Genomic DNA, 57,671 nt, shown 5'->3' on the forward strand with positions numbered 1-57,671 from the left:
CTTCCTCAGATTTCTCTAATTCCACAACTTCTTCTGTCGCTTCCTCAGATTTCTCTAATTCCACAACTTCTTCTGCTTCCTTAGCTTCTTCTTCAAAAGCATCTGGTATTTCTATAGTAATTGTTTCTTCAAGCTTTTCATCTGCTTTTACAATCACTACATCGTCTAATGTTTCTTCTTCGACTTGATTTGCTGCAACTTCAGCAACAGTTTCTTCTATTTCTGTATTACATTCATTTTCTTCTGTTAATATCGAATACACATGCTCTACTTTAGAATCTATTGACTCTTCTTGTAAAGTTTCTTCGTTATCTTCTGTAGATGATAACGCCACTACATCTTGCTCCTGCTTCAAGGCTTGTACAATTGTAGCCTCTTTTTCCACATGCTGTCCTACTGTTTTATGAAGCAAATCATCACTTAGGCTTTCTTCTAATGAAGGGGCTTGACGTTCAACTTCGTAACCGTTTTTCTCTAACCATGTATCCACAACCGATTTTTCTTCTACTTTATTACTTCGTTCGTTCACTCCGTTCTTAACAGATGAACTTCCTTGTAGAACTCCCGAAAAGTCAGATAATGTATATCCCTTTTTCTCTAACCATGCGTCAACAACAGCTTTTCCTTCAACAGATATTTCAAGATCTTCTCTTACCTTTTCTTCCTCCTGCACAACCTTCGTTTCTACTGAAGGACGGTTATATCCATAAATCGGAGAAATCATTTCTGTTGGACGAAATGGTCTACGGTTACTTTCTTGCGACGGTACGAATGCTTTTTTTACGACAGGCTCTGGTTCCGGTTCATATTGCAATTCCGGTTCCTCATATGTAGGTGCTTCTGTTTCCACATACGGTCGTCTGCTTCTTTCCACTTTTATTCCTCTTTGAGTAGGCTGTTCTTCATATGCTCCTCTTTGAATAGGTTGTTCTTCAAAGTTAGGCAGTTCTCTTACATCCTCCTCATCGAAGCCATTATCTGGTATTAATGGAAAACGACATTTCCCTGCATTCCGACTTGCCATTTGTGCTTCTCTTGCTTCAGTGTAGTGGTTTACACGAGGAATTTTCGGCTGACTTTCAATTTGTGCCGGTACTTCTTTATTCATCACTGTTTTTTCTTCCTCTTTGTTAAACAGCTTTTTCATCCAATCTAACATGTTTACCACTCTTTCTACTAAATAGTAACATCCTTTATTGTATCAGCATTCGGCAAAAAGTGCAGGTAAAATTAAGCATATTAGTTTTATCCATAATATTCTAATTCACGATTGTTTTTCATATAGAAAAACGAGGTCTTACATGTAAGACCTCGTTTAATCTTTACCCTTCCGATATTCATCCACACTATCCGTTACACTTTGCAATAAAGAATTTCCATACTGTGGGTCAGATAATTTTTTGTCTTCTTCAGGGTTTGACATAAATCCAAGTTCTAATAGTACTCCTGGAAATTTCGACCAATTAAATCCAGAAAGATCATCCCGAAATTTAATTCCATTTACTTTCACTTGATGATTCTCTCTCATTTTATTTACTATCGTTTGAGAGATTTGAAGACTTTCAGCATAAATCTCTTTCGTATACGGACTTCCTTCTGCCGGTGTCAATACAGCAAATCCACTTTGATTTGGATTTTCAGAACCATCTGCTTGAAGGCGCAAAAATAAATTCGCTTTATGATCATTCGCGAATGTTGCTCGTTCCTTATTACTTATATCAACCTCATGTGACGTTCTCGTCATCAATACTTGTATACCTTTTGCTTCAAGTTTTTCTTTCAATATAAAAGCCATCTCTAATACAAGAACTGATTCCCTCTTTTTCGTTACAACTCCCGCTGTTCCGTCTGTTACTTTATATTTTTGCGTAGTTGCTCCTGGACCAATTGCCTCTAAATTTAAATTCGCTTTTTGTTGATGCCCTGGATCAATAACGACTAGAAACTTTTCTTGTTTTTCATTACTCTCTACTTTTTGTTCATTATTTTGTACTGGTTGCTCAGTTGGCTGCAGCGGCGTAGTTTCCTCTTTCTTTTCCTCGGCCGGCACTTCCTCCTGCTTATGTTCCACTTGCTCATTCGTTTGAATTGCTTGCGGCTGTTCTTTCTTTTCTTGTTCTTCTTGCTGCTTTTCTACCGGTGCGTCTTCCTTATTATCTTTGTTTTTTTCTTGTATAGAAGAGGTTGTTTCTTTTTTCGGCTCTTCTTGCGAACAACCTCCCATATATATTCCAATGACTGCAATAGCGCTCATTATTTTTATATACTTCATTTTTCTCTCCTATCACTTTGCACCGGTCTCAAAGTTTTTCTTATAATTGTTTTATAATTTCATCCATATTTCCAATATGAACGGGTTGCCACGTTTCTGTACCACGCTCTGCGGTATAGACTAGATAAGCATCATCAGCTACATTTACGAAAACAGGATCCCCCATATCCGTTTCATATCCGATAACAATCCATTCCTCTTTCCATTTTCCACTTTCTTCACTTATTAATGAATTTTTATGTTTATCATATCGATAACCGATTTGTCCTTTTTCTAATTCATTTTCGCTAAACACATATATTTCATAGGAACCTAGTTCGATATCTTGCTGTTTTGAAGTTTCAATTCGTTTCAGAAGTTCTGCAATTTTTGGTTGTTGCTTCATACGTCTACCCCCTTCTTTTTTCTAAATTTTACCTAATCCGTTTTTGAAATACAATATAGATTTTGAGAGGAAACGTTACAATCCTAGGAATTTCGCACAAAAAAATAGCCTCACATATGCGAGACTACTTTTTCTAACATCAATTAAAATTTAAATTCTTGTCCAACTTCAAAGCTATCTTCTAATACAAGAATACCTTTTTCTTCTGGAGCATCTGGAAGCTCTAACTCACGTGCAGAGCAAATCATTCCAGAAGAAGGAACACCGCGAAGTTCAGCTGGTTTAATTAACATACCACTTGGCATTACAGCACCGATTTTTGCAACAACAACTTTTTGTCCTGCATCAACGTTTGGTGCACCACATACGATTTGTAATGTTTCTGTACCGATTTCTACTGTACAAATGTTTAATTTATCAGCATTTGGATGCTTCTCTTTTTCAGCTACATAGCCTACAACAAATTTCGGCGTGAAATCAGCTTCTACTTTTTCTTCAAAGCCATTCTTCGCTAAAATTCCGTTAATTTTTTCAACAAACTCTTTCGTTAATGTAACGTTTCCGTTGTCTGTTACTTCTACATAAGAAGACGCATTAAAGATGTTGAATCCTGCTGTTACGTTGCTTTCACGATCGTATACGCGAGCAACATCTCCTTTGCGGTCAAATGTACGGTTTTCTAAAGTAATATCTTGTAAGGTAACAATTAAAGTGTCACCAATTCCTTCAAGGTTGTAAAAAACGTTCACTTCGTTCATCCTTTCTCTTTTCCATCTGTCTTCTTCCGATTCTTCGCTAAAATAAAGATTGGTTCGAAGTCCCCATCTTCATATACGAATGAAAGTGATGTAATCGGAACATGCCCTTCGGCAAAAAATTTCATTGTCATTTGTGCAATAATATCATAACCGATTTCGTTGACGATATCAGCAATAATTAATACATCTTGGTGAGGAACTGCAACAACCATATCACCAGAGATCTTTTCACGCATCGAGTGTAGTAACGATTCGTTTAAAATACGACTCGCATCGTATCCATCATTTGTGTTTAAAAAGTAGAATGTATTACCTGCTACTGTCTCCTGCTTAAATTCATAGCCTAATGAGCGAGCATTAAATAATGCCATTTCACGTACTTGTTCCTCTGTAAGCTCTAATTTTTGCAATAAGCGCTCATCAATTAATCGATACGTTTTATTAGAATCTAGCGCATAGTAAATACGTGTTTCCGCCGTATGGTCCGTCATAATAAACGGATTTCCTTCTTCTGATTGTTTCGGGAAAGAAGTAGAGCGAATAACAGGTAAAATTTTCGCCGTGCTATTTTCTTCTTTATGCATTGCAATTAGCGCTTCTTGTACGTAATAAGCGACCTCTTCAATTGCTTTTTCTTTGTTCACTTCCCATTTTGCAACTACTCCTGGAAGTGATACGTTAATACCTTTTTTCGAGTCTGTTTGTTCAATACGAAGAACTTCTTTCTCGCTATCATAATGAAAGTCCCATTCTGGTCGAGATAATTTCTTCATTAACTCGTCTTTCATCTTTTTACTTGTCATTTTCATCTCTTTTTCCTCCTTTCCAAAAAAATAACCTCCCCCGCGAAGGTAGAGGTTGTTTTTACAATTCAATTGGCTAATTGTCTTATTTTAAACCTTCAATAAACTCTTCGATTTGCTCTTGTGTTTTACGATCTTTATTTACATAGCGTCCAGTTTCTTCACCTTTATTGTACGCTACAAAGCTTGGAATGCCAAATACGTCTACTTTCACGCATAAATCAATAAATTCATCACGATCTACATAGTAAAATGAGAAATCACTATACTTCTCTTCTACTTCTGGCATAAATGGATCAACGAAACGGCAATCTGGGCACCATTCTGCTGAGAACATGAAGACTACATTCTCTTCATTTTTTAATTCTTGGAATTGTTCCATGCTTTCTAATGATTTCATCTATATTTCCTCCTCTAACGAGTGCACTTTTTCACACTATAATCTTTTCTTTATACTACCATACATCGCGCATGGTGCAAGGTTTATGCTTGCTTTTCATCATACTTATATTGCCCAACAAGTAACTTAACAACGTGTACAAATAATTCCGTTCGGTCGACATAATCATCTGTAAAAATACCGATAGCACCTTCGTGACTACGAATATCTTTTCGCTCTACAAACTCTTCCATCACTTCACTTAGCTCTTTTCCTTCTTCAAGCGGTGCTAAAAAATCGTTTGGTAACTTAATACGTGCCCCGCCCGCAACAAATGTTTTACCTTCAATCGTCGCTAAAGCACCCCAGTTACACATAAATAACCCATGCTCCGTTTTCATAACGCCGCCTTCTAGCCCAATGCCGATATGAGCTGCACCTTCCTGCAATGCTCTCTTCGCTCTATTTACTGCTCCTTGCATCGTCTCTTCATCTGAAAAAGGCTGATTTGCTACTCCTGATGGAACAGAAAGAGATGTAATTTCAGCATCTTCCCAAACCTTCTCCACAGCCCCAACCTTCGTCTTATTCTTCGATCCAACTACTACCTTCATTTCATTCACCTCTATATAAATTCATCATTCTATCCTCGAACACCAAATCAGTCTTCATGACTGAGATTTATACCGTAGCGCCTGACCGCACACACGCATCTCTGTGTCATCTCTCCCACCTGAAAAAAGAAAAGGTTTTCCAAAAACAGCCTTCCTCTCTCTTCCTACCCGCGGTCTTAATACATCGCTCGAACACCAACTAGGCACTGACCGCTCCCATTCATCGCTGGGTCATCTATTCAACCTAAAAAAAGAAGGGTTTTTCACCCTTCCTCTCTACGCGTTATTCTTAATTGTCTCTAACGTCGTTTTGTCCGTCGCTCTCACAAGCTTCGTAATTAATTCCTTCGCTGCCGCATAATCATCAACATGTAAGATAGAAGCATGTGTATGAATGTAGCGTGCACAAACACCAATTACTGCTGATGGGATACCTGAGTTACTTGTATGTACACGGCCCGCATCTGTACCACCTTGTGAAATAAAGTATTGGTACGGAATGTTATGTGTTTCTGCTGTATCTAAAATGAATTCGCGCATTCCTCTATGTGTTACCATTGTACGGTCATAAATACGAAGAAGAGCGCCTTTTCCTAATTGACCGAACTGCGTCTTATCACCAGATGCATCATTTGCTGGACTTGCATCAAGCGCATAGAAAATATCTGGTTGAATCATATTTGCAGCAGTTTGCGCTCCGCGAAGACCTACTTCTTCTTGTACAGTCGCACCAGAGTATAATGTGTTTGGTAATGTTTCATCTTTTAATTCCTTTAGCAATTCGATAGCAAGGCCACATCCATAGCGGTTGTCCCAAGCTTTCGCCATAATTTTCTTTTCATTTGCCATTGGCGTGAATGGGCAGATTGGAACGATTTGTTGCCCTGGCTTTATGCCAATTTCAATCGCATCTTCATAACTATCTGCACCTATATCAATTAACATATTTTTTATATCCATCGGTTTTGCACGTTGCGCATCACTTAATAAATGAGGAGGAATGGAACCAACAACCCCAATAACAGGACCATTCTTCGTCATAACTTGTACACGCTGAGCTAATAGTACTTGGCTCCACCAGCCACCTAACGTTTGAAAACGAAGCATCCCATTTTTCGTAATTTGCGTAACCATGAAACCTACTTCATCCATATGACCTGCTACAAGAACGCGCGGGCCAGTTTCGTCCCCTTTTTTCAGACCAAATACGCTACCTAAACCGTCTTGCACAATCTCATCAGCATATTTGCTTAATTCTTGCTTCATAAAACTGCGCACATCATGTTCAAAACCTGATGCACCTTGTAATTCTGTTAACGTACGAAATAATTGTAATGTCTCTTTATTCACGAAGTCCCCTTCTTTCAAACCTTAGTAGAATACCTCTTTTATTGTAACGAAATTTTCGAAATGTTTCTAGTTTCTTCTTTTTTAGTTGCATTTGCATTATAATTATTATTGGTACACTATTTTTATTTTACAGAATTGAGGTGAATATATGAGCTGGAAAGGTTTAGTCACAGGTCTTGGCGTTGGGTTCGCAGCTGGTTATTTCGTTGCAAACAAAGTACAAGAACAATCCCATATTTCTTCAGAAAAAGCATTGAAAATGGTGAAACAAGCATTAAGTCATAAAGGTGAAATTACTGGCTCTTGGGTACATATGGTTCCGGAGGCATTTGAAAAATATGATGTCGCGTACGAAGTTTATCGCGGCGGTCTTACAACGATGTTAGATGAAATACAAGAACGATTTGAATTTTTAGTTGATGCTAAAACAGGTACTGTTTTAGAGGTTATAGCAGCATAAAAAGAGGTTTCCCATTAGGTGAACCTCTTTTTTTTTAGAATTACCAACAAAAGCTGATAATAACAGCAATACATAATAAGTGGAGATTGTTCCAATAAATATTTTTGGACACCTTCCTCTTATTAATATTAAGCTTCTATATTTGTTTTTCTCTCTATCTTCTCCACTATATGCCCTTCCTCATTCCACTTTACTGCACGGTAATATGCATCATGATAAAAAGTAAACCACGCCTCTTTTTCAGCACCATACTTCATCCACTTTTGTTTATGTTCAATCGATGTCATTGGATAGTCATCGTATGCCATTACCCATAATACATTTTGATGTGCATGCGTCGGTAAAATGTCCGCTAAATGAAGCATCGTTTCACCCTGACTTTCAAGGACGACAACAGCATGTCCATCACTATGACCACCCGTATGCACCATCTTTATTTCATCCGTAATTTCTATTTCTTGCCTGAACGTAACAATCTTATCAACGATTGGCTCCCAATTTTCCTTCCAATATGTATTACGCGATCTAACATTCGGATTTTTCATTTCATTCCATTCAGTCTCACTTACATAAATCGTTGCGTTCGGAAACGCCGGAACAAGGCGATTTCCCTCCCATTTTGTTAAACCAGATGCATGGTCAAAGTGAAGATGCGTCATTAAGACGTAATGAATATCTTCATTATGCAGTCCCAATTTTTCTAAAGATTCCTTAACTGATGATTCTTCTGTTACACCTTGATTCCGCTTCATTTTCTCATTCAATTTACCATTCCCTATCCCTGAATCAATAAGCATGTTTCCTTCTTTCGTTTGTAAGAGTAACGGATCTGTTCGTAAATAAATATGATTTGTATCATTACGTTTATATTTTCGTGACCAAAGTACTTTTGGCACAACTCCAAACATCGCGCCTCCATCTAAATGTGTATTCCCACCTTTTAGCCACATCACTTTTATATTTCCAATTTGTAACTGTTCCATATCCCATCCCCCTTTTCTATTTAATTTTAACATAATATTCCGATTATTTTTCATATAAAAAACCTATGCATTACTGCATAGGCTCCGTACGATATTTTGCTTCAACTCGATAAATACGATGACCTTTACTAGAAAATTTCTCTTCGTATTCTGTCATAATGTTTCCTTCATAATCACTATTATGAAGATCTAGGCTAAGGTAAGTTAATAACATACCATACTCAGCCATACTCATAATAGAATATTCAAATAAACCTTGGTTATCAGTTTTGAAATGAATTTCTCCGCCATCTACTAACACTTCTTCATAATTGCGTAAAAATGTTTTATACGTTAAACGACGCTTCGTATGACGATTCTTCGGCCATGGATCTGAGAAGTTTAAATAAACGCGGTCAATTTCACCTTTCGCAAAGAAAACTGTTAAATCTTCAGCATCTTTATTAATTAACTTTAAGTTCGGTACTTCTTCTTCAATTAATTTATCAAGTGCATCTACAACAACACTTGTGAATTTTTCAATTCCAATATAGTTAATATGCGGATTTGCTTTTGCCATATCATACATGAAGCGGCCACGTCCTGTACCTACTTCAATATGAATTGGCTGTTCATTTCCAAATATTTCTTTCCAGTTACCAGCACTCTCCTCTGGGTTTCCAATTACGATATGTGAATACTCATTAATTCGATCCATTGCATAAGGCTTATGTCTTAAACGCATAGATGTCTCCCTCTCTTTACAAAACTATTTTAAAGGAAAAATTCCTTCTTTCTGTTTTAATCAATCTATCAAACAAAAAACCAAGTACGTACGAGCACTCGGTCCGTTTCTTTCAAGTATAAGATGTACCATTTTGATAAAAACTACATAAAGCATTAAACATTCCATGACGAAACAGCTTTTTCTCTTACATTTCTAGGGAGAGAAAAACACTCGAAAGGATGATCCGTTCATGCCAATTAATCAACAGCATCAATTAGAAGTATTAAAAGATATTTTAATCAACCATCAAAGTGATTGCTGCGGGACAGTTTCTGAATGCGAGCAATTAGAGCGACTCATTCAATCGTTACTCGCAAACGATAGTATAAGTAGTGACACTAAAGTAATGCTAAACGATGTATATTCTTATAGTCAATCGGGTAAATCTTCCTCTAATTTGGACAACCATATTTCCAATAATCAAGAACAACTTACTCAGTGGATTGCTGGAATGGACAATTTTTCTTAAGTATTATTCTGAAGCAAGTAGTTGCTGTAAATATTGATGCCAATATTTAGCTTCTGCTTGCTGCTTTTTTGTTGTGTGCCATTGCATAGATAAAATCGTTTGTGCTATCACATACCATCTCATACGCCTAAGCAATGATTCATCTAGTTCAATCTCATAATATCCGAGCCACTCACTCCATTCGTGGCGCGGAATATACCAATATAATAACATACCAAGATCTAAAGCTGGGTCAGCAATAACAGCCCCATCCCAATCAATTAAAAACAATTCATCTTCGTCCGACAATATCCAATTGTTATGGTTTACATCACAATGGCATACAACGAATTCATTGTACTCAATATCTTTTAATGACTCCGTTAAATATTGAAGACCTTGCTGAATTGTTTCATCAACTCTTATATCTCCTCTTAAAACGAGCTGTAATTGTTGTAATAACTCTTGCGCATGAAGCGGCTGCTTTCCTAGCCTTTGAATCATCTGCACAAGCGCTTTAGAGGAGTGTATTTTTTTCAAAAGTTTCGCAACACGTTCTAGTTTCATATCCTCTGGCTCTAACTTCTGTCCCGGAAGCCATTTTTGAGCAGAAATTACATCACCGTTCGTTACCCTTCTTGTCCAAAGTAATTTTGGAACAATTCCTTCTGCTGACAATACCGCTAAAAAGGGCGATGTATTCCGCTTTAAAAATAACTTTTGTTGTCCGTTTTGCGCAATATATGCATCGCCCGTTACTCCACCAGCCGGTATAAGACTCCACTCTTTTCCTAATAATTGTTCCAACCATTCCATATTCATTACCCGTTAACAAATCCTTATCTTTTATAGTTATGAAAAGAAAAACCGCAACATTTCTACATATGTTGTGGATTCATATATTTTACTGTATTTGAATGAAAAAACTTGGCATAAGCCGAAAACAGGATAAATCACCTGTTCTTCTAGTTTATTTTACAAAATCAATCATAGAATGACAACTTATGAAAATCGTCACCTTTGTCAATTCTACATTTATTACATTCTCATCGTCAAGTAGCGATTTGTCACATTATCGCCAATATATACGTGCTAATTGGAGCCAATTGAAGTTCCTTTCCTCTAAATGAAGAAATTGGCTCTATTTTCGCTTGCTTTTCGTTTACTAACACATGCCACGTTTCTTCTTTTGGAAGCTGCACCGTTTTAGCTTCCAAACCGCTATTAAATAAAACTACAATCTCTTTCCACGGTCCAAATAATTCTACATGCTCTAGGTGGTATGCCAGTACTTCTGTAGATGTTTGCAAAAAAGTCATATGCTTTTTTATAAGGTCTACATTTTGTAATCGGAATGCCCCGTGCCCTTTGCGAATCGCAATTAACCCTTTTATATAGTTAACGGTCTCCATCTCTTTCTCTTTTTGATCCCAATCTAATTGATTAATTTCATCATTTGCATTATAGCTATTTTCGTTCCCTTGCTTCGTACGATAAAACTCTTGCCCCGCATGTAAGAAAGGAATCCCTTGTGAAAGAATAACCATTGCAGTTGCTAAACGATGACGCCTTTTCAAAATTTCTTCTGATTCTGGATTACTTTGCACTAGTTTATCCCACATCGTCATATTGTCATGACATTCTACATAGTTGATGCTTTGTACTGGCTCTAGGAACAATCCTGTTTCTTTCATACTTAAAAGGCTACCAGCTACTATATACTGCAAATGATTACAGTCTACATGCCCACCAAATGCAAAGCCACGTTTATTTATATTAAAAGTACTTCCTTTTATTCCATCACGAAATTGATCATTAAACTGTGCGATACATGGCATTTTATTCGCATTATTTAACGTCGCTTTCTCTTCAAGAGGAAGCGGTGTTTGCAAATCCCATCCTTCACCTAATAACAGCGCATCCTGCTTTATTTTTCGTACTTCTTTTTCTAATTCATTCATCGTTTCAACATCTAAAATTCCCATTAAATCAAATCGGAATCCATCAACATTGTATTCAGTAAGCCAATATAAAACAGATTCTATAATAAATTTCCTCATCATTTTCCGTTCAGATGCTATATCATTTCCAACTCCCGTCCCATTAGAAGGCATACCGTCTTCCCCATGACGAAAATAATATCCCGGGACAAGCTTCTCAAATGATGATAATTCTCTTTCATAAACATGATTATATACAACATCTATAATCACTCGAATGCCGTGATCATGAAATGTTTCAATTAGTTGTTTACACTCTACTATCCTGTTATATGGATCAGAAAGGTTTGTAACATAAAATCCTGTTGGTATATTGTAATATAACGGATTGTAGCCCCAATTATATGCGGAAGCAGGATTCACTTCATCTATACCACCAAAACAATGTAAAGGTAATAGTTCAACATGTGTAACGCCTAAATCTTTTATATGAGACAATCCTGTTAATGTCCCATTTCGCCCTACTGTCTCCTCTTCCATTAGCCCTTTATATGTTCCTTTCTTATTCACCCCACTGTTTGGGTGAATAGTAGCGTCACGAATATGCAGTTCATACAATATGGCCTCTGTCATTGACTGTAATGGTGATAATTCTACTCGTTTTGTCACATTCGTTTTTTCCAAATCGATAACGACGCCGTATTTTCCATTTATCGTCGCAGACTTTGCATAAGGGTCAACCGCTTCGTTCCATATTAAATTAATACAAACAAGGAATGTATATCGTGCTCCATCATGATCACCTTGTAATGTATGAATCCACACTCCGTTTTCTTCTCTGTACATTTCATAATCAATATATTCTTTATCACTTTTATAAATCCGTACTTTCGCAAGCCTTGCAGTCGGAGCCCATACTTTAAATATTGTTTCTTCTTTTTTATACACAGCACCTAAGTCGGTACCTTCGTAATAATATTTTTCATCGAAAACTACTGTTCGAATCACAGCGCCTATTTGTAAATCTGTTTCTTCATTCCGTTCATCCCGTACTGTATAATACTTTCCCACATCTATCGGCTCTTCTATAAAACATTCATACTTCGTTGCATCTGGAAGAGCAATAGTATGAACAATCGGTAACTCTTTCACATTGCTTCCTTCTTGTAAACGAAATGTCCGGCTTGTTCCATACGCATGCGGGAGCAAAATTGTAATTTTATTCATTTCATCTAAATAGGCATCAAATGGACGTTTTACTTTCAACATAAAAAATCACCATCATTCTTAAAGTTAAAATGAAACGAGCTGCAAATGATAAGGTTTTTCTTATCAGCGAAGCTCTATACAGTAACACATTATTCCCTATAGTATATTCACCTGTATAAAAAACGTTTTCATACATTCTATTTTTGTAGTTTTATTTCAGTAATCGATTTATACTTCGGCGTTTCCTTAACGTGAGATTCATACAAAGTAATCGTATCTGCTTGAAATGATGTTACAGGTAACTCTTTTACATTTGTCAGATCAAACACTTTTTCTCCTACCCATTTACGCGCAACAGTAATATGTGGATGATAAGGACGTGTATCTAGAGAGAAGCCATTTTCTTCACAAATTGTATGCACTTGCTTTTGTAAAGTAAACAAATCTTGATTATCACTTATCCCCGCCCAAAATATACGCGGCTGGTCCACCTGTCCGAATGTAGAAAGCCCTTGTAACGTGAACGATAATTCCGTTTTTTCTGTAAGTGTTTGTAATCCATTCTTTATTCCTTCTAACTGTTCCTCTGTCGCACTTCCTAAAAATGAAAGGGTAATATGATAGTCTTCTTCATGTACCCAAGAGCGAAATGGTAATTCATCCTTCATTTCCTCTTTATAATTAGAAAGAATTTCTTTTATATGACGTGGTAAAGTTACTGCGACAAAATAATGCGGCACCATCTACATCGTCTCCTTTATGTTATTGTTGCTTTTCTTCCTTATCTCATTCAGCTAAAAAGAATCCGCCCTCTAAAGTAGAGAGCGGTCATTATTTAAATATCTTTTATTTCGCTAATTCATGAATTGCTTGAGCGTAAATCGCTGTCGCTTTTAATAAATCTTCAATTTCAATGTACTCGTCTTTTTGATGCGCAAGTTCTTCTTTTCCTGGGAATAACGGACCAAATGCAACGCCAGCTTTCAATGAACGAGCATAAGTACCACCGCCAATTGCTAACAATTCAGCTTTTTCACCAGTTTGTTCTTCATATACACGTTGTAAAGTACGAATTAACGTATGATCTTTGTCAACGTGATGCGGGCGAGAGTTAGAATAATCCGCTACTTCAAATCCATGAGTACCAACATATTCTTTTAACTTTGCAATCGTTTCTTCAAAGTTAGTTGTAACTGGATAGCGTACATTTAATCCTAAATTACCACCGTTTTCTTGCGAGTAAGACAGGCGACCAACATTCACTGTTAACGGCCCGCTAATATCGTCTTTATAAGAAATACCAGCTTTTTCTCCCATAATATCACCTGTAAATGTTTCTGTTACAAACGAGGCAAATGAAGCCCCTTTTCCATCAATAGAAACTTTCGTTAAGAAGTTTACCAATAATAAACCTGCATTTTCTCCCTTTTCCGGAGTAGATCCGTGAGCTGAAATCCCTTTAATTTGCAACGTCACCGTCTTTCCTTCTACAATTGCTTTACCTATTTTTTTAGCAGTTTGTAAATACTCTTCATATGCTACTGTAAGTGTATTTACATCTTCTCCTGTAATAACTGCTTCTGCAAAATCAGGAACCATATTTAAACGACGACCTGACTCAAATGAAATAAGCTTAAATGTGCCTTCTTTCTCTTCGCCACCACTTTGCACAACTTGTATGTCAGAAATTCCTTTTTCCGCATTAATAATCGGAAAATCTGCATCCGGCGCAAAACCGATTGTTGGCATTTCTTCATTTTTAAAATAATGATCTACACACTTCCAATTACTTTCCTCATCTGTTCCTAAAATCATACGAACACGTTTTGAAAGAGGTAAGCCCAATTCTTTAACGATTTTCATCGCATAATAAGCTGCCATCGTCGGCCCTTTATCATCAATTGCACCACGTGCAAAAATCTTTCCATCGCGAATATCCGCACTATACGCAGGAGTTATCCAGCCGTCTCCTTCTGGTACAACATCAACGTGACAAAGAATACCTACTAACTCTTCTCCTTGTCCCATTTCAAGATGACCTGCATATCCTTCTAAATTTTTAGAACAGAAACCTTCTGCTTCTCCTTTATGTAACATGAAAGATAAAGCTTCTTCTACACCTTCACCGAATGGTGCGCCCTCTTTCGCAGATTCTTCTTCCCATACACTTTTAATTTGTAAAAATTGTTGTGTATCACGAATTAAATCATCTTTTCGTTTTGTAACTTCTTCTGTCCAATTAATCGTTGACATCACGCATCCATCCTTCACTATATTGTCTCTTTCATCATAGCAAACGAAAATCTCTTATGCCATACATGAAAATCTAATGACGAACAATTTTAATATTTCAGATATTTCTTATTAGTTTTTCTTTTATTTTCTCAAAAAAATTTGCAGGAATTTGGCGTTTTACGTAGAAATTTATGAGTTAGTTGACTGACCAAATATATAATGTCAACTACCAATATTTTTCTATATGAATATTTGTTAAACTTTTGTAAAATTTAAGTAGATTAAAGCATGAATTTTATCATGTAGAGTACAATGGTAGTAACGACCTTCTTTCCTGAATGGGGTCAAAAAAACTAGTAGAGGAGCGGTTTTCTCTTGAAACCTACAACTACTCGTATGCTAACACGCATTAAATCGATTTATATGTACATCAATGAAAACGGTACGGTAACAACGAAAGACCTTGTAGATGAGTTCGGGATCACACCGCGAACAATACAACGTGATCTAAATGTGTTGCAGTTTAATGAACTCGTGTATAGCCCTTGCCGCGGCAAGTGGACAACGACAGGAAAGAAAGTGAGAATGACCTCATAATAAAAAATAATTGTATGTAAATAAATACATACCCCTTTCTAACTCATTAGAAAGGGGTCTTTTCTATACTTTGAAATTGGCGTTATTTTTCGTTATCTACTTGATACGTCTTTAACATTTCTACTTCTTCATCTGTTAATTCACGATATTGCCCAAGTTCTAACTCTTCGTCTAACACTAAAGGTCCCATCTCTGTTCTCTTTAAATACACTACTTTTTTCCCTACTGCTTCAAACATACGCTTCACTTGATGGAATTTTCCTTCTGTAATAACAAGCTCAATTTCGGAAATATCATCACTTTTTAAAATTGTAAGTTTGCCTGGCTTCGTTTCATAGCCATCTTCTAAAATAACACCTTTAGCGAATTCTATTACATCCTCTTCCGTTACAACGCCTGAAATGTGTGCATAATATTTTTTTGGCACATGCTTTTTCGGAGATAATAGTTGATGCGTTAACTTCCCATCATTTGTGATTAATAAGAAACCTTCTGTATCAATATCGAGCCTTCCAACAGGGAATGGATCAAAAATCGCATCTTCTAATTCTAATAAATCTATTACTGTTTCGTGATTATCATCTTCTGTCGCTGAAATAACACCTTGTGGTTTATGCATCATTAAATAAACAAACTCTTTATATTCCACAACTTCACCGTGAATCATAACCTCTTGCTCTTCTACATTCACATGAAACTTCGCATCTTTCACTGGCGTTCCATCAATCTTCACAACGCCGTCTTTCAGTAATTTCTTTACTTCTTTTCTACTTCCGTGTCCCATATTCGCTAATAATTTATCTAATCTCATGTTCTTCACCTTCTTTATTTATCATAGAAAAGGGGACGTATTTACGCCCCTTTTGATTTCAACTTTATTTTGAATCTACTACCAAGTTTACGCTGGATTTTCTCTAAAGCTTCTCCGCCAAATACTCTTTCTAGTACTCCTGTGCGAATCGCTAACAATCCGTAAACAAGACCACCAATACCTGCACAAATCGCAACTGTAATAAGAGCACCAATACGGCCATCAGGCGAAACCATGAAGGATAGAAGCCATTGTGATAGTTTTACAGCAATAACCATTACAAGTGTTAAAACTGCAATTTGGAATGTTCTCTTATATACAACACCAAATGAATAGTGTGCGTGTTTTTTAATTTGTCTATTCGTATACCATACGGAAGCTAAGAAGCCGACTGCAGTAGCCAAAATCGCCCCAACTGTACCGAAATAACGAATAAAGATTACGTTACATACAAATTTCAAAATAACACCCATCACAAGCGCAATAACCGCATGTCTCTGCTGATTAATCCCTTGCAGAATTGCTGCTGTTACTGTGAATAAAGCGAATAACAATGCAACTGGCGCATACCACATTAATACTTGTCCACCTAGTGGGTCTGAATCGTAGAAAGCAGTGTAAATCGGATATGCAAGTGTAGAAATACCGACAACTGCTGGCAATGTTAAAAACATATTCGCCTGGAATGTTTGTGTAATTTGTAATTTCAAATAACGGTATTGCTTTTCAGTAAACGACTTTGTAATCGCTGGCACGAGCGTTAAACTAAACGCTGTTGCAAGTGATACTGGAATCATAATTAATTTATGCGTCCACATCGTGAAAATACCGAGTGCTCGCTCTGCGATATCTCCTTGACCAATCGCCTGCATAATAGAGTTAAATGTCAATGTATCAATTTGTTGATATAAAGGAATTGTTAATCCAATTACAACGTAAGGGATTGCATATGCAAACAACTCTTTAAACAATTGAGCGGTACTTACCGTCGATTCTGGTACAGTTTGCTCAATTAAATATTGATCCAAATATTTTTTACGTTTTAACCAGTACCAAATTAATACGCCAAGTGCTCCAACTGCTGAAACGAACGCAGCGAATGTCGCAACCCCAACTGCCGTTGCTACTGTACCACCAAGTACTTTAATAACGATGAAACTACCCGCTAATAAAAAGACGATACGAATAATTTGCTCAATAATTTGTGAAACCGTAGTCGGTCCCATCGATTGGTGGCCTTGGAAATAACCACGAATCAAACTTGCTGCCGGCACAACAATAAGCGCAAAACTTACGAGGCGAATAATCGTCGTAACTTCTTCTATCTTATTTTGTAAACTTTGTTTACCAAGCATTGCTTCTGCAAATAATGGTGCGGTCATGTACAGTACTAAGAAGGAAAGAACTCCTGTTACTATCATCATAACCATTCCCGAGCGGAACATTCTCCGGCTCGTTTTATAATCTCCAAGTGCATTATATTTGGAAACAAACTTAGAAACAGCAAGCGGCACTCCTGCCGTTGCGATACTTAAAAATATCGTATATGGAATGTATCCATATGTATAGAGCGTTCCGCCTTCTGTGCCTACTAATGCATGAAACGGAAAAACGTAAATCATGCCTAAGAACTTTACTAAAAATGTCCCTAACGTCACAATAAGCGTTCCGCGCAGAAATTTTGAATCGGACATACGAAAATCCTCCTACATCTACATAAAGTGAAACTATAATTAGTGGGGGTTTTTTTCATCCCCCACTGATTATTAGTTGAACCAATCGGGCTTTTACAGGCAGTTTATCTCCCACCTAACTTCTTTGCTCTAGCCGAATTTTGAGGTGGGAGTTTTACTGCCCGTTAATGCGGGATAAAGTGAAACTATAATTAGTGGGAGACTCCCCTCCTACTAATCATTCGAGCATTTACGGACCTTTTTAACTCCCTCTTTACTTCTCATAAATCTTAAGATAGTAGTCTTATTGCCCATAAATAGCAGGATAATGCTGAACTCTAACTTTTGTATTGTACCACAATTCTCCTCTTAAGCAGTACTTCACTCTATTTTTCTTTTAAGGGAAAACATGCTATTCTTTTAGGCAGGAAATGTAGAAAATGAGGTCGATATATTATGCATTATGATGTTATTGTCATCGGCGGCGGTCCTTCAGGGCTAATGGCTGCAATCGGTGCTGCTGAAGAAGGCACAAGCGTCTTACTTCTTGATAAAGGAAATAAATTAGGACGTAAACTTGCGATTTCTGGTGGTGGTCGTTGTAACGTAACAAACCGTCTACCACTTGATGAAATCGTTAAACATATACCTGGAAATGGTCGCTTCTTATACAGTGCTTTTTCTATTTTCAGTAATGAAGATATTATTACATTCTTCGAAAATCTCGGTGTACAACTGAAAGAAGAGGATCATGGCCGCATGTTCCCAGTATCAAATAAAGCGCAATCTGTTGTAGATGCACTGTTAACACGATTAAAAGACTTAGGTGTGAAAATACGTACGAATACGCCTGTCGAAACGATTGAGTATGAAAACGGTCAAACGAAGGCTGTTATTCTGCAAACAGGTGAAGTGTTAGAAACGAATCACGTCGTTATCGCTGTTGGCGGAAAATCTGTTCCTCAAACTGGTTCTACTGGAGACGGATACGCTTGGGCTGAAAAAGCTGGGCATACAATTACAGAACTTTTCCCAACAGAAGTACCAATTCTTTCAAACGAACCGTTTATTCGTGACCGCACATTACAAGGTCTTGCTTTACGAGATGTAAACTTAAGTGTATTAAACCCAAAAGGAAAAGTTATCATTTCTCATAAAATGGACATGCTTTTCACTCACTTCGGCCTATCTGGTCCTGCTGCTCTTCGCTGTAGCCAATTCGTTGTGAAAGCGATGAAAAAGTTTAAAACGAACACAGTGCACATGAGTATCGATGCATTGCCAGAAGAAAATAGTGAGCAACTGTTCCAGCGCATGCTGAAACAAATGAAAGAAGATCCGAAAAAAGGAATTAAAAACGTTTTAAAAGGCTATGTTCCTGAACGTTACTTCCTATTCTTATTAGAAAAAAATGAAATTGACGGTAGCGAACAAGCTGGACAAGTTTCTCATGAGAAGATTCGCGCACTTGTGAAAGACTTTAAAGAATTTACCGTCCATGTAAATGGTACGCAGTCAATTGAAAAAGCATTCGTTACTGGCGGAGGGGTATCCGTTAAAGAAATTAACCCGAAAGAAATGGCTTCAAAATTCACGAATGGTTTATACTTCTGCGGGGAAGTTCTTGATATTCACGGTTATACTGGCGGCTATAACATTACATCTGCCCTTGTTACTGGCCGAATTGCCGGAACAACAGCAGGACAAAATGCGAAAATGCAATACTAAAAAAAGAAACAGGGACTCCTGTTTCTTTTTTTAGTATGTTGAAATAGCAAAGCAGTACACGAAATTATATTGGCGATACTTTAAATATATCGACCGTTTCTTCAAAAATATCCCCTCCTCCTAACTTCCCATTGCTTTTTTGTTGCTTTATATACCTTAGTACCTTTATATTTTATATTGTTGAATATTCGAAAAAGGGTAAGGGGAAAACAAATGAGAAAAAAAGTCATGATGTCTTTAATGCTAATGACGTTTCTTTCTGCGGTAGAAGGAACGATTGTTAGTACAGCGATCCCTCGTATAACGAGTGATTTGTCAGGTGTCGAACTTGTTAGTTGGGTATATGCAATCTATATGCTTGCAACAGCTGTTTCGACTCCAATATACGGAAAGCTAGCTGATTTATTCGGCCGTAAAAAAGTTCTGCTCATCGGAGCAACAATCTTCTTAATCGGTTCTGCACTTTGCGGAGTCGTTACATCAATGGAACAATTAATCTTCTTCCGTGCTCTTCAAGGTATAGGGGCTGGTGCTGTTATGCCGATCACAATGACGATTATTGGAGACCTATATAGCGAAGCGAAAGACCGCGCGAAAGCACAAGGCTGGATGAGTGCAGTTTGGGGTGTATCTGGTGTTATTGGGCCGTTAGTAGGTGGATTTTTAGTTGATTCTCTTTCTTGGCGCTATATTTTCTTCTTAAACGTTCCTTTTGGAATTATCGCTTGCTTAATGTTTGCCACTTCTTATAAGGAATCTGTTAAGTCCGCCGCTAAGCAACATATCGACTATCTTGGTGCGACAGTTTTCTCATTAAGTACAATTGCTTTACTATACGCATTATTAACAGGTAGCAGTAAGCAAAACTGGGGAGACATTTCAATTATCGGCCTATTAATCTTTGCCGCTGTTTCATTCATTATTTTCTTATACATCGAGAAAAAGTCTCCGGAACCATTAATTCCGCTAGCACTTTTCTCTAACCGTACATTATCTACAATAAACATACTAACACTTATTGCTGGCGCAATGATTATTAGTATTACAGTGTATCTTCCAATTTGGAGCCAAGGTGTTTTAGGAAAAAATGCGACAGAGGCTGGACTCATTTTAATGCCGATTCCTGTTATGTGGACATTCGGTGCTATGTTCTCCGGCAACTTAGTTGGCAAGTTACAAACGAAACAAATTATTTTACTTGGAGCTAGCATTTTATCAGTTGCTACTTTCTTATTATTTACATTATCAACAGATTCACCATCATTCCTTATTTATGTTGCAGTCGGATTATTCGGCTTAGGAATGGGGCTTGTTACACCAATTTACATGGTAACAATTCAAGCAGCTGTACCCGCGAATACGCGCGGAACGGCAGTTGGTTTAAATACATTTATTAATACATTTAGTCAAACACTAGGAGCTGCAATCTTCGGAACGATCTTCAATACGATGATTCATGCACGTGGCATTAAAAACCTTGATCTTGTTTCTTCTGGGGGACATGGAGGGGCTACAGCAAACGTAGCAACTGAGTCACAATCCGCATTAGCATCAAGTGTACACGTCATTTATATGAGCACTTTCGTATTAGCGGTATTCACATTAATTATCGCTTGGATCCTATTAAAGCCAGCTAAACAAACAAGTGAACAATAAAAAAAGGATGACCAAAATGGTCATCCTTTTTGCATAAAATCTACTCTTCATTCTCCACAATATGTTTAAGCACGGACAATTTATTATCCCAAAATCGTTCATAGTACGAGAGCCACTGCTGTAATTCCTCTAATGGTTCTGGATGCAAACGATATATCTTCTCTCTTCCACTCTTTCTTCCACTCACTAAATTCGCTTCTGAAAGAATATGAAGGTGCTTTACAACTGCAGTACGGCTCATCGGAAAATGATCCGTTATTTTTGAAATTGGTAACTCTTTATCACTTAATAACCGTAACACTTCTCGGCGGGTTGGATCAGCAATTGCTTGAAACACATCATATTTCGCTGCTGACGAGGACACTTAACCTTCGACAACCTTTTTCAGTTTTTCATTTACAATCGCTACCCAGCCACCATTCATTCTATCGCGAATAATAGAGCTCTTCGCATTCGCTTTCGGAAGGATTTCATCAGGATGTTTCCAGCCGCCGTGAATTAACGTAAATTCTGTTTTATTATCTCCTAGGTCTTTCAAATTAAATGAAACAACCCAGCCATCTGTGTCCCATGAGAAAGATAAATAATTCGGCTCATCAATCTCTAACACTTTACATGGTGATGGTCCGAAAGGTGATTGCACATGAAACTCATGTCCTACCGCCAATTCGAAATCATTTGGCATAAACCATGACGCAATTCCTTCTGCAGTCGATACTACATTCCATACTTTTTGAATAGGCGCGTTAAAAACGATTGTTTGTTTAATATCATTTAATGTATTTTGTTGTTCCATTTTATATCTCCTTTATTCGGCATTAAAATATAACACCTTTTAGTTTCACATTAACAATATAACACCTTTTAGTTTCATGTCAAGAAAGACTCTTTTTCACTGTTGAGAAATTCTCAACATTTTTTCAACAGGACAAACACCCTCTCACCATTCCTTCATAATATACTCACAAAGGCAACAAAAAATAAAAACTTCTCTCAACATGAAACTCTATCACTCCTATTGAGAGAAGCGCCTAACTTATCTCATCTGTACTTCGTCTCTCCTCCTTCCCTCGGGGACAATACGCGAGATATGTAAAAATCAGAAGGAGTATGCCCGCCATTTGGGTAGGTAGTTATTTCTCTTCTCCTCAACATTTCCTTAGGAGCGAAATGACTACCGACCCACTTTTTTAAACAAAAATAAAAAGGAGATGAAAGCTATGTTCTATTGCATTAACTGTTCTGAAATTCACCATGAAAAACACCCGAATGATAAAGTTTTCAAAAACGGTTTTTATATTGATCCATTTTTAGGTGATCGTTATCACCTCGGTATGTGTACAGATGCCCAAAACCATGAAACAGGGGCGCCTCTTTTAGCGACAAAGAAATTAGGCACAACTCAATCTATTATGAACGTATTACCGACACATGTTGTCCCAACATAAAACATAAAAAAGAGCTGGCTCACCCAGCTCTTTTTTATGCTTTATAAACGATCATTGCTGAAAAACAATAAATTTGGTTTTCGTCATCGTTAATAGAAACACCGACTTGGTACTTAATATCTACAAAGTTACTATCATCAATTTTTTTCAAAAATACATTTACAGCGTCTTCTAAGTCTTTTTCATGACTTTCATCAAACACTTTCACACGAATCATGTTAACACCATCCTAGATCGCAGCCCTCCGCCGCTTGTTTATTGCCACGGTGCGTATCTATGATGCGATAAAACTTTCCATCTTCATATATATATCCGTCTTCTAACACATATTGTTTATCTTCAGTATAGACATAAAACTTACCTATCATAAACTTACTCGTATATAATTCCAAATAATCTTGCCTAAATTTAGCTACAACTTTATTTGTAATATCAATTCTAATTGTGCGCCCCACCTTCTCTCCCTCCCTTGCAAAGAACGGATTTAGGTATATTGTATTAGCGATTTTATATTTTATGCTTAAAAATAAGTGGATATGCCCTCTTTCTGCGCCTGTACTATTTTTCTAAAAAAATTCCCCCTATTTATTCAACTTATAAGAGCAAAAAAACGACTTTTATATATTGACTACATCATATCAGATGTGATAATATATAAAATTTGACATTTTTACCCTCGTATGTTATCATTAAAAGTGGTTACCACATATGGAGGTGGATGATTTGTTTCAAATTGGTGATAAAATCGTTTATCCAATGCACGGTGCAGGTATCATCGAAGCAATTGAAGAGAAAGAAATATTAGGCACTACGCGTCAATATTGTGTTATACGTATCATTAGTAAAGATATGCAAGTAATGCTTCCAATGAATCAATTACAAAAATCCGGTATACGTTACATCGTCGATAAAGGTACGTTAGATGGTATACTTCTTGAATTTCATCATGGGGAATCAGACCCCTCACTCTCTTGGAAACAAAGATATACAATGAATATGGAAAAAATGAAAAACGGCAAACTTCAAGCTAGTGCAGAAGTTGTTCGTGATTTACTTCGTCGCAATAAAGAAAGAGCATTAAATGCGAGCGAAAAACAAATGCTAGATAATGCGCGTAAAATGGTTATTAGTGAAGTTGCACTTGTACAGAATGTTTCAGAACATCAAGCAACAGAATTTCTTCAAGATACAATCAATCATTAATTTTAAAAATAGCCGACCGCTATTTTTTTTGCTTAAAAAAGGCCAAAGAGTTAAATCTCTTTGGCCTTTCATATTACCCACGCCCCGCTTGAAACGATGGGTATAAAGTCATTCCACCATCTGCAAATAACGTAATTCCGGTTACGTAACTTGCTTCTGCTGAAGCGAGCCACGTTGCTACTGCTGCGATTTCTTCAGGTTTTCCAATGTAACCCATCGGAATCATACTTTCTACGTCGTCACGTTTTTTCGGATCAGCAAATTTTTCAGCATTAATTGGCGTATTAATTGCACCAGGCCCAATATTATTTACTCGAATACCTTTTGGTGCATATTCTAACGCTAACGTTTCTGTCATAAGCTTAATCCCCCCCTTACTAGCCGCATAATGCACAAATAATGGCCACGGGATTTTCTCATGAACACTAGACATATTAATAACCGAACCTTTAATATCGTGTTCCACAAAATATTTAATCGCTTCACGACTTCCTAAAAAAGCACCTGTTAAATTTGTATGAATTACTTTATTCCAATCCTCTAACGGCATTTCATGCGATGGTACCGCATTTTCTATCCCTGCATTATTAATCATAACGTCGAGCGTACCAAATTCTTTAACAGCAGATTGAATGAGATTCACAACATCTGCCTCGGCCGTGACATCACCTTTTACAGCAATTGCTTCCCCGCCTACCTTTTTTATTTCTTCTAATACATCGTTCGCTTCTGACTCTCTTGAGCGATAGTTAATAACAACTTTCGCCTTTTCTTTAGCAAATCGTACTCCCATGGCTCTACCTAAACCAGTTGCTGATCCTGTAATAACGACGACTTTCCCTTCTAAATCACTATACATTTTAATACCCCCTTAACTTTTCGCAATCCCCAGCATAATTCCAGCTGCAATGATAAAAACGATACCGATAACAATCCCAATTAATTGACGCTTCGTTTTCTTTTCACCTAATATAAGAATCCCGCCAAGCGTCGAAATAATAATTCCCATTTGTGAAAGGGAAAAGCTTGTTGCGACCCCAACTCTTGGCTGCGAAATGAATAAAAACATATTTCCAGCTGCCCAAATCAATCCTGGAAGAATATTTCGAATCGCATATTTATTGAATGGATGATGTTTAAATGTGAGTAAAATCCCGCCTAATACCATACCGACCGCTTGTGGTAATAAAGCCGACCAACCGTTCACGTTAAATAACCGGATAACTACTACGTAAACTAAATAACCGACTGTTGAAATTAATAAAATAATAATTCCTTTTTTGAAATTTCCTGCTTGCTCTGCATTCTTCTCTTCTTTACTTTGAAGTGATGTTAAAATAACCCCGATAATAATACAAACGAGCGCCAAAACTCCAAGGACGACCGATATCGTCGTTGACCATTCATGAAACACGATAACCCCAAATAATGTCGTCGCGACTAATTGAAGCCCTGTTGAAATCGGCATCGTTCTAGAAACACCCATTAAATCAATACTTTTTAATTGATTCGCTTGACCAAGTGCCCAAAATAAGCCGGATACAATTCCAACTCCAATAACGGTCGGAGTTAATACCGGCTTCATAAAAATATAAACAACAATTGAGAAGATAAGTGCACCAAGCGTTGTACCGAGCGTTTGACTATACGGTCCCCCGCCCAGTTTCACGTTAAATAGCACAATACTCCCCCAAAATATAGCTGGTAAAATCGCTAAAAGTATATCCATCGCTCATTACCTTTCTCTACAAAATGTCATAGGTTACCGCTCTAAACCATTAGAGTGAGCTTTTATTTTTTCGTTTTTTCGTGCACAAATCTTTTCTACAATAGCACCAGAAACATTCTTTTCTCGCTCCACTTTCTTTATCTTTATGTGATCTAAATTGTCTTCCAAAGTAAGTGTAACTTTATCATTCGGCGGATTATGTGCCCCTTGAAATGTAAGAAATTGTATCGTAACTTCAAACCTAGGAACAAACTCATCTTTCTTGCCTAGACGCTTTATATTTGTAACTGAGTCACATTCATATTGATCTTCTGTCACTTGCCTTATAACCGAGTAATATCGATTCAGTAACGCACTTTCTAAAAGCTGTTCCGTCGATTCTTTTGCCAAAGAATTGCTTGGAGAAAAGAAAAAAACAGAACATATCATTGCAATCATTACACATATCTTTTTCATAACTTCCTCCTTTCCCTATAAGATAGTGTTCTCCAAAATGCCATAAAAAAACGACTTTCCCTATTTAGGAAAGTCGTTTTTTATAGCATAAATCCAATATTACCCACCACTCACTGGTGGTATTAGTGCAACTACATCACCAGTGTGTATCGTGTCATCTTCATTTGCGTACTCTTCATTAATCGCAACCATAATTGGCGCTGACACTGGTACATTATATTCTTTCGCAACAATATCTTTTAACTCTGCAACAGTAATATTTTCTTTCTCTATTTGTAATTCACTCGTTCCTGCTTCTTCTTGCAAGTTCGCAAATAACAATACTCGAATCATATTTATAACTCCTTCCCAGGCTCTCCTGCTGGATATGGTGTTTTTTCTAATTGGTCACCAATCCATGAGTCACCATCTTCCCAAAACTCCTTTTTCCAAATTGGAACAATTTGCTTAATACGCTCCATAATATATTCATTCGCTTCATAAGCCTCTTTGCGATGAGGCGTTGATACAGCAACAACAACCGCTATATCAGAAATTTGCAGCGTGCCGATGCGATGCGTAATCGTAACATGTGTACCGGGCCACTTCTCCTTCACTTCTGACCCAATTTTCTGTAGCATCTTTTCTGCCATCGTCTTATAAGCTACGTACTCTAAGTATAGTGTACGACGCCCTTTCGTAAACTCCCTAACTGTCCCGATAAATGTTGTAACAGCACCACATTCACGGCGAACTACTTTCTTTGTCACCTCTTCAATCGAGATTTCTGTATCAATTACTTCATAATACGTATTTATCATTTTGCACCCCTAGCCGTTTGTAAAAACCAGTCTATATACAATTTTTCTTCTGTTATATGAAATACTTTATATTCTTCTCGTACATTTGACGAAGCATCATACCACGTAATAACTGCCGCTATATTTTCTACTTTATGTAAAAGTTCAGCGTCTTCCGCAGAACGAAGTAACACTACTTTCGGATAGTTCTCAGCTTTATAGCCCTCTATTAAAATCGTATCTACTTCAAAAAATTCGTACAAGCGGATAATTTCTTGCAAGGACCATTCATCTCGCAAAGAGGACAAAGATAGTAATCCGGCACCTTCTACACTACTTACTACAGCACCAGCTTTTCTGTGTCTTTCACTATCTTTTTGCGCTACTTCAGGAAAGCCCCCGTGACCATGATGTTTAATTGTAGCAACCTTCATTTCTCTTTCAGTTAATGCATGCACCATCTTCTCTACAAGTGTTGTTTTCCCGCTATTTTGATACCCTACTATTTGTAAGATTGAAGAGGCTTTGTCCACGGCCAATCACTTCCCTCAGAGCATTCTAACAATAATACAGACACTTTCATTCCTGCTTCAAATCCTCTCGTTCCTCCAGGCAGCACGATAAAAGCATTTGCATCCGCAAGTGAAGAAACTGCACTCGATTTATCTAAACCGACTGGCATCGCTTGTAGTGCCCCATTAACAATACTCGCTTTTGCTCTTACAAAACGAGTAAACGGATTTGGTTTCGGGAAATCTTTTTGTAAAATAGCATCAGTTCTATATACGTGAGGCTCCTTCACATGCAAATACGTTTTCATAATTGGATGCACAAATAATTCGAAACCTACATAACAAGCTGACGGATTACCTGATAAACCAAAGAGTAGCTTTCCATCAACTTCAGCTACTGTCGTTACACTCCCCGGTCTCATCGCTATTTTATTAAAGAGTACATTCGCCTGTAACCTTTCATAAATAGCTGGCAAATAGTCGTAATCCCCTACTGAAACACCGCCCGTTGTAATTAAAATATCAACCTCATCCATCGCTGATTTAACAGCTGTAAAACATGCATCTAACTCATCGGCAAGTTGTCCATAGTAACGCACTTTTCCGCCAGCTTTCATAATTTGAGCGGCAATCATGTAAGAGTTACTATTTCTAATTTTTCCTGGTTCTAACGCCTCATGCACTTCTAGTAATTCGCTGCCCGTCGTTACAATACCGACAACAGGCTGTTTTACAACTTTCACAGTGCTATATCCAAACGTCGCTAATAATGCGGCAACACCTGGATTGATTACAAAACCTTTCTTAACGAGGACTTGATTTTGTTTTATATCTTCTCCTTTAAATGACACATTGTCACCGTTTTGGAAAGGACGTTTTAACTTCATATATGTACTTTCGTTCCTCTCGAATCCTTCCGTCAGTTCTAGCATTACGACTGCATTGCAATCTTCTGGAATAGCTGCTCCTGTCATAATACGAACCGCCTGAAAGGCCCCTACTTCTTCTGCAAAAACAGATCCTGCTCCGATCTCTCCTATTACTTCAAATTCAACTGGCTGCTCTTGACTCGCTTCCTTCGTATCTTCTGCTCGAATTGCGAAACCATCGTAAGGAGAACGATCAAAGTGAGGAACGTCGTGATCTGATACAACATCCTCCCCAAGAATCCTCCCGTAACTTTCTGTAATAGAAACTTCTTCTACTTCACCATACTTAGCGTATTTCATAACCCGCTCTACTGCCTCTGCAACTTGAATCGGGATTCGTTTTTCTACCATTGTTTCTCACCTCATATTTGCAAAATATCTAATCTCGATTACACTTTATATATTAAATAGCAATTACTTCAAGGAGGAATTCCATGTCTTCATTCACACATTTCAACGACCAAGGACGCGCTAAAATGGTTGATATAAGTGACAAAAAAATAACCGTTCGAACAGCAATAGCATGCTCTAGCATTCTCGTTACAAAAGAAATTTTTGATAAAATCTCTCACAATGAAATTGGTAAAGGTGACGTATTAGCTGTCGCACAAATCGCAGGTATTATGGCTGCAAAACGTACTTCTGATATTATCCCAATGTGCCATCCTTTATTATTAAAAGGTGTTGACGTCTCTTTCGATTGGAAACAGTCAGAAGAACAATATCGGCTACTTATTGAAGTAAAAGTTAAAACAGAAGGTAGTACCGGCGTTGAGATGGAAGCTTTAACAGCTGCTTCCGCTACCGCTCTTACTGTATATGACATGTGTAAAGCCGTTGATAAGGGTATGATTATTGGCGAAACGTACTTACTTGAAAAAACGGGCGGAAAAAATGGAGATTATATTAGAAATTCTTAATCCTACCTTTTCCATTTGAACCTAAAGGATTCCCCTTTAGGTTCAACCTATATATCTTGCATATAGTCGTTTCGCAACATTCATATCATTCGTACCATGAATAAACGCCCTGCCATCTGTAAATAAAACAAAACGATATTCTTCCACTGGAAATGATAATAAATACGGCGTTGCTTTTACATCCACACTTTTTTGTAAGCGCTTTTCAATTTCTTCTAAATTAAAACCCTGACGCACACCTGGACGAATTTGAACTGTATTTCGCCCACATAATACTTCTGTTTTCGTTTGTGCTTCAAATGTTAAACTCGGATATGTACGTAACTTTCCACAGGATAAACATGTATCCTTTTTCTGCCTATTCACTTTAAATGCCATCTGTTGATTATTCCAAAGATCAAATGATAGCATCGTTTCACGAAGTGCCTCAAAATCTTCTACTAATATTTTCAAGGCTTCCGTTATTTGATGTGCAACTACTAATTGCACTGCTGGCTGTATAATACCGGCCGTATCACATGTCGCTCCGCTCGCCGGATGTTCCATTAAACATCGAAAACACGGCGTTTTTCCTGGCAAGATTGTATAAGTTACTCCGTAACTTCCAACACATCCTCCGTATATCCATGGAACGTTATACATCTGGGATATATCATTAATAAGAAGGCGCGTTTCAAAATTGTCTGTCGCATCTAATATTAAATCTACATCTTTAATTAACTCTTCCATTTCTTGCACCGTTACATCAGTCACAGCCGGTACAATTTCTACTTCGGAATTAATTGCCTTTAAATGTTCTGCTGCCGCTATTGCTTTCGGTTTATAATGCTTCGCATCTTCTTCTGTATATAATTGTTGCCTTTGTAAATTACTCCATTCTACATAATCACGATCCGCAATTGTTATTTTTCCAACACCTGCTCTAACAATTGCTTCTGCATTCGCTGCTCCGAGTGCACCAGCACCGATAACGAGCACATGCTTCCCTCTTATTTTCCGTTGCCCTTCTTCCCCAACACCAGAAAATAACATTTGTCTTGAATATCGCTCTTGCATACGACATCCCCCTTTCTTATCCTCCTATATAAGACATTTCAATTTTCGGACGATTTTTCGCACTTTCTTCTGTCCGTTCATCTGAATATCGATCTTTTCTATTCACCCACACATCTTGTATAACGCTTAATAACTCATCATCCGAAAGATTTCCTCTAAGAAGTTTCCTTACATCTAATCCTTCTGTCGCAAATAAGCAAGTATAAAACTTTCCATCTGCTGAAATTCTCGCTCTCGTACAAGAGGAACAAAATGACTCAGAAACAGAAGTAATAAAACCGACTTCAACATTTGTTCCAACGTACTGATATCGCTTCGCAACTTCACCGAAATAATGCGCTTCAGCTGGCTCAAGCGGATACACTCTATGAATCATCTCGATCAATTCTCGCTTTGTAACCACTTGATCGAAATTCCATCCATTCGTACTACCAACATCCATAAACTCAATAAACCTAAGCGTGATTCCTTGCTCTTTAAAATACGCAGCCATTGGAAGTACTTGATGATCGTTCATCCCTTTTTTCACAACCATATTTACCTTTACTTCCAGCCCCGCCTCTTTCGCTGCTTTAATTCCCTTAATCACAGGTTTCGTATTAATATTTCGACCATTAATGTTCCTAAATATATCGTCATCTATTGCATCTAAACTAACATTTACTCTATGTAATCCAGCTTCTTTTAATGCCTTTGCTTGTTTCGTTAAATGAATAGCATTTGTCGTTAATCCTATATCTACTAATCCATCAATTTTCACAAGACGTGCAATAAGTTTTGTTAAATCTTTACGAAGCAGTGGTTCGCCACCAGTAATTCTAATTTTTCGTACACCGATGCTAACAAACACTTTTGCCAAACGCTCAATTTCATCAAACGTTAGTAAAAACTCATCTTTCAAAAAAGCATAATCAGGCCCAAATACTTCCGCTGGCATACAATATGTACATCTAAAATTGCAACGATCAATGACAGATATGCGTAAATCTTGAAGTGGGCGTCCAAAAAAGTCTTTAACCTTCTCCTGCATCGCCACCCTTCCTTTCTGCCAAATTTCTCTCTTTTCATTCTATTATAATATATTTTCGAACTGCGATGTTTTTGCTAAGGTGAATAAAGTGAAACTTTACTAACCAATTCGACTATCTACAAGTAACGAGATAAAAAAAACTTGAAACATAAAAGTTCCAAGGTTTTTTTGCTTATTAACTTAATCTAATAATAGTTAGAGTAGCTCCTGGCGTTGTTGTAGATAATGTAGCTATTGCAACTAATCCAAATAACTGCAGACTAATAGCAGCTCCAGCAGGCAAGTTAGCAATTATTGGTGCACTAAATGAACCAGTAGCCACTGCCGGGGAGTTTATCGTTCCCGCAAGCGGACTGCCATTTACAGTTATACGAGAACTTACAAGTAATCCTGCCGTTAAATTAATTGTATAGGCTATATAATAATTCCCTGCATTCGCAACTGTAAATACAGTATTTCCACCACTAACAGTTATTCCTGGTCCAATATTTTGATTGTTCGGTAATGGGATATTCGTACCGCCTAATAAAACGGAAATAGCAGTTCCTGATGTATTATTCGCAAATGCATATGTTGCAGTTGTACTAACTCCAGTCACCCCGGTCGCTCCAGTGGCTCCTGTTGCTCCAGCTCCTGTTGCTCCCGTTGGACCTTGAATTCCTTGTGGGCCTTGCGCTCCTGTTGGACCCGTGTCCCCGGTTGCTCCCGTTGGACCTTGTAAACCTTGCACACCTTGCGGACCAGTTGGACCTATTTCTCCTTGCACACCTTGTATTCCGGTTGGGCCTTGTGGACCAGTCGGACCTTGCACTCCTTGTATCCCTTGAATTCCCTGTGGGCCTTGTGCTCCGGTTGCACCTGTTGCCCCTTGTATCCCTTGTGGGCCTTGACCTCCTTGGATTCCTTGAGGACCGGTTGGACCTTGGATTCCTTGCGGGCCTTGAATTCCTTGCGGCCCTTGATCTCCCGTTGCTCCAGTTATACCTTGGATCCCTTGTGGACCTTGAACACCTTGCGGACCGGTTGGGCCTATGTCTCCTTGTACTCCTTGTATTCCTTGTGGACCCTGCAGCCCCGTTGCTCCTGTTGCACCAGTTACTCCAGTTGCTCCGGTCACACCCGTCGCCCCTGTTGCTCCCGTATCTCCTACTCCTCCCGTTACACCTGTCGCTCCTGTCGGACCAGGTAGTCCACCGGATGGACCTGTCACTCCCGTCGGACCTGATGGACCTGTTGGGCCAGTCGGTCCGGCTGGGCCTCCTGATGGACCCGTTACACCTGATGGACCCGTTACTCCAGTTGCCCCTGTTGTACCTTCCCCTGTCGCCCCTGTTGTACCCGTATCTCCAGTTACTCCTGTCGGCCCTTGAATTCCTTGTGGGCCTTGCACCCCTTGCGTACCCGTCGGTCCTTGAATTCCTTGGATTCCTTGAATTCCCTGTGAACCCATTGGACCTGTTGGACCTATATCCCCTTGAGTACCTTGCACTCCTTGCGGGCCCTCTGGACCTGTTGCTCCTATATTCCCTTGAACACCTTGAACTCCAGTTGCTCCTTGTGCTCCGGTTGCTCCTGTTATACCTTGAATCCCTTGTATTCCCTGAATTCCTTGTGGACCTTCTGGACCTGTTACTCCTATTGGTCCTTGAATTCCTTGGATTCCTTGTGGGCCCTCTGGACCTGTTGCTCCAGCTGGTCCTGGCACTCCTTGTATTCCTTGCGGACCCTGAAGTCCTTCTGGGCCTTCTGGGCCTGTTGGTCCTATATCACCCATTGGCCCTTGAATTCCTTGGACTCCTTGTGAGCCTGTGCCCCCGGTTGGACCAGGTACCCCTTGTATTCCTTGTGGGCCTTGATCTCCTGTTGCTCCTGTTATACCTTGAGGTCCTATGGCCCCTTGTATACCTTGCGGACCTTGATCTCCAGTTGCCCCCGTTATCCCTTGAATTCCCTGAACCCCTTGGATTCCTTGTTCACCAGTTACTCCTGTCGGACCTGGAATACCTTGAATACCTTGCGGACCTTCTGGACCCGTTGGTCCAATTGGCCCTTGAATACCTTGTATTCCTTGCAGGCCCTGTGCTCCTGTTTCTCCTGTACTTCCAGTCGGACCTGTATTTCCAGTCACTCCCGCACTTCCAGTTACTCCAGTATTTCCAGTCGCTCCCGTCGCACCTGTACTTCCACTCGGTCCACCTCCTGGCCCTGTCGCACCAGTTGCTCCAGTCGGACCTGGAGGTCCTCCAGATGGGCCAGTTATCCCTGTTGGACCTGTTATTCCAGTCGGACCACTAATCCCCTGACCAGTCGCTCCTGTTGCTCCCGTATTTCCACTCGGTCCTTGTGGGCCTTGTATCCCTTGAGCTCCTTGTATTCCTTGTGAACCTGTTGCACCCGGTACCCCTTGCACTCCTTGAATTCCTTGAGGTCCCTCTGGCCCGGTAGCTCCAATCGGCCCCTGTAATCCCTGTATCCCCTGTATACCTTGTGCCCCAGTCGCTCCGGTTGGACCAATTGGACCTTGTAGCCCTTGCACTCCTTGAGGTCCTGTCGCTCCTGTTTCTCCCTGTGGTCCCCTTAATCCTTGTGGTCCCTGCTGTCCTTCTGGTCCTGTTGCACCTATTTGTCCAGCTGATCCTTGAATCCCTTGCACTCCTTGCGGTCCTGTCGGTCCCATCTCTCCCACCGGACCTTGAAACCCTCTCGGTCCTTGAGGGCCAGTCGGACCTTGTGGACCTGTTGGACCTGTAATCCCTATACCCGTAAATCCAGTTGGAACAGGAGGGAAAGTAGGCCCAATAAGTTCTGGTGGAATTCTCAAATTAGAGTTTAACGAATGTTGTTTCCCTTTATTATCACGATTTTTCACACTTTCACCACCTACAAACCATCTTTTTCACACTAGATAAACCTCTTCTTCTTAATCTATTTACAAAAATAATCTCCAAGACTATTTTTTATTTTAAATAATAAAAACTCCCTTAATTCCTTAGGGGAGTCCAGCTGTTGAATCCATATTATCTGTATTAGGAACACTTTGTACTATATTTGATACATTTGCACCTTGATCCGTATTTGTTCCTGTTAGATTACTAGCAGGAGTACCTCTCGTATACGTTGTCGTCACACTATCTCCCGGTTGTAAACAAAGCTTCGTTTCAGTTCCTATTATCGTAACAACATCAATCCAAGTACAACCCATTGAACCACTATACGATTTCGAGGCAGTAAACGAAGTATCACTCAAATTATCACCCGTAAATATATTCCCAGTGTTATTAACGATAATAAACTCTTTTATATGTGCTGGCATACTTACACTCTACCTCTCCTTTACGAACCTAATGTACGTGTACTTGTTGCTAATGGCGGAAGGAATACTGATGTTCTAATCACCGCTTCTGGCTGCCTTTTCCCATTTAAAAAAATAGCCGCACTCGACCCTCCAGCACCCGCATATATTTTTGCCACAGCTAAAGGTGAGATATCATAACAGTCACCAACATTAACAGCTCCTGTATTATTTATAATTTTCACTTTACGCATGTTAATTCCCATTTACCTATCCCCCTTTTATCCCGCTATTTACGAGCAGTAAGACTCCCACCTCAAAATTTGGCTGGGACAAAGAAGTTAGGTGAGAGATCAACTGCCCGTAAACGCCCGATTGGTGAAGGCTAATAATCAGTGGGGGATGAACAAAACCCCTACTGATTAAAGTTTCACTTTATACACTGTATGCAAAAGAAAAAAACTTGAAACAAACACGTTTCAAGTTTTTGCAGCTACTTATTTAGTTTCGCCTTCATATTGAAGCATACCGCCAACCATATTCACTGTTTTAAATCCTTGCTCATTTAAATAATGGCATACATTTTCACTACGCATTCCCGAACGGCAAATAAAGATATATTCATTCTCTTTCTCAAAGAAATCTACTTTATTTGGAATATCGCCCATTTTAATATGTATAGCTTCCGGAATTTTCCCTGCCGCAACTTCTTCATCTTCCCTTACATCTACTAAAAATAATGTTTCTCCATTTTCTAAACGCTCTTGCACTTCTTCTGTAGTAATTGTTTTTACTTCTGTCATATGTAGTTCCTCCTTATATACAATAAAACCTTCAGTTTCTTCTTTAAACAATCATTTCTCATCAATTTTAGCATGCGAAGGAAGGAACGCAAAGAATGGAACATTTATTTCTCAATTTCCCCGCAAAACTTATTCTTTACAAACATAACTGGCGCATTGTATCCTCAATATACTTGTTTGATGAAAGGAGCCAGTTAAAATGACACTTTTTCTTTTCATTATGGGCATCATTTTCTTAGTTTTTGCAGTTATTGCTCTTAGTATGAAAAATAATAAAAAGATAAAATCCCCTCAAGAAATGTCATTCTTATTTCTATTACTTAGTATAGCTTTCTTCGGTTTATCAGTCGCTTCATATATTTTCCGTCTGCAAATCATGTAAAAAAAGGTGCCTACTATAAATCATGCACCTTTCCACATTAATTATTTCCTACACAAAACTAGATACTTTCCGATTTAAAAACTCGTAAACTTTCTTTTCAAATAAATGAACATCTAATGCCCCAGCCATATGCCCATTTATACTTTCTATCTCATACACTTCTGCATATTTCCCCTGTTTTTGCAAAATGTCTACCATTTTATAATTATAACGAGGTGGCTGAAGTAAATCTTGTTTACACGGAATCATGAGTACATTCGCTTCTATATTAGAAAGAGCCTCTTCTAAAGAAGAAAATCCATGCGCAATATCATGTAATAAGACTGCTTTCGCAGTGTACATCCACGAATTTGCATCTACTAAATCTATACTTTTGCATGTCACTTTATTAATCTCTTTCTCAAATGATGTTAATGCAGAAAATTCCTGATAAGGTGCCATTTCTATACTGTTCCGCGGGAATGCCATTTCATAAAAATGTTCATCAAACGCATTCATAAACATCATTCGATTTGCTAAATGAAGACCCTTCGTTGGCTGCTCTTCTCCATACTTTCCACCTTTCCAGTTTGGATCAAGCTGAATTGCTTCAATCGCATTTTGCGCTACATTTCCCGACGTTATAATTGGATTTTGTGGATTCGTAATAACTCCAATCACTCGCTCTACCATATGAGGATAGTGAACAGCCCATTGCTGCGCAATCATCCCACCTGCCGACGGTCCCATTACAGCATGTAATCTTGAAATCCCCATATCTTTTATTAACTCATATTGCATACGTGCTACATCTAAAAATGTGAAGACTGGAAAATCCATCGCATACTCAAAGCCAGTCACCGGATTTATCGATTTTGGTCCCGTTGTAATTACGTAGGGGTTCTTCACCTGTACATTACAAAGGTTATCGGTACATATAACGAAATATTTATTTGTATCAATTGCTTTCCCAGGTCCAATTAATCCATCCCACCAACCAGCTTCCTCATCATGCTCTGTATATTTTCCTGCCGCATGACTTGTTGCACTAAAATAGTGACAAACCAAAATCGCATTTGATCTTTCTCTATTTAAAGCACCATACGTCTCATACCCCATTTGAACAGGAATTCCCCTACCATTTTCAAACACAAATTCTTTTAAAACAAACTTCTCCTTTTTTACAATTTGCACAGACTCGCCTTCTTCCCGTCATTTTATGAACTGCTTACTAAAGGGTTTTTTCTATGCAAGCCAATCTCCTCTTTCTTTTCATAAATAAATGAATAATATACAAAATTAGCCACAAAATAGCACTATATTACACAATCAAAGAGGGCATACATATGATTTGGAATTGGTTACGCAAGAAAAAAAACTCAAATACAAAAGAGACAGCTGATTTGAAACAACAGTCTGATGATCAAAAGGAACATAACAAAGATAAGAATGACGAGCCAAAAAGTACGGAACAAACTGAGGATACTTCTCAAAACAAGCAGCAAAATTCTAAACAAGAGGATTCTTCTCAAGGTAAGCAGCAAAATTCTAAGCAAGATGATAATTCTCAAGACAAACAAGAAGATTCTTCTCAAAACAAGCAACAAAGTTCTAAACAAGATGATTCTTCTCAAAACAAACAACAAAATTCTAAACAAGAGGATTCTTCTCAAAACAAGCAGCAAAGTTCTAAACAAGATGATTCTTCTCAAAACAAACAACAAAATTCTAAGCAAGATGATTCTTCTCAAAACAAGCAGCAAAATTCTAAGCAAGATGATTCTTCTCAAAACAAACAACAAAATTCTAAACAAGAGGATTCTTCTCAAAACAAGCAGCAAAGTTCTAAACAAGAGGATTCTTCTCAAAACAAACAACAAAATTCTAAACAAGATGATTCTTCTCAAAACAAGCAGCAAAATTCTAAGCAAGAGGATTCTTCTCAAAACAAACAACAAAATTCTAAACAAGATGATTCTTCTCAAAACAAGCAGCAAAGTTCTAAACAAGATGATTCTTCTCAAAACAAACAACAAAATTCTAAACAAGATGATTCTTCTCAAAACAAGCAGCAAACCTCAGGAAGTAACAGCATTTATGACTTTAGCAAACCAGAAAATGACCATATTCATTCTCTACAAGATTTAATAGAGAAGCTGAAACAGTCTAGTGATTTTGTTAATTACCACACATCTGACGATGAAACGATGCCTTATTGGATTTCTTACTATCGCCCTTCACTTGATGGTGAGAAATTGCAAAAGTATTTAATGCCTACTCTAATGGAACGTCCTTGCGCTTCATTAGAAGAATTAAAAGAACATATTCCAATGAGCGGTATTACAATTACGAACGACTTACAAAAAATTGAGGACATGGTTTTAAAAGGACATGCAATTATTCAATTAAATCAGCAAGATCAAAAGTGTATGCTTGCAAATATTGCAATTGATACTTACCGGGCACCAAGCCCTCCATTAAATGAATCAACAGTTATCGGTCCGCAAGAAGGTTTTGTAGAAGCTATTGATACAAATATTAATTTAGTCCGTAAACGCCTTCCTGTTTTAGAGTTACAAACAAAAGAGATGATTATTGGAGAGTTTTCAAAAACAAAGGTTGTGATGATGTATTTAGACAACCTTGCAGAAAAAGATAATGTAGAGTTTCTAGAAGAATCATTACGTGCTCTCGAATACGATCAAATTAATGACAGTGCCTATATACAAGAGTTAATGGGTGAAAAATCGATTTTCCCGCTCTATATAAATACAGAGCGTACTGACAGAGTTACAAAGGCACTTATTGATGGCAAAATCGCTATTTTTGTTGATGGTTCTCCAAGTGTCCTTTTAACTCCTGTATCATATTTCGATTTTTTCATTTCACCAGAAGACTATAACGTTTCTTGGTTATACGCTACATTCTCAAGGATTTTAAGATTGCTCGCTGTTCTATTCTCAATTTGTGCAACTCCATTATACGTTGCAGTTTTGAATTATCATTATGAATTAGTTCCGAGTGACTTACTTGAAACATTGATTTTATCAAGGGCTCAAGTACCATTTCCACCTTTAATAGAAGCACTTTTCTTGGAACTTGCTATTGATTTATTAAGAGAAGCTGGCGCTCGATTACCTATGAAGGTCGGACAAACGCTCGGTATTGTAGGCGGTATTGTAATTGGGCAAGCATCTGTACAAGCTGGTTTAACGAGTAATATTTTATTAATTATCGTTGCCCTATCAGCACTCGCTTCCTTCATTACACCGATTTATAAAATGGGTAACGCTGTTCGATTACTACGTTTCCCATTTCTTGCATTTGCAGAAATAGGTGGGCTTTTCGGTATATCTCTTGGATTTATCTTTTTATTTACCCATTTGTTTAGACTTACTTCTTTACGTAAGCCGTACGCTCTCTTTTATCCAACGAGACAACAATCCTTTAAAGATTCTTGGATTCGTTTTCCATTAACAATGATTGATACACGAGATGTTCAAGCAAGACCGCAACACGTAAAGAAAGCAACTAATGGAATTTCTACGAAGCATACGTCAGATTTTGATGATTAAGAAATGAGGTGCATCGATGAGTAAAATTAAAGCAGAACACCAAATATCACCCGTCTTCGTTTTCTTTTTAATTCACGGTGCACAATTCGGTGCCGGCGTCCTTGGGTTTGCCCGTATTATTGCTAAGGCTGCTGGATATGACGGTTGGATAGGAGTCTTCATCACAGGAATCATCATTCATATTCTCCTATGGATGATGTATTTCTTGTTAAAAGAAACAAACGGAAATTTAATTGATTTACAGCGACAAACGTTTGGAAAATGGCTAGGAAACGGCATTAATCTCATCTTTATAGCCTATTTTTTAACCGTCAGCATTTCTGTCATTCGAACATACGTTGAAATTATTCAAGTGTGGATGTTTCCTACCGCTTCAACTTGGATGTTAACACTCTTCTTATGCTTAGTTAGCTATTACATTATCTCTTCTGGATTTCGTGTAATTACCGGCATTTGTGTCATCTCAGTTGGTGGTACATTGGGATATTTATTTCTTAGCCTATTCGTTTTGAAATACTCTCACTGGCCTAATTTACTCCCTATTTTCACACATTCTTTTTCAGATATTTTAAAAGCCGCCCAGCTGTCAATCTACAGTATGACAGGGTTTGAGATTTATCTTATGATTTATCCATTTGTGAAAAATCCTAAGCAATCTCATAAATTCGCTCAATACGGAGCACTATTTTCAAATCTTCTATATTTATTTAGTACCCTTTTAGCCTTTTCGTTTTTTAGTGAAAAACAATTATCAAAAACAATATGGTCACAACTTTCCATGACCCAAGTAATCCAACTTCCTTTCATAGAAAGGCTAGAGTACATTGCAATCTCAGCTTACGCTCTCGTTATTGTTACAAGCTCTATCCTTCCTTTATGGGCTGCGACAAGAGGAACACACGAAATATTTCGTGTAAAACAAAGAGGTGTTTTAATTACTTTTTTGCTCATTACCCTCATTGTTTCACAGCTTTTAACGAACAGACATGATATTAATGACTTTATTAGTAATGCATCAAGGGTTAGTTTTTGGCTTATTTACATATACATCCCAATTCTATTTATTATTGTGTGGGTGAAAAGAAAATGGAAAAAATCAAAAGTAAAAGTAAATTAATACTTATTTCTTGTATAACACTCTTCAGTCTAACTGGATGTTTACAAAAAAATATTATCGATGATGTACAACTTATTCAAGGAACTGTATTTGATGTAGCAAAGGATAATAAAGTAAAAGTGACATTCGTTTGTCCCATTCAGAAAAAAGGTAATAAAGTTCAAGTCTTCGAAGGAACTGCAAACGCGGTAAAACAAGTAAAAGCAGACACATCTTTAGAGTCTTCTCAACCATTTGCCAGCGGACAAATGCGGGTTGCTCTATTTACTACAAGAATTGCTAAAAAAGGATTATCAACTTCCTTTGACACGTTAATTCGTGATGTGAATATCGGGAACTCTATGTATGTCGGTTTATTAGAGGGAACAGGGCTAGACTTACTAAAAGGTAAATATACAACATCATCTAACGTTGCCATTTATATAAAGAAAATGTTAGACCATAATATGAAAACGGGTCCTTTACCTACTGACAATCTACATTTAGGAGCCTATCGATATTATCGTGAAGGTCAAGATTCCTATTTACCAATCCTCAAAAAAGATAAAGATAAAATAAAAATTACTGGCATCGGCCTTTTAAAAAAAGATAAATATGTTGGGAAAATTAATTATCATGATATGTTTGCCTTTAAAGGCTTATTGGAAAAACACCGATTAGATTCACATGAATTTAAAGCAAACTCCGGATACACAATCATTAATAACATTCGATCCGTCCCAACTTACCAAGTAAATATAAAAGACGGAAAACCATCATTTTTCATACACGTCAAACTAGAAGCTCGTATTCAAGAACTATCTAAACAGTTCAACTTAGACAATAAAAAGAATACACAAAAAATAGAAAAAACGATTGAAAAACAATTAGATGCAAAAGCTAATAAACTAATTAAACAGTTTAAATCTTTGAATGTAGATCCACTCGGCCTCGGTGCAAGGTATAAAGAACATTATCGTCCATTTAAATTAGAAGAGTGGAGAAAAATGTACAAAGATGTTCCCATTACAATAAAATACACAGTTAACATTACAAATTCTGGCGTAATTGAATGATAATGATTGAACTCCTCCCTCCGGCATGATACAACGGAGAGAGGAGTTTTTCATTACCAAATATAGAGAGAAAAGATATTTACGGGGGAGCTTATGTCCAAAAAATTAGTAAAGCCTATTTTAAACGGTATTTTATTTCTCGGCGTCTTTTTATTTGCTCATACATACTTAAAAAATGTTTCTTTCACACGTTATTTACTTGTAGTTATACCAATGCTACTCATCGGAATGTTTGGCATCGATCTTATTTTATCCGTTTTAATTAAGAAAGAAGAATAACGAGCGAACATCTTATTTCTCATAAGATGTTCTTTTTATTTAATAACTACCTTATGTTACAATAAAGTGAAACTTTAATCAGTGGGGATTTTGTCCATTCCCCACTGATTATTAGCCTTCACCAATCGGGCTTTTACGGGCAGTTATCTCCCACCTCGCTTCCTCGCATTTGCGACTTTTGAGGTGGGAGTCTTACTGCCCGTTAATGCGGGATAAAATTCGGCATAACGTAAGAAAGGATGAAACAACATGACAAACGAAAAAGGTTTAGATAAAGGATACGAACTTGTTGCAAAAATGCATGAAGAATTCGGACATCCTGTGACAAGTACTCCAACAAAACTAACAGAAGAGCGTGCAAAAATTCGTGCTAGCTTTATGCAAGAAGAGCTAGAAGAATTTCTAGAAGCAACAACTGTTGAAGATCAATACGATGCACTTATTGACCTTATTTACTTTGCATTCGGAACGTTTGCAGAAATGGGCGTACGTCCAGATAAAGGATTCGAAATTGTAAACAATGCTAACATGGCAAAACTATTCCCTGATGGAAAGCCTCGATTCCGCGAAGGCGATGGAAAAATTATGAAACCAGAAGGATGGCAAGCACCGGAACCACAACTTCGTGCGGAAATCGAACGTCAGCGCCAAGAAGCTGAAAAAAACTGCTAGGATTTCCTAGCAGTTTTTTATTATGTCCTTTTTTCTGCCACTCATTAATGACCCACGTGTCCCGCGTGTCCTGCTGCTCCACCAATGCTAGCTGCTCCGGCAGCTGCCCCGGCTCCTCCTGCTCCAATTCCACCTGTCCAAGGAGAAGATTGTTGCTGTTGATATTGTTGATATTGTTGGTGTTGCTGGTGTTGCTGGCCGTGTTGACCTTGATGATGGTGTTGACCTTGGTGATGGTGCTGACCTTGGTGATGGTGCTGACCTTGGTGATGGTGCTGGCCTTGGTGATGGTGTTGACCTTGGTGATGATGTTGGCCCTGGTGATGGTGTTGACCTTGATGAGTTTGATAAAGGACAGCCTGCGGGTGAATTTGATGATGACCTTGGTGATGTACTTGTTGCTGATGGTGGCCTTGGTGTTGATGATGGCCTTGGTGACCATGATGACCATGGTGTTGATGATGGCCTTGGTGACCATGATGACCATGGTGTTGATGATGGTCTTGGTGACCATGATGATGAGTTTGATAAAGGACAGCCTGCGGATGAATTTGATGATGACCATGATGATGTACTTGTTGTTGATGATGGCCATGATGCTGATGATGGCCGTGTTGTTGATGATGACCGTGATGGCCGTGATGCTCATGATGTACATGCTGACCGTGATGGCCGTGATGCTCATGATGCACATGATGACCGTGAACACCTTGAGGGAATCCGCCGATCCCACCTGCTACAACACCAACGCCAGGTACAGGAAATCCTGTTTGTACACCGCCAACGAAAGATGGGAATGTAGTTGGCATACCTACAGGAACTCCTCCTTGTGCACCTCCTACTAGTGCCGGAAATCCTGTTTGCGCTCCAGCTACTGACGTTGGAAATCCTGTTTGTACACCCGCCACTGACGTCGGAAATCCTCCAGCTGCTCCTCCCATCCAACTTGGGATTCCGCCATATCCGTGTTGACCATCTCCTCCCATGAACATCATTTGTCCATAACTATCCGATCCACCTCCGAAGAAGCCATGTGGTGCATTATTGTCCATCCCTTTCATTCCTTTCACCTCTTCTGTTCAATTTAACCTACCTTTTTTATCATATTTTCTATAGAAGAATAGGTGTTTGTCTATATGGGAATTCCGCGCCTTTTTCTTCGTTCTTCATTCATGATAAACTAAATTAACTGATTATTTTTTAAAAGGAGGCGTTTTCGTTGGAGAACGTAGCAAAAGCTTCCATCGACGATTTAGATTCAATCTTACATATAGATGTTGATGTAATCGGAGACGATAGTAGACGAGATTATATTAAACACGCTATTGATGAAGGAACCTGCATCATTGCAAAAGAGGACAATTCCATTTTTGGTTTTCTAACATACGATACAAATTTCTTTGGTTATACTTTCCTCTCATTAATCATTGTTTCGCCAACGAAAAGAAGACAAGGTCATGCAAGTTCATTAATCTCATATATGTTAAGGCATTCTCCTACTCAAAAAATATTTTCTTCAACGAACGAATCGAATACAAATATGCAAAAAGTTTTTAAAGCGAATGGATTTATGCGTAGTGGAATGATCGAAAACTTAGATGAAGATGATCCAGAGCTTATTTTTTACGCAAAAAAGCTCAGAGCATAAACGCTCTGAGCTTTTATTAATCATTAATTAGTTTGCAACAACGTTAACAAGTTTTCCAGGAACAACAATTACTTTACGAACTGTTTTCCCTTCAATTTGTTCTTTGATTTCCTCAAGTGCAAGTTGTTCCATTTCTTCTTTTGATGCGTCTTTACTCATTGTTAATTTTGCGCGAACTTTGCCCATAATTTGAACAACGATTTCAACTTCATCTTCTACAAGTTTAGACTCATCAAATGTTGGCCAGCTTGCATATGTGATTGTTTCATTGTATCCAAGCTTGCTCCATAGTTCTTCCCCGATGTGAGGTGCAACTGGTGCAATCATTTTTACGAAACCTTCTACATATTCTTTTGGAAGTGTTTCAGCTTTGTATGCATCGTTGATGAATACCATCATTTGAGAAATCGCTGTGTTGAAGCGAAGCTCTGCATAGTCTTCTGTTACTTTCTTCACTGTTTGGTGGTAAGCTTTTTCAAGATCTTTGTTTGGTGCATCAGTAATTTTCTCACTTAATTCACCGTTATCTTGAATGAATAGGCGCCATACGCGGTCTAGGAAACGACGAGCTCCGTCAAGACCATTTTCAGACCAAGCGATTGAAGCATCTAATGGTCCCATGAACATTTCGTATAGACGAAGTGTATCTGCACCGTGGCTTGCTACGATATCATCAGGATTTACAACGTTACCTTTTGATTTACTCATTTTCTCGTTGTTTTCACCTAAGATCATACCTTGGTTGAATAATTGTTGGAACGGTTCTTTCGTTGGAACTACACCGATATCATATAATACTTTATGCCAGAAACGAGCATATAGTAAGTGAAGTACAGCGTGCTCTGCTCCACCGATATAAATATCAACTGGAAGCCATTGTTTTACTTTTTCAGGGTCTACAAGTGCTTCGCTGTTGTTTGGATCGATGTAGCGTAGGTAGTACCAGCAGCTACCAGCCCATTGTGGCATTGTATTTGTTTCACGACGACCTTTTTTACCAGTTCCAGGATCAACAACATTTACCCACTCTTCAATGTTTGCAAGTGGTGATTCACCTGTACCTGAAGGACGAATATTCTCTGTTTTCGGAAGAACTAATGGTAATTCTTCTTCTTTCACAGCTGTCATTGTACCATCTTCCCAATGGATTACTGGAATTGGCTCACCCCAGTAACGTTGGCGACTAAATAACCAGTCACGTAGACGGTACGTTACTTTTTGATTTCCTGCGCTTGTTACTTCAAGCCACTCAATCATTTTTACAATTGCTTCTTCTTTATTTAAACCATCAAGGAATGCTGAGTTTACGTGCGCACCATCACCTGTATATGCTTCTTTCGAAATGTCTCCGCCTTTTACAACTTCCTTCATTGGAAGATTGAACGTTGATGCGAATTCATAGTCACGCTCATCGTGAGCTGGAACTGCCATTACAGCACCTGTTCCGTAAGTTGCAAGAACATAATCAGCGATCCAGATTGGTAATTTCTCACCGTTTACTGGGTTAACTGCGTAAGCACCAGTAAATACACCAGTTTTTTCTTTCGCAAGTTCTGTACGCTCTAAATCGCTCTTCATTTTAACAGAGTTAATGTAAGCTTCTACAGCTTCTTTTTGTTCTGGTATTGTAATGTTAGCAACAAGTGCATGCTCTGGAGCCAGTACACAGTAGCTTGCTCCAAATAGTGTATCAGGACGCGTTGTGAAAACTGTGAACTTCTCATCTGTACCGTCGATGTTGAAGTGTACTTCTGCACCTTCAGAACGACCGATCCAGTTACGTTGCATGTCTTTTAAGCTTTCTGGCCAATTAAGCTCATCTAGATCTTCTAATAGACGATCTCCGTAAGCTGTAATTTTTAACATCCACTGTCTCATCGGACGACGCTCAACTGGATGTCCACCGCGCTCACTCTTACCGTCAATGATTTCTTCGTTTGCAAGTACTGTACCAAGTGCTGGGCACCAGTTTACAGGTACTTCATCAACGTAAGCTAAACCTTTTTCAAATAGTTTTAGGAAGATCCATTGTGTCCACTTGTAGTAGGTTGGATCTGTTGTATTTACTTCACGATCCCAATCGTAAGAGAAGCCTAATGCTTTAATTTGATTACGGAACGTATTAATATTAAGCTCTGTAAATTCAGCCGGGCTGTTCCCAGTATCAAGTGCATATTGCTCTGCTGGAAGACCGAATGCATCCCATCCCATTGGATGAAGAACGTTATATCCTTGCATACGCTTCATACGAGATAAAATATCTGTCGCTGTATAACCTTCTGGATGACCTACGTGTAAGCCTGCACCTGATGGATATGGAAACATATCTAGTGCATAAAATTTTGGTTTTTCTGTTTCATCTGGCGTACGGAATGTTTTATTCTCTTCCCAATGCCCTTGCCACTTCTTCTCAATTTCTTGATGATTAAAGCTCATGAGATACCCTCCTTGAAATTCTATTTATTTTCACCGCCCAAAATACAAAAAACCTCTCATCCCTAGAAAGGGACGAGAGGTTATAGATTCCCGCGGTACCACCCTAAATTAATGTAATAAATACATTCGCTTAGATCCGTAACGTGGATTAACGGCAATTGCTACTAATGATTTCACAACTGCAACTCAAAGGCGAGTTCATAACGAAACGTGGATTGACTTGCACCGACCGTCAACTCTCTAAACCAGCTTCTATTACTACTACTCCTTCTCACTGTTATTACAAATATGAGTTAATGTGAACTACCCACCACTTAGTATCTCTTAAGAGCTTACTTGAAGCGAGGGCTTCTCGGTTAATCGTTACTCTTGCTAACTAACGAATTTGTCTTAGGACAGCCGAGCTAACTCCCTTGTTCCAAAGGATATTTTATTACTATTTATTTAAATATATTCTAAAACATGTTGCATGTTCCGTCAAACTAAACTGCAATTTTTTCTTCAACTGTTTCTTCTACTTTTACTCGTCTATCATAAATACTCGTTGCTATAAGCGCTACTACAAGCATTACCATGATCGCAATAAACAATACTTCCATATTGTATAAGTCAACAATCGCTCCGCCAACGACCGGTCCGAACATTTTCCCTACAGTCGCTGCGCTATTTACAACACCTTGATAAAATCCTAGCTTATCTTTCGGTGCAAGTATATTTGCGATGGTCGGAACTGCCGGCCATACGAATAATTCACCAATTGTTAATGTCACCATCGCAACGAGAAACATCGTAAATTGCTGCGCTTGGCTTAAAACAATAAACGACGCCGCAAAAATGACGATTCCAATCATAATTTGTTGTTTTAAAGAACGCTTCATCCAGCGAATTAACATACTAACAAGTGGCTGCGCACAAACAATCATCGCCCCGTTTATCGTCCATAATAAACTATAATGGCGGAGGCTAATATCTAATTCTCGCATATGAGTCGCAATTGCCCCTTGCCACTGTACGTATGTAACCCAGCATAAAGCATATGCTACACATACGATTAGAAGCGCTTTGAAGCCAGGTGTAAGTGACCAACCTTTTTTCATTTCGGCTTCTTTTTGTACCTCTTGCTCTTTTTTTGCTTCCATACCACGAAATCCAATAAACGCAATTAAGAAGAAAATAAAATATAAAATAAAGTTCGCTAAGAAAATATAATCAAAACGATAAGACGCAACTAATCCACCGCACGCTGTTCCAATCGCAATCCCAACGTTTTGTCCAACATACATTGCATTGAACGCTCGTCTCCCGCCTTCTGGCCAAACCGTACCGACCATCGCATACATCGATGGAAACACCATTCCAGAACCGAATCCGATTAATGCTAGCCACACAACATATAATGGCCAACCATGGAAAAATACAAGACCTAAAATCGATACAAGTGTAATGACAATCCCTACTAAAATTGATTTATAACCGCCCCATTTATCAAATAAAACACCGCCGAGCAAGTTTCCGATTACACCAGTAAGCGAGTTGATCATTAATACCATTCCGGCTACTGATAAAGATTTCCCTAAACTATCATGTAAGTAAATTGTATTAAAAGGCCATAAAAAAGAAGCACCCGTGACATTAATAATCATCCCAGCTACTAATAGCCATACTTTCCTTGGCATAGTCTCCCCTCCTATTCTCTTTTTTTCGTTCATATATATAACAGTAAAATTGTAGTCGTTTTTAAATAGGAAGGCAACTGATTAATAGTTGATGAAATTCAGATAATAGCACAAAGACGATTAGAATGTATTCTAATCGTCTTTGTAAAATATTAATCTATAAATAATGGAATCGTTCCCTCGCGAAAGGTTATCCAACTTCCTTTTTACGTTTTGTACTTTCTTTAGCACTCCATTTAAATATTTTGTCTAGTAGAGAGTATATTCTCCCAGACTCCTTCGTTAATAATGGCCCTAGCGACGCCAATATTAAAACATATAAAGCTGAGAATGGCTTAATCGTTGCCATTAAGCCACCCGCTATTCCGAGATTCGCGACAATAATGGAGAATTCCCCACGTGATATAAGTGTTAAACCGATATTCGTAGAAGCCTTATGCGATAACCCGGCTTTACGCCCTGCAATCATTCCAGCTGTAAAATTACCGATGAGAGTAATGAAAACTGCTCCTAATGCCAACCATACTGCTCCTCCAAGCGAAAACGGATCTATACTTAAACCGAAGCTGAAGAAAAATATAGCTCCAAAGAAATCACGAAACGGGACGACGAGATGCTCGATCCGGTCACTATGCTCTGTTTCTGAAAAGACGAGTCCTAACAATAAAGCCCCAATCGCTTCCGCAACATGAATTGTTTCTGAAAATCCTGCTACAAAGAATAAAATAGCGAATATTACGATAATAAAAATTTCGTTTGACGAAATATCTAATACTTTATTTAGAAACGGCGTAGCTTTTCTAGCGATTACAAAGAATAGTAGCATATACCCTACCGCGATTAACACCGATGTAAGAGCACCTACAAATGATGTTGCACCACCGAGTACTAACCCTGAAACGACTGATAAATATACAGCTAAAAAGATATCATCAAACATAATGATTCCTAATATTAATTCAGTCTCTTTATTACCAGATCTTCTTAAATCAACAATTACTTTTGCAACAATTGCACTCGATGAAATTGTAATGATTCCAGCAATAATTAACGTTTCTAATAAGGGGAAGCCCATAACATATCCATAAAGTAAACCTAATATGAAATTAAGCGATATATGAACACTACCCCCAAAAGCAATCGACTTTCCTGATTTAATTAATTTTTTTATTGAGAATTCTAAACCTAAATAGAATAAGAGGAATATGACGCCAACACGGCCGAGGAAGGAAATAACTTCTCCGCTTTCAATAAACCTTAAATCGATAAGTCCTAAATCTGGGGCATGAGGCCCCACTAACATACCGAGTATAATGAGAAACGGAATAATCGAGAACTTTAACTTCGCAGCGAGGATAGCTGCAAAAGCTACTAATACTAACGCAGTTCCAACTTCAAAAATTAAAGTATCCATCGATTAGGAATCACCTCCTGCTGAAAGCAATTCATTAATAATTCTTTTCACTTCATGTCTTTCACCCGACAATACGAGCATATCGCCAGCTTCAATAATAGAGTCTGGACCTGGATTAAAGAATTTCTTCATATTCTTTTTCAAAATAGCAATAATCGTTACGTTATATGTTTTTCTGACATGTAAGCTACCAATTGTTTGTTGTACTACTGGTGCATTATTCTCCACCTTAAACCATTCAATTGATAATCCTTCAAAAGCCATCTCAATTGTGTCTAGCGCTTGCGGCCTATATACCATTCCGCCTAATATAGCCGCAATTTGTCTCGCTTCAGAATCACGAAGAGAAATGCTTGAAATACTCTCATCGTGATCCGCATCAAAATGATACATTTCTCTTCGGCCATCATCATGAATAACGATAACCATTTTTTCATTACCTTTTGTTATCACTTCGAATTTACATCCAATGCCCGGTAGTTCACTCTCTCTAATATTCATATTTTCCGCCTCCTAAAGTTTTTAGTTACGGCTTTTACAAATCTACATCAATCTCTGTTTTAAACTTCTCATCTTTTGAGATTCCTAAATACTTGAGCGTCTCTGATGGAGTTGCGTGATGAAAATGCTTTTGCAATAGCGCAATCGCTATTCCTCTTTTGTACGCATGAAATCCAAATGTTTTTCGCATTGAATTCGTTCCAATCTTTCCAACAATTCCAACTGCTTCTGCAGCATTATGAATTACACGATACGCTTGTTGGCGCGTAATTGAATTTGGCGTTTTATTAGATTGAAATACATAGTTCTCTCTTTGAACATCAATAGATTGTACGTACTCTAAAAGTGCTTCTTTTACTTTTGTATTTAAATAAATATCTTGCTTAAATTTTTCATCTTTCACAGGAAGAGAATAAAATTCTTTAACAGTCCCGTCTTCATGTAATACATCTTCAAATTTCATGCTAAGTAGTTCTGTAATTTTCAATCCTGTGTTAATTCCAATAACAAATAAAAGATAATCTCGCTGCGAGTGCTCTTTTAAATATTTTTTCATAGCCTCAATTTGGTTTATATCTTTTAATGCCTCTACAACTTCCATACATGTATCTCCTCATCTTATGAACGGTAATTTTCTCATCATGTTGTCCATTTTACCTTATCACGCTATGAGATTTCCATGTATTATCCATTATTTTTCACAATATACTCATGTAGTTCTGACAATTTGTAATGTGGAAACTTGCGATTGTACAAATGCGTTGTGGTTAGAAAAGAAATGTGGGATAAAAGTTCAGCTTCTTTCTACAGATTGGATTCCTCCTTTCCTTATCCAGCTGCTTCTACTTTTATATTACGTTACTTATTCTCATAATATTATATATTTCAGTAACATCAAAGTGTTTTTTCTGAAAAAAATAAAAACCGAGCAGTTTCGCTCGGTTTTTTATTAATCTTCTTTCGGAAGAACAATTCCTTTATACAATTGAACTGTAATGAAGTAATAAATCGCATAAATGACTACAAAGATAACAATTGGTAACCAAATACGGAAGTATGGATCAACTAAAATAAACCCGAAAATATTCATACCAACTAATACGTGAGCGATACCCACAATTGCCGGGAATAAGAATACTAAGAATAACTCTTTATAAATTGATTTTGTTAATAATTCACGGCGCACACCGATTTTACGAAGCATTTGATAACGCGTAATATCTTTTGATGCACCAGAAAGAATTTTAAACATTAAGCAACTTGCCATCATCGCTAAGAAAGCAATTCCAAGGAAGAAGCCCATAAACACTGTTCCACTCGCAACGCCATAGAACATATCGTACGCCTGATATTTACTGCCCATTTGCTCAGCTTTTACATTTTTATATTTAACTAGCTGCAACTCGTCAAGTTTTTTCCATTCTTTTGTATATGCTACAAAATCATCTGTTTTTCCGATAAATGCTATACCTTCTTTACCATTTATCCCATCGTACATTTTTTGATCTACAATTTTAATTGCATGATCTGTATATAAGTAATATGGCTGGATTGCTCTGAATGCATCGTCCCATTCTGCTGGCATCTCTTTTACATTTTCATTTTTCTCTATGTTTGATCGTGAAATTACATCTACAGGAACTTCACCTGATATTTTTTTAACTTTACCGAAACCTTCTTTTCCTACTCCATCTTGAATAAGTGGGCGATTTTTATCTAAATCTTCTTTTACATAATAAACGTACTTATCATCTACTTTATATCGGTATTCAGCTTTATTTTTAAATGATATGCCGTCTAAAATTTTCTTTTCTTCAGCTGTTGGATTATGAACTACTGAATCATAAATCTCTAAACCATCAACCATTTTTATAACGTTATTTTTAAACGCCATACCACCTGAAATTGCACCGGCTCCAAGAGCAACTAACATCGCTACCGTAGCAAGCACCTTTGTTAAGCTATTAATACGGAAGTTTAATTGTGCGAATGTAAAAGCATTAAGCCCTTTTTCACTACGTTTTTTATTACTCTTTAACTTTTTAATAATAACCGGAAGAAGTGATCCAAATAGCATGTAAGTACCAGCTGTTGTTGTAATTAATGCTATTATAATTCCCATTTCTTTTAATTTTTCCATATAAATCATTGATGCATACCCAATGCCTAATAAAATAACGGCAAGGAATGCAACTACACCTGTCATTTTTCCTTTTACTGCAACACGTTCTGTTTGTGCATCTGCATGTACAAGTTGTAATACAGAAATACGTGATAACTTAATACTGTTCATCATTGCCGATAATACAAATAGTGCAAAGAAGAAAATACATGTAATAGTCATTGATGGGATATAAAATGCTTTATAGCCATCACCAGAAAATTCAAGCTGCTTCATTAATAATTGCCCAATACCCCCGGCAAGTCCTACACCAACTGCAATTCCAATCACAAGAGACGCAGCACCTAATACGATTGTTTCAATGAACATAAGTAATGTAACTTTATGCTTTTTCGCACCTAACATCATGTACATACCAAACTCTTTTTGGCGAAGAGATAATAAGAAAGAGTTTGCATATAAAATGTAGAAGAACGTTATAATTGCTAATAGAAATGAACCTGCTTGGAATACGAAGCCAATAGACTTAATGACAGAATTGGATTCGATAAACGCTTTATTCAGCGCTAACGTTTGAAACATATAAAAAATTGAAATAGACATAACAAGACCAACAAGTAAGACGATATAATCCTTTAGCTTACTTTTCAGCCCTGACATGGAAAGTTTAAATAACATGTCTGAACCTCCTTTCTTACGCTTTTTGTGTACCTAAATCTGCAAGCACATCTAAAATTTCTTTATAAAACTCTTCACGCGTACCACCGCGGTGAATTTCTTTATACAGCTCACCATCTTGAATGAATAAAATACGTTGACAGTAACTTGCACTGTACGGATCATGAGTAACCATCATAATAGATACGCCTTGTTCTTCATTTAAGTTTGTCATCGCATCAAGTAAACTTGCTGCATTTTTAGAATCAAGAGCTCCTGTCGGCTCGTCCCCTAAAATAATTGCTGGTTCATGTACTAGTGCGCGCGCTGCTGCTGAACGCTGCTTTTGTCCACCAGATACTTCAGATGGATACTTTTGAAGAATTTCTGTAATCCCTAGCATATCCGCTACTTTTTCTACTTTCGGTCCAATATTACGTGATGAAACACCTTGAAGGGAAAGTGGAAGTGCGATGTTTTCATAAATAGATAAGTTCTCTAATAAGTTAAAGTCTTGGAAGATAAATCCTAATTTTTGTGAACGGAAATCAGAAAGCTCACCTTGCTTCATTTTCGTAATATCCGTACCCGCAATTTCAACAACGCCGCCCGTTGCTTTATCAAGCGTTGAAATTACATTTAATAATGTCGTTTTACCAGAACCAGATGGCCCCATAATCCCAACAAACTCACCCTCTTGAATTGAGAATGACACACCCTTTAACGCGTATGATTGGTTCTCACCTTTTTTACCGTACACTTTTTGAACGTTTTTCACGTCTACAACTGGTTTCGTCATATATATCCTCCTACACTTGTTTTTCCATTACCTATTTTGCTCCTTTTGGAGGTGAACTGCTATTTATTAACATTACAATTACCTTACACTTTTGTAAGAAAAAAAACTGACCATGTAAGCTCAGTTTTTTATTACCCTTAGCAAATGAAATGCTATTGGCGATTTTCAAAATATATCGATTCACTGGCAATAGTAAAAGGCTGTTCCACTTGGAACAGCCCCTTCCTACTCTTATTTCTTTAAAGGTGTTACCGTCCAATACGTAATAACACGCCAAATCCATTCTAATGGACCCATTTTAAAGATTTTCATCCAAATTAAGCTAAACACAATTTGAATTGCGTAAATTGCAATACATACATATAACGTCTGCATGTACGTTAAGTTTCCTGCAAAGTTAAATACACTGCCTGCAATTAAAATCATTGCAGTTTGTCCGATATAATTTGTTAAAGCCATACGACCGTAGTATTTCAGCGGCGCTAACAATGTTTGAACTGTTTTTAGTTGAAGTAATAAAATTAATGCTCCAACATAGAAAGCTGAAATTACTGGTCCAACTGTAACACCAATTTTTAAAAATTGGCTTGCAGTATCCATTGTCCCATCCTCATTCATAAGTATCATATTTACAAATGGATTAGCAGGAACGTGCCCATATTGATACCATAAAGCTATCACACTTAAAACAAACATAACTCCTGTAAAAATAGCGACTTGCTTTATTTTCGCTGAAAGATTTTCAAATACTTTGTACTGTCCTGCAGCAAGACCTAATAAAATTAAACCTAATGGTAATAATTCCTTAGCTGCCATAATACTAAAAACTATCGTAAGAATAAGACCGATTACTAAATTTATTTGCTTCTTCACTTTATAAAATGGTAAAGTGACTAATCCACAAATTGCGTATAACGCTAGTGCTTCCCCAGGCTGAAACATTTGATGAATCAAACCAAAAATAAATAGTGCAACTAAGCGGCGTAAAAATAGAACATATCCATTCTTCCCTTTCGCAATTGCTCTTGTAATGAAGATATAGAATCCTACTCCAAATAAGAATGAAAAGATTGAGAAGAAACGACCTTCTACAAATAAGTATAGAAACCTTTGATAACTTGCATCCACTGTACTAGGATCTGGAACTTTAATATTAAGTAGTGCAAGAATATTTACTAAAATAATCCCCAGTAATGCGAAGCCACGAATGTAATCTAACTCATCAATTCGTTTGTTTGTAATATTGTTCCCCATAATACAACTCCTTGTCCAAAATTAAATCCTCCCTTACTCTACTGGAAAAAGACAATCGTAACTATCGGCAAACCTTACAGGAATCTTACATTATTGTCATATAATGAATTGAAGCTTTAATCAGTATTATTTTGCCCCTTGATTAGCCCGCACCAATCACGAGGCAAAATAAAACCAGGTCATAATGCGACCTGGTTTACTCTGATTGCTTTGATCTTTGAGGTTGTCCTTTTTTACTATTACGCTGTTTCACTTGAACAACTGGATCAAGTTCATTCGAAAACTCAGCGTTATGTCCGTTTTGCGTTTTTTGCTCTGGATTGTTTTGATCTGAACGTTTCGCCATTACATTCACTCCTTATTAGTGCGGTGTAATAATCATTTGATGTTGCAATTGGCGAATTGCCATACGTGCTCTATTTAACTGCTCACGCTGCTCATCATTCGCATGTTGCTGCATCGTTTGTAAGTCATTATATGCTTGTTCTAATTGCAACTGAGCATCCGAATACTCCATCGTATTGTAATGCTCCTGTCTCATGCCTTGGTCTAATTGTTCTTTCGCATATTCCACCGCTTGTTCTGCCTGTGTAATATACTCTTCAAGTGATTGACGCTCTGCCATAATTGTCCCTCCTTGCTTCAATTCCCCTTTAGTGTGTCCCTTCCATATGAACCTTATGAGTATGTTATAATGGATTTTGTTTCATTTTGACTCGTCTTAGGAGGGAAAATAATGAAGGTTCAAAACCCTTTTCCATATACAAATGACAATAAACGTTATCATACATGGAATTACCACTTACGAAATGAATTCGGTGAAAAAATCTTTAAAGTTTCATTAGATGCTGGCTTCGATTGCCCGAACCGTGACGGTACAGTCGCTTACGGCGGCTGCACGTTTTGTAGTGCTGCTGGATCTGGTGACTTCGCTGGCGATCGCCGCGATGATGTTATAACGCAATATCATGAAATGAAAGAAAAAATGCACTCAAAGTGGAAAGACGGAAAATGTATCGCTTATTTTCAGGCTTACACAAATACACATGCACCACTTGAAGTGTTAAAAGAAAAATTCGAACCACTTCTAGCAGAAAAAGACGTTGTCGGTCTTTCTATCGCAACTCGTCCGGATTGTTTACCAGACGATGTCGTTGAATATTTAGCGGACTTAAATAAACGCACATACCTTTGGGTTGAACTCGGACTACAAACTGTTCATGAACGTACTGCAAATCTTATTAATCGCGCTCACGATTATCCGTCTTACGTGGAAGGCGTAAATAAATTACGTAAGCATGGCATTAGAGTTTGCTCTCATATTATTAACGGTCTTCCACTTGAAGATTACGACATGATGATGGAAACAGCTCGTGAAGTAGCAAAGCTTGACGTACAAGGAATTAAAATTCATTTACTTCATTTATTAAAAGGAACGCCAATGGTGAAGCAATATGAAAAAGGACAATTAGAATTCCTTTCTCTTGAAGATTACGTAAGTCTCGTTGTTGACCAACTTGAAATGATTCCAGAAGACGTAATTGTGCACCGCATCACAGGTGACGGTCCACCTGATTTAATGATTGGCCCAATGTGGAGCTTAAATAAATGGGAAGTATTAAATTCCATCGATGCAGAATTTGTACGCCGCGGAAGCTGGCAAGGAAAATATGCAAATGAGGAGAAACAAAAATGAAATTAGAACGTGTATTACCGTTTGCTCGCTCGCTGCTGCAAACGGCAGTAAAAGAAGGCGATTACGCTGTAGATGCAACGCTCGGCAATGGGCATGACACTTGCTTCCTAGCTGAAATCGTTGGAGATAACGGAAAAGTATTTGGATTTGATATACAACAAGAAGCAATCGAAAGTTCTACTATCCACCTAAAAGAAAAAGAACTTTTCGAACGTACTGTTTTAGTTCACGATAGTCACGATACACTTTTATCCGTACTACCAGAAGAAGCAAAAGGAAAAGTAACAGGAGCAATATTCAACTTAGGTTACCTTCCTGGCGGTGACAAACATATCGTCACAAAACCGAACTCAACAATCTCGGCTATCGAACAATTATTAGAAGTAATGGCACCTGAAGGTATCATCGTCCTTGTCATTTACCACGGACATCCAGAAGGACAAGTAGAACGCGACGCTGTTCTCAAATTTGCAGAAGAGCTAGATCAAAAACAAGCTCACGTACTAAGATACGGTTTCATTAACCAACAAAACAACCCGCCATTTATTGTGGCGATTGAGAAGCGATAAATATATCAACGATTTTTCAATTATATCTATCGAAACTCCGGATATATCAACGATTTTGTCGATATATCAACGATTTTGTCGATATATCGACTTATCAACAAAATATAACAAAAAAGACGTGCACTCATTGCACGTCTTTTTCTTATCCTCCTATATAATGGATGTATTAAATATTAAAGGGGACTAAACAATGATCGGAATACTAGCAGGAATGGGGCCAAAATCAACTGGGCCATTCGTTGATACAGTTGTAGCAAAGTGCCAAACAATATACGGAGCAAAGCATGATATGAACTTTCCTCATATGATGATTTATTCTTGCCCAACACCATTTTACATGGATCGCCTTATTGATCACGAAGCAATGAAAAAAGCGATTATTGAAGGGGCACAAAAACTTGAAAGTACTGGCGTAGAATTTATCGCTATGCCGTGCAATACGGCGCATCTTTATTTTGAAGAATTACAGCATTCTCTGTCCATTCCGATTTTAAATATCGTCGATGAGACGTTACAAGCAATTCCTGAAAATACAAAAAGAGTTGCTCTTCTCGCAACAGAAGCGACAATTCAAGCTGGTATTTACCAAGATGGGGTTGCAAAACGTAATATAGAG

General features: G+C 37.9%; 62 protein-coding genes, 1 pseudogene and 1 other annotated feature (1 of these 64 running past the window's edge). Of the genes and pseudogenes, 18 read left to right on the plus strand and 45 right to left on the minus strand.

Annotated features, from left to right (window positions below):
- From SB773_RS18575 to SB773_RS18610, 8 genes and pseudogenes are all read right to left on the minus strand, one after another.
- Window positions 1-1,159, minus strand: a pseudogene (locus SB773_RS18575) (DNA translocase FtsK); the annotation flags it as partial.
- A gap of 156 nt (window positions 1,160-1,315) precedes the next feature.
- Window positions 1,316-2,272 (minus strand): N-acetylmuramoyl-L-alanine amidase, encoded by a 957-nt coding sequence (locus SB773_RS18580; protein WP_410591334.1) that lies wholly within the window; start codon window positions 2,270-2,272, stop codon window positions 1,316-1,318.
- A 40-nt stretch (window positions 2,273-2,312) separates the two neighbouring features.
- Window positions 2,313-2,657 carry a hypothetical protein gene (locus SB773_RS18585; protein ID WP_002015616.1) on the minus strand — a complete coding sequence of 115 codons (345 nt, stop codon included), beginning with the start codon at window positions 2,655-2,657 and terminating at the stop codon, window positions 2,313-2,315.
- Window positions 2,658-2,800: 143 nt separating this feature from the next.
- Window positions 2,801-3,415: a YtpR family tRNA-binding protein gene (gene ytpR / locus SB773_RS18590; protein WP_002089041.1), complete on the minus strand. Its 615-nt coding sequence runs from the start codon at window positions 3,413-3,415 to the stop codon at window positions 2,801-2,803.
- Window positions 3,412-4,224 (minus strand): DUF1444 domain-containing protein, encoded by an 813-nt coding sequence (locus SB773_RS18595; protein ID WP_002129459.1) that lies wholly within the window; start codon window positions 4,222-4,224, stop codon window positions 3,412-3,414. The genes ytpR and SB773_RS18595 overlap by 4 nt, the downstream gene beginning before the upstream one ends.
- Window positions 4,225-4,303: 79 nt before the next feature.
- Complete coding sequence (locus SB773_RS18600) at window positions 4,304-4,618, minus strand: thioredoxin family protein (RefSeq protein ID WP_002015619.1); 315 nt, start codon at window positions 4,616-4,618, stop codon at window positions 4,304-4,306.
- Window positions 4,619-4,701: 83 nt separating this feature from the next.
- Window positions 4,702-5,211, minus strand: coding sequence for a DUF84 family protein (locus tag SB773_RS18605; protein ID WP_002167552.1), 510 nt, complete (start codon window positions 5,209-5,211; stop codon window positions 4,702-4,704).
- Between the two features lie 276 nt (window positions 5,212-5,487).
- On the minus strand, window positions 5,488-6,561 hold the full coding sequence (locus SB773_RS18610) for a M42 family metallopeptidase (protein WP_002089046.1): 1,074 nt from the start codon (window positions 6,559-6,561) through the stop codon (window positions 5,488-5,490).
- A gap of 148 nt (window positions 6,562-6,709) precedes the next feature.
- Between SB773_RS18610 and SB773_RS18615 the strand changes: the two genes are divergently transcribed.
- A complete protein-coding gene (locus SB773_RS18615; protein WP_002015622.1) occupies window positions 6,710-7,021 on the plus strand; it encodes a PepSY domain-containing protein in 312 nt (103 codons plus the stop codon).
- 128 nt (window positions 7,022-7,149) lie between these two features.
- Here the strand turns inward: SB773_RS18615 and SB773_RS18620 are convergent, their stop codons facing one another.
- Together SB773_RS18620 and trmB are read right to left on the minus strand one after the other, a co-directional pair.
- Window positions 7,150-8,004, minus strand: a complete 855-nt coding sequence (locus SB773_RS18620; RefSeq protein WP_410591339.1) for a YtnP family quorum-quenching lactonase — start codon at window positions 8,002-8,004, stop codon at window positions 7,150-7,152.
- A 70-nt stretch (window positions 8,005-8,074) separates the two neighbouring features.
- A complete protein-coding gene (gene trmB, locus SB773_RS18625; protein ID WP_002015624.1) occupies window positions 8,075-8,728 on the minus strand; it encodes a tRNA (guanosine(46)-N7)-methyltransferase TrmB in 654 nt (217 codons plus the stop codon).
- A 232-nt stretch (window positions 8,729-8,960) separates the two neighbouring features.
- Here trmB and SB773_RS18630 point away from each other — a divergent pair, with 232 nt between their 5' ends.
- Entirely contained in the window at window positions 8,961-9,239 is a 279-nt protein-coding gene (locus SB773_RS18630) for a YtzH-like family protein (protein WP_002015625.1), read from the plus strand.
- Window positions 9,240-9,242: 3 nt separating this feature from the next.
- On the opposite strand, the gene SB773_RS18635 is transcribed toward SB773_RS18630, so the two are convergent.
- The 4 genes from SB773_RS18635 to pepV form a co-directional block, all read right to left on the minus strand.
- Window positions 9,243-10,040 (minus strand): phosphotransferase family protein, encoded by a 798-nt coding sequence (locus SB773_RS18635; RefSeq protein WP_131246861.1) that lies wholly within the window; start codon window positions 10,038-10,040, stop codon window positions 9,243-9,245.
- 245 nt (window positions 10,041-10,285) lie between these two features.
- Window positions 10,286-12,427 carry a type I pullulanase gene (gene pulA, locus SB773_RS18640; protein WP_410591342.1) on the minus strand — a complete coding sequence of 714 codons (2,142 nt, stop codon included), beginning with the start codon at window positions 12,425-12,427 and terminating at the stop codon, window positions 10,286-10,288.
- Window positions 12,428-12,564: 137 nt separating this feature from the next.
- Entirely contained in the window at window positions 12,565-13,110 is a 546-nt protein-coding gene (gene thpR, locus SB773_RS18645) for an RNA 2',3'-cyclic phosphodiesterase (protein WP_002067707.1), read from the minus strand.
- A gap of 103 nt (window positions 13,111-13,213) precedes the next feature.
- Window positions 13,214-14,620: a dipeptidase PepV gene (pepV, locus tag SB773_RS18650; protein WP_410591345.1), complete on the minus strand. Its 1,407-nt coding sequence runs from the start codon at window positions 14,618-14,620 to the stop codon at window positions 13,214-13,216.
- 357 nt (window positions 14,621-14,977) lie between these two features.
- Between pepV and SB773_RS18655 the strand changes: the two genes are divergently transcribed.
- Entirely contained in the window at window positions 14,978-15,199 is a 222-nt protein-coding gene (locus tag SB773_RS18655; RefSeq protein WP_000805512.1) for a DeoR family transcriptional regulator, read from the plus strand.
- Between the two features lie 82 nt (window positions 15,200-15,281).
- On the opposite strand, the gene SB773_RS18660 is transcribed toward SB773_RS18655, so the two are convergent.
- Together SB773_RS18660 and SB773_RS18665 are read right to left on the minus strand one after the other, a co-directional pair.
- A complete protein-coding gene (locus SB773_RS18660; protein ID WP_131246863.1) occupies window positions 15,282-16,010 on the minus strand; it encodes a pseudouridine synthase in 729 nt (242 codons plus the stop codon).
- Between the two features lie 41 nt (window positions 16,011-16,051).
- Window positions 16,052-17,704 carry a putative polysaccharide biosynthesis protein gene (locus SB773_RS18665; protein ID WP_060750859.1) on the minus strand — a complete coding sequence of 551 codons (1,653 nt, stop codon included), beginning with the start codon at window positions 17,702-17,704 and terminating at the stop codon, window positions 16,052-16,054.
- 435 nt (window positions 17,705-18,139) lie between these two features.
- Here SB773_RS18665 and SB773_RS18670 point away from each other — a divergent pair, with 435 nt between their 5' ends.
- Together SB773_RS18670 and SB773_RS18675 are read left to right on the plus strand one after the other, a co-directional pair.
- Window positions 18,140-19,411 carry a BaiN/RdsA family NAD(P)/FAD-dependent oxidoreductase gene (locus tag SB773_RS18670; protein ID WP_375370038.1) on the plus strand — a complete coding sequence of 424 codons (1,272 nt, stop codon included), beginning with the start codon at window positions 18,140-18,142 and terminating at the stop codon, window positions 19,409-19,411.
- Window positions 19,412-19,624: 213 nt separating this feature from the next.
- A complete protein-coding gene (locus SB773_RS18675; protein ID WP_044444001.1) occupies window positions 19,625-21,067 on the plus strand; it encodes an MDR family MFS transporter in 1,443 nt (480 codons plus the stop codon).
- 40 nt (window positions 21,068-21,107) lie between these two features.
- Here SB773_RS18675 and SB773_RS18680 read toward each other — a convergent pair whose 3' ends face one another.
- Together SB773_RS18680 and SB773_RS18685 are read right to left on the minus strand one after the other, a co-directional pair.
- On the minus strand, window positions 21,108-21,431 hold the full coding sequence (locus SB773_RS18680; protein WP_002015665.1) for an ArsR/SmtB family transcription factor: 324 nt from the start codon (window positions 21,429-21,431) through the stop codon (window positions 21,108-21,110).
- The gene (locus SB773_RS18685) at window positions 21,432-21,863 is read right to left on the minus strand and encodes an SRPBCC family protein (protein WP_002015664.1); all 432 of its coding nucleotides are present in this window, start codon (window positions 21,861-21,863) and stop codon (window positions 21,432-21,434) included.
- A gap of 424 nt (window positions 21,864-22,287) precedes the next feature.
- Here SB773_RS18685 and SB773_RS18690 point away from each other — a divergent pair, with 424 nt between their 5' ends.
- Window positions 22,288-22,515 (plus strand): DUF3973 domain-containing protein, encoded by a 228-nt coding sequence (locus SB773_RS18690; protein WP_002129470.1) that lies wholly within the window; start codon window positions 22,288-22,290, stop codon window positions 22,513-22,515.
- Between the two features lie 34 nt (window positions 22,516-22,549).
- On the opposite strand, the gene SB773_RS18695 is transcribed toward SB773_RS18690, so the two are convergent.
- Window positions 22,550-22,732: a sporulation protein Cse60 gene (locus tag SB773_RS18695; protein ID WP_000621751.1), complete on the minus strand. Its 183-nt coding sequence runs from the start codon at window positions 22,730-22,732 to the stop codon at window positions 22,550-22,552.
- A 1-nt stretch (window position 22,733) separates the two neighbouring features.
- Complete coding sequence (locus tag SB773_RS18700) at window positions 22,734-22,970, minus strand: DUF2553 family protein (protein WP_002089059.1); 237 nt, start codon at window positions 22,968-22,970, stop codon at window positions 22,734-22,736.
- 253 nt (window positions 22,971-23,223) lie between these two features.
- Between SB773_RS18700 and SB773_RS18705 the strand changes: the two genes are divergently transcribed.
- Window positions 23,224-23,718 (plus strand): CarD family transcriptional regulator, encoded by a 495-nt coding sequence (locus SB773_RS18705; protein WP_088032244.1) that lies wholly within the window; start codon window positions 23,224-23,226, stop codon window positions 23,716-23,718.
- Window positions 23,719-23,791: 73 nt separating this feature from the next.
- Here SB773_RS18705 and SB773_RS18710 read toward each other — a convergent pair whose 3' ends face one another.
- The 7 genes from SB773_RS18710 to SB773_RS18740 form a co-directional block, all read right to left on the minus strand.
- Window positions 23,792-24,577: a glucose 1-dehydrogenase gene (locus SB773_RS18710; RefSeq protein WP_060750861.1), complete on the minus strand. Its 786-nt coding sequence runs from the start codon at window positions 24,575-24,577 to the stop codon at window positions 23,792-23,794.
- A gap of 12 nt (window positions 24,578-24,589) precedes the next feature.
- Window positions 24,590-25,447, minus strand: a complete 858-nt coding sequence (gene glcU / locus SB773_RS18715; protein ID WP_215576600.1) for a RhaT/GlcU family sugar-proton symporter — start codon at window positions 25,445-25,447, stop codon at window positions 24,590-24,592.
- A 33-nt stretch (window positions 25,448-25,480) separates the two neighbouring features.
- Entirely contained in the window at window positions 25,481-25,903 is a 423-nt protein-coding gene (locus tag SB773_RS18720) for a DUF3888 domain-containing protein (protein ID WP_410591352.1), read from the minus strand.
- Window positions 25,904-26,002: 99 nt separating this feature from the next.
- Window positions 26,003-26,236, minus strand: a complete 234-nt coding sequence (gene moaD / locus SB773_RS18725; protein ID WP_002089064.1) for a molybdopterin converting factor subunit 1 — start codon at window positions 26,234-26,236, stop codon at window positions 26,003-26,005.
- A gap of 2 nt (window positions 26,237-26,238) precedes the next feature.
- On the minus strand, window positions 26,239-26,703 hold the full coding sequence (gene moaE, locus SB773_RS18730; RefSeq protein WP_328017051.1) for a molybdopterin synthase catalytic subunit MoaE: 465 nt from the start codon (window positions 26,701-26,703) through the stop codon (window positions 26,239-26,241).
- Window positions 26,700-27,221: a molybdopterin-guanine dinucleotide biosynthesis protein B gene (mobB, locus tag SB773_RS18735; RefSeq protein ID WP_002164943.1), complete on the minus strand. Its 522-nt coding sequence runs from the start codon at window positions 27,219-27,221 to the stop codon at window positions 26,700-26,702. The genes moaE and mobB overlap by 4 nt, the downstream gene beginning before the upstream one ends.
- Window positions 27,185-28,474 (minus strand): molybdopterin molybdotransferase MoeA, encoded by a 1,290-nt coding sequence (locus tag SB773_RS18740; protein WP_410591355.1) that lies wholly within the window; start codon window positions 28,472-28,474, stop codon window positions 27,185-27,187. The genes mobB and SB773_RS18740 overlap by 37 nt, the downstream gene beginning before the upstream one ends.
- 83 nt (window positions 28,475-28,557) lie before the next feature.
- Here SB773_RS18740 and moaC point away from each other — a divergent pair, with 83 nt between their 5' ends.
- Entirely contained in the window at window positions 28,558-29,043 is a 486-nt protein-coding gene (gene moaC / locus SB773_RS18745) for a cyclic pyranopterin monophosphate synthase MoaC (protein ID WP_002112363.1), read from the plus strand.
- A gap of 42 nt (window positions 29,044-29,085) precedes the next feature.
- Here the strand turns inward: moaC and SB773_RS18750 are convergent, their stop codons facing one another.
- The 6 genes from SB773_RS18750 to SB773_RS18775 all read right to left on the minus strand — a co-directional run bounded on the left by SB773_RS18750 (window position 29,086) and on the right by SB773_RS18775 (window position 35,224).
- Window positions 29,086-30,099, minus strand: a complete 1,014-nt coding sequence (locus SB773_RS18750) for a molybdopterin-synthase adenylyltransferase MoeB (protein WP_410591358.1) — start codon at window positions 30,097-30,099, stop codon at window positions 29,086-29,088.
- Between the two features lie 16 nt (window positions 30,100-30,115).
- Window positions 30,116-31,129 (minus strand): GTP 3',8-cyclase MoaA, encoded by a 1,014-nt coding sequence (gene moaA / locus SB773_RS18755; RefSeq protein ID WP_088032237.1) that lies wholly within the window; start codon window positions 31,127-31,129, stop codon window positions 30,116-30,118.
- A gap of 175 nt (window positions 31,130-31,304) precedes the next feature.
- Window positions 31,305-33,998 carry a BclA-related collagen-like exosporium protein gene (locus tag SB773_RS18760; protein WP_410591360.1) on the minus strand — a complete coding sequence of 898 codons (2,694 nt, stop codon included), beginning with the start codon at window positions 33,996-33,998 and terminating at the stop codon, window positions 31,305-31,307.
- A gap of 120 nt (window positions 33,999-34,118) precedes the next feature.
- Entirely contained in the window at window positions 34,119-34,442 is a 324-nt protein-coding gene (locus tag SB773_RS18765) for a hypothetical protein (protein WP_113734076.1), read from the minus strand.
- Window positions 34,443-34,462: 20 nt separating this feature from the next.
- Entirely contained in the window at window positions 34,463-34,687 is a 225-nt protein-coding gene (locus tag SB773_RS18770) for a spore germination protein (protein WP_016106394.1), read from the minus strand.
- 231 nt (window positions 34,688-34,918) lie between these two features.
- On the minus strand, window positions 34,919-35,224 hold the full coding sequence (locus SB773_RS18775) for a rhodanese-like domain-containing protein (RefSeq protein WP_410591363.1): 306 nt from the start codon (window positions 35,222-35,224) through the stop codon (window positions 34,919-34,921).
- A 199-nt stretch (window positions 35,225-35,423) separates the two neighbouring features.
- On the opposite strand from SB773_RS18775, the gene SB773_RS18780 reads away from it, so the two are divergent.
- Window positions 35,424-35,606: a hypothetical protein gene (locus SB773_RS18780; protein WP_002015640.1), complete on the plus strand. Its 183-nt coding sequence runs from the start codon at window positions 35,424-35,426 to the stop codon at window positions 35,604-35,606.
- 48 nt (window positions 35,607-35,654) lie between these two features.
- Here SB773_RS18780 and SB773_RS18785 read toward each other — a convergent pair whose 3' ends face one another.
- Window positions 35,655-36,779 (minus strand): homoserine O-acetyltransferase family protein, encoded by a 1,125-nt coding sequence (locus SB773_RS18785; protein ID WP_410591365.1) that lies wholly within the window; start codon window positions 36,777-36,779, stop codon window positions 35,655-35,657.
- A gap of 152 nt (window positions 36,780-36,931) precedes the next feature.
- On the opposite strand from SB773_RS18785, the gene SB773_RS18790 reads away from it, so the two are divergent.
- From SB773_RS18790 to SB773_RS18810, 5 genes are all read left to right on the plus strand, one after another.
- The gene (locus SB773_RS18790) at window positions 36,932-39,160 is read left to right on the plus strand and encodes a spore germination protein (RefSeq protein ID WP_410591367.1); all 2,229 of its coding nucleotides are present in this window, start codon (window positions 36,932-36,934) and stop codon (window positions 39,158-39,160) included.
- Window positions 39,161-39,176: 16 nt separating this feature from the next.
- Window positions 39,177-40,277: a spore germination protein gene (locus tag SB773_RS18795; RefSeq protein ID WP_289404778.1), complete on the plus strand. Its 1,101-nt coding sequence runs from the start codon at window positions 39,177-39,179 to the stop codon at window positions 40,275-40,277.
- Window positions 40,247-41,332 (plus strand): Ger(x)C family spore germination protein, encoded by a 1,086-nt coding sequence (locus SB773_RS18800; RefSeq protein ID WP_131246873.1) that lies wholly within the window; start codon window positions 40,247-40,249, stop codon window positions 41,330-41,332. Before SB773_RS18795 ends, SB773_RS18800 begins: the two co-directional genes overlap by 31 nt.
- A 93-nt stretch (window positions 41,333-41,425) precedes the next feature.
- A complete protein-coding gene (locus tag SB773_RS18805; protein WP_002129504.1) occupies window positions 41,426-41,611 on the plus strand; it encodes a hypothetical protein in 186 nt (61 codons plus the stop codon).
- Window positions 41,612-41,860: 249 nt separating this feature from the next.
- Window positions 41,861-42,283, plus strand: coding sequence for a pyrophosphohydrolase domain-containing protein (locus SB773_RS18810; RefSeq protein ID WP_002034433.1), 423 nt, complete (start codon window positions 41,861-41,863; stop codon window positions 42,281-42,283).
- 44 nt (window positions 42,284-42,327) lie between these two features.
- On the opposite strand, the gene SB773_RS18815 is transcribed toward SB773_RS18810, so the two are convergent.
- The gene (locus SB773_RS18815; RefSeq protein ID WP_410591371.1) at window positions 42,328-43,344 is read right to left on the minus strand and encodes a VrrB protein; all 1,017 of its coding nucleotides are present in this window, start codon (window positions 43,342-43,344) and stop codon (window positions 42,328-42,330) included.
- A 158-nt stretch (window positions 43,345-43,502) separates the two neighbouring features.
- Here SB773_RS18815 and SB773_RS18820 point away from each other — a divergent pair, with 158 nt between their 5' ends.
- Window positions 43,503-43,931 (plus strand): GNAT family N-acetyltransferase, encoded by a 429-nt coding sequence (locus SB773_RS18820; protein ID WP_410591373.1) that lies wholly within the window; start codon window positions 43,503-43,505, stop codon window positions 43,929-43,931.
- Window positions 43,932-43,958: 27 nt separating this feature from the next.
- Here SB773_RS18820 and leuS read toward each other — a convergent pair whose 3' ends face one another.
- The 10 genes from leuS to SB773_RS18870 all read right to left on the minus strand — a co-directional run bounded on the left by leuS (window position 43,959) and on the right by SB773_RS18870 (window position 55,415).
- Window positions 43,959-46,367, minus strand: coding sequence for a leucine--tRNA ligase (leuS, locus tag SB773_RS18825; protein WP_410591375.1), 2,409 nt, complete (start codon window positions 46,365-46,367; stop codon window positions 43,959-43,961).
- Window positions 46,368-46,432: 65 nt separating this feature from the next.
- Window positions 46,433-46,651 (minus strand) — a binding site (T-box leader).
- 198 nt (window positions 46,652-46,849) lie between these two features.
- A complete protein-coding gene (locus tag SB773_RS18830) occupies window positions 46,850-48,043 on the minus strand; it encodes an MDR family MFS transporter (protein WP_410591377.1) in 1,194 nt (397 codons plus the stop codon).
- 190 nt (window positions 48,044-48,233) lie between these two features.
- On the minus strand, window positions 48,234-49,457 hold the full coding sequence (locus tag SB773_RS18835; protein ID WP_410591379.1) for a cation:proton antiporter: 1,224 nt from the start codon (window positions 49,455-49,457) through the stop codon (window positions 48,234-48,236).
- Window positions 49,458-49,460: 3 nt separating this feature from the next.
- The gene (locus SB773_RS18840) at window positions 49,461-49,958 is read right to left on the minus strand and encodes a cation:proton antiporter regulatory subunit (protein WP_001026048.1); all 498 of its coding nucleotides are present in this window, start codon (window positions 49,956-49,958) and stop codon (window positions 49,461-49,463) included.
- 34 nt (window positions 49,959-49,992) lie between these two features.
- Window positions 49,993-50,559, minus strand: a complete 567-nt coding sequence (locus SB773_RS18845; RefSeq protein ID WP_410591381.1) for a tyrosine-type recombinase/integrase — start codon at window positions 50,557-50,559, stop codon at window positions 49,993-49,995.
- A 348-nt stretch (window positions 50,560-50,907) separates the two neighbouring features.
- The gene (locus SB773_RS18850) at window positions 50,908-52,758 is read right to left on the minus strand and encodes an FtsX-like permease family protein (protein ID WP_410591383.1); all 1,851 of its coding nucleotides are present in this window, start codon (window positions 52,756-52,758) and stop codon (window positions 50,908-50,910) included.
- A 16-nt stretch (window positions 52,759-52,774) separates the two neighbouring features.
- Window positions 52,775-53,536: an ABC transporter ATP-binding protein gene (locus SB773_RS18855; RefSeq protein ID WP_410591386.1), complete on the minus strand. Its 762-nt coding sequence runs from the start codon at window positions 53,534-53,536 to the stop codon at window positions 52,775-52,777.
- Between the two features lie 231 nt (window positions 53,537-53,767).
- The gene (locus tag SB773_RS18860; RefSeq protein WP_113734063.1) at window positions 53,768-54,790 is read right to left on the minus strand and encodes a DUF418 domain-containing protein; all 1,023 of its coding nucleotides are present in this window, start codon (window positions 54,788-54,790) and stop codon (window positions 53,768-53,770) included.
- A 196-nt stretch (window positions 54,791-54,986) separates the two neighbouring features.
- Window positions 54,987-55,136 carry a hypothetical protein gene (locus SB773_RS18865; protein ID WP_001129345.1) on the minus strand — a complete coding sequence of 50 codons (150 nt, stop codon included), beginning with the start codon at window positions 55,134-55,136 and terminating at the stop codon, window positions 54,987-54,989.
- Window positions 55,137-55,151: 15 nt separating this feature from the next.
- Window positions 55,152-55,415 (minus strand): YtzC family protein, encoded by a 264-nt coding sequence (locus SB773_RS18870; protein WP_002089099.1) that lies wholly within the window; start codon window positions 55,413-55,415, stop codon window positions 55,152-55,154.
- 111 nt (window positions 55,416-55,526) lie between these two features.
- Here SB773_RS18870 and mnmL point away from each other — a divergent pair, with 111 nt between their 5' ends.
- From mnmL to SB773_RS18885, 3 genes are all read left to right on the plus strand, one after another.
- Window positions 55,527-56,486, plus strand: coding sequence for a tRNA modification radical SAM protein MnmL/YtqA (gene mnmL / locus SB773_RS18875; RefSeq protein WP_002190960.1), 960 nt, complete (start codon window positions 55,527-55,529; stop codon window positions 56,484-56,486).
- Window positions 56,483-57,055, plus strand: coding sequence for a tRNA 5-(aminomethyl)-2-thiouridylate-methyltransferase MnmM (gene mnmM / locus SB773_RS18880; protein ID WP_002190961.1), 573 nt, complete (start codon window positions 56,483-56,485; stop codon window positions 57,053-57,055). The genes mnmL and mnmM overlap by 4 nt, the downstream gene beginning before the upstream one ends.
- Window positions 57,056-57,245: 190 nt before the next feature.
- Window positions 57,246-57,671, plus strand: the 5' portion of a protein-coding gene (locus SB773_RS18885) for an aspartate/glutamate racemase family protein (protein ID WP_131246879.1). The gene runs 249 nt beyond the window's last position; the window shows 426 of its 675 coding nt (coding positions 1-426); its start codon is at window positions 57,246-57,248; its stop codon lies off the right edge, out of view.

This window comes from Bacillus sp. SIMBA_074, from assembly GCF_046534555.1.
Lineage (GTDB): Bacteria > Bacillota > Bacilli > Bacillales > Bacillaceae_G > Bacillus_A > Bacillus_A mycoides.

What these genes read in the sequence shown, in the direction of transcription:
- SB773_RS18695 (WP_000621751.1), bottom strand. Translation starts at nt 22,732, where the DNA reads ATGATTCGTGTGAAAGTGTTTGATGAAAGTCATGAAAAAGACTTAGAA.
- SB773_RS18750 (WP_410591358.1), bottom strand. Translation starts at nt 30,099, where the DNA reads ATGCAAGAGCGATATTCAAGACAAATGTTATTTTCTGGTGTTGGGGAA.
- SB773_RS18830 (WP_410591377.1), bottom strand. Translation starts at nt 48,043, where the DNA reads ATGCCAAGGAAAGTATGGCTATTAGTAGCTGGGATGATTATTAATGTC.
- leuS (WP_410591375.1), bottom strand. Translation starts at nt 46,367, where the DNA reads ATGAGCTTTAATCATCAAGAAATTGAGAAGAAGTGGCAAGGGCATTGG.
- SB773_RS18795 (WP_289404778.1), top strand. Translation starts at nt 39,177, where the DNA reads ATGAGTAAAATTAAAGCAGAACACCAAATATCACCCGTCTTCGTTTTC.
- SB773_RS18580 (WP_410591334.1), bottom strand. Translation starts at nt 2,272, where the DNA reads ATGAAGTATATAAAAATAATGAGCGCTATTGCAGTCATTGGAATATAT.
- SB773_RS18850 (WP_410591383.1), bottom strand. Translation starts at nt 52,758, where the DNA reads ATGTTATTTAAACTTTCCATGTCAGGGCTGAAAAGTAAGCTAAAGGAT.
- pulA (WP_410591342.1), bottom strand. Translation starts at nt 12,427, where the DNA reads ATGTTGAAAGTAAAACGTCCATTTGATGCCTATTTAGATGAAATGAAT.
- pepV (WP_410591345.1), bottom strand. Translation starts at nt 14,620, where the DNA reads ATGTCAACGATTAATTGGACAGAAGAAGTTACAAAACGAAAAGATGAT.
- moaC (WP_002112363.1), top strand. Translation starts at nt 28,558, where the DNA reads ATGTCTTCATTCACACATTTCAACGACCAAGGACGCGCTAAAATGGTT.
- SB773_RS18870 (WP_002089099.1), bottom strand. Translation starts at nt 55,415, where the DNA reads ATGGCAGAGCGTCAATCACTTGAAGAGTATATTACACAGGCAGAACAA.
- SB773_RS18665 (WP_060750859.1), bottom strand. Translation starts at nt 17,704, where the DNA reads ATGTCCGATTCAAAATTTCTGCGCGGAACGCTTATTGTGACGTTAGGG.
- mnmM (WP_002190961.1), top strand. Translation starts at nt 56,483, where the DNA reads ATGAAATTAGAACGTGTATTACCGTTTGCTCGCTCGCTGCTGCAAACG.
- glcU (WP_215576600.1), bottom strand. Translation starts at nt 25,447, where the DNA reads ATGGATATACTTTTAGCGATTTTACCAGCTATATTTTGGGGGAGTATT.
- thpR (WP_002067707.1), bottom strand. Translation starts at nt 13,110, where the DNA reads ATGGTGCCGCATTATTTTGTCGCAGTAACTTTACCACGTCATATAAAA.
- SB773_RS18600 (WP_002015619.1), bottom strand. Translation starts at nt 4,618, where the DNA reads ATGAAATCATTAGAAAGCATGGAACAATTCCAAGAATTAAAAAATGAA.
- moaD (WP_002089064.1), bottom strand. Translation starts at nt 26,236, where the DNA reads ATGATTCGAGTATTGTTATTTGCGAACTTGCAAGAAGAAGCAGGAACG.
- SB773_RS18585 (WP_002015616.1), bottom strand. Translation starts at nt 2,657, where the DNA reads ATGAAGCAACAACCAAAAATTGCAGAACTTCTGAAACGAATTGAAACT.
- SB773_RS18855 (WP_410591386.1), bottom strand. Translation starts at nt 53,536, where the DNA reads ATGACGAAACCAGTTGTAGACGTGAAAAACGTTCAAAAAGTGTACGGT.
- SB773_RS18780 (WP_002015640.1), top strand. Translation starts at nt 35,424, where the DNA reads ATGACACTTTTTCTTTTCATTATGGGCATCATTTTCTTAGTTTTTGCA.
- SB773_RS18635 (WP_131246861.1), bottom strand. Translation starts at nt 10,040, where the DNA reads ATGAATATGGAATGGTTGGAACAATTATTAGGAAAAGAGTGGAGTCTT.
- SB773_RS18720 (WP_410591352.1), bottom strand. Translation starts at nt 25,903, where the DNA reads ATGAAAAAGATATGTGTAATGATTGCAATGATATGTTCTGTTTTTTTC.
- SB773_RS18840 (WP_001026048.1), bottom strand. Translation starts at nt 49,958, where the DNA reads ATGAATATTAGAGAGAGTGAACTACCGGGCATTGGATGTAAATTCGAA.
- SB773_RS18595 (WP_002129459.1), bottom strand. Translation starts at nt 4,224, where the DNA reads ATGAAAATGACAAGTAAAAAGATGAAAGACGAGTTAATGAAGAAATTA.
- SB773_RS18660 (WP_131246863.1), bottom strand. Translation starts at nt 16,010, where the DNA reads ATGAGATTAGATAAATTATTAGCGAATATGGGACACGGAAGTAGAAAA.
- trmB (WP_002015624.1), bottom strand. Translation starts at nt 8,728, where the DNA reads ATGCGTTTAAGACATAAGCCTTATGCAATGGATCGAATTAATGAGTAT.
- moaE (WP_328017051.1), bottom strand. Translation starts at nt 26,703, where the DNA reads ATGATAAATACGTATTATGAAGTAATTGATACAGAAATCTCGATTGAA.
- SB773_RS18740 (WP_410591355.1), bottom strand. Translation starts at nt 28,474, where the DNA reads ATGGTAGAAAAACGAATCCCGATTCAAGTTGCAGAGGCAGTAGAGCGG.
- SB773_RS18770 (WP_016106394.1), bottom strand. Translation starts at nt 34,687, where the DNA reads ATGGGAATTAACATGCGTAAAGTGAAAATTATAAATAATACAGGAGCT.
- SB773_RS18615 (WP_002015622.1), top strand. Translation starts at nt 6,710, where the DNA reads ATGAGCTGGAAAGGTTTAGTCACAGGTCTTGGCGTTGGGTTCGCAGCT.
- SB773_RS18815 (WP_410591371.1), bottom strand. Translation starts at nt 43,344, where the DNA reads ATGAAAGGGATGGACAATAATGCACCACATGGCTTCTTCGGAGGTGGA.
- SB773_RS18775 (WP_410591363.1), bottom strand. Translation starts at nt 35,224, where the DNA reads ATGACAGAAGTAAAAACAATTACTACAGAAGAAGTGCAAGAGCGTTTA.
- SB773_RS18835 (WP_410591379.1), bottom strand. Translation starts at nt 49,457, where the DNA reads ATGGATACTTTAATTTTTGAAGTTGGAACTGCGTTAGTATTAGTAGCT.
- ytpR (WP_002089041.1), bottom strand. Translation starts at nt 3,415, where the DNA reads ATGAACGAAGTGAACGTTTTTTACAACCTTGAAGGAATTGGTGACACT.
- SB773_RS18630 (WP_002015625.1), top strand. Translation starts at nt 8,961, where the DNA reads ATGCCAATTAATCAACAGCATCAATTAGAAGTATTAAAAGATATTTTA.
- SB773_RS18765 (WP_113734076.1), bottom strand. Translation starts at nt 34,442, where the DNA reads ATGCCAGCACATATAAAAGAGTTTATTATCGTTAATAACACTGGGAAT.
- SB773_RS18865 (WP_001129345.1), bottom strand. Translation starts at nt 55,136, where the DNA reads ATGGCGAAACGTTCAGATCAAAACAATCCAGAGCAAAAAACGCAAAAC.
- moaA (WP_088032237.1), bottom strand. Translation starts at nt 31,129, where the DNA reads ATGCAGGAGAAGGTTAAAGACTTTTTTGGACGCCCACTTCAAGATTTA.
- SB773_RS18670 (WP_375370038.1), top strand. Translation starts at nt 18,140, where the DNA reads ATGCATTATGATGTTATTGTCATCGGCGGCGGTCCTTCAGGGCTAATG.
- SB773_RS18705 (WP_088032244.1), top strand. Translation starts at nt 23,224, where the DNA reads ATGGAGGTGGATGATTTGTTTCAAATTGGTGATAAAATCGTTTATCCA.
- SB773_RS18690 (WP_002129470.1), top strand. Translation starts at nt 22,288, where the DNA reads ATGTTCTATTGCATTAACTGTTCTGAAATTCACCATGAAAAACACCCG.
- SB773_RS18790 (WP_410591367.1), top strand. Translation starts at nt 36,932, where the DNA reads ATGATTTGGAATTGGTTACGCAAGAAAAAAAACTCAAATACAAAAGAG.
- SB773_RS18675 (WP_044444001.1), top strand. Translation starts at nt 19,625, where the DNA reads ATGAGAAAAAAAGTCATGATGTCTTTAATGCTAATGACGTTTCTTTCT.
- SB773_RS18800 (WP_131246873.1), top strand. Translation starts at nt 40,247, where the DNA reads ATGGAAAAAATCAAAAGTAAAAGTAAATTAATACTTATTTCTTGTATA.
- SB773_RS18860 (WP_113734063.1), bottom strand. Translation starts at nt 54,790, where the DNA reads ATGGGGAACAATATTACAAACAAACGAATTGATGAGTTAGATTACATT.
- SB773_RS18620 (WP_410591339.1), bottom strand. Translation starts at nt 8,004, where the DNA reads ATGGAACAGTTACAAATTGGAAATATAAAAGTGATGTGGCTAAAAGGT.
- mnmL (WP_002190960.1), top strand. Translation starts at nt 55,527, where the DNA reads ATGAAGGTTCAAAACCCTTTTCCATATACAAATGACAATAAACGTTAT.
- SB773_RS18710 (WP_060750861.1), bottom strand. Translation starts at nt 24,577, where the DNA reads ATGTATAGTGATTTAGAAGGGAAAGTCGTCGTTATTACAGGATCAGCA.
- SB773_RS18805 (WP_002129504.1), top strand. Translation starts at nt 41,426, where the DNA reads ATGTCCAAAAAATTAGTAAAGCCTATTTTAAACGGTATTTTATTTCTC.
- SB773_RS18810 (WP_002034433.1), top strand. Translation starts at nt 41,861, where the DNA reads ATGACAAACGAAAAAGGTTTAGATAAAGGATACGAACTTGTTGCAAAA.
- SB773_RS18605 (WP_002167552.1), bottom strand. Translation starts at nt 5,211, where the DNA reads ATGAAGGTAGTAGTTGGATCGAAGAATAAGACGAAGGTTGGGGCTGTG.
- SB773_RS18845 (WP_410591381.1), bottom strand. Translation starts at nt 50,559, where the DNA reads ATGGAAGTTGTAGAGGCATTAAAAGATATAAACCAAATTGAGGCTATG.
- SB773_RS18685 (WP_002015664.1), bottom strand. Translation starts at nt 21,863, where the DNA reads ATGGAACAACAAAATACATTAAATGATATTAAACAAACAATCGTTTTT.